At 72.4% G+C, this 54,960-nt stretch carries 56 protein-coding genes (1 of these 56 only partly in view); 28 read left to right on the forward strand and 28 right to left on the reverse strand.

The window, feature by feature from the left end:
• Positions 1 to 45: 45 nt before the first annotated feature.
• Together M5362_RS02965 and M5362_RS02970 are read right to left on the reverse strand one after the other, a co-directional pair.
• Positions 46 to 1,068: a zinc-binding dehydrogenase gene (locus M5362_RS02965; RefSeq protein ID WP_260225697.1), complete on the reverse strand. Its 1,023-nt coding sequence runs from the start codon at positions 1,066 to 1,068 to the stop codon at positions 46 to 48.
• The gene (locus tag M5362_RS02970) at positions 1,065 to 1,706 is read right to left on the reverse strand and encodes an MBL fold metallo-hydrolase (RefSeq protein WP_260225698.1); all 642 of its coding nucleotides are present in this window, start codon (positions 1,704 to 1,706) and stop codon (positions 1,065 to 1,067) included. Before M5362_RS02970 ends, M5362_RS02965 begins: the two co-directional genes overlap by 4 nt.
• A 164-nt stretch (positions 1,707 to 1,870) precedes the next feature.
• On the opposite strand from M5362_RS02970, the gene M5362_RS02975 reads away from it, so the two are divergent.
• The 10 genes from M5362_RS02975 to M5362_RS03020 all read left to right on the forward strand — a co-directional run bounded on the left by M5362_RS02975 (position 1,871) and on the right by M5362_RS03020 (position 11,732).
• Positions 1,871 to 2,800, forward strand: a complete 930-nt coding sequence (locus tag M5362_RS02975; RefSeq protein WP_260225699.1) for an NADP-dependent oxidoreductase — start codon at positions 1,871 to 1,873, stop codon at positions 2,798 to 2,800.
• 285 nt (positions 2,801 to 3,085) lie between these two features.
• On the forward strand, positions 3,086 to 4,117 hold the full coding sequence (locus tag M5362_RS02980) for a ScbA/BarX family gamma-butyrolactone biosynthesis protein (RefSeq protein ID WP_260225700.1): 1,032 nt from the start codon (positions 3,086 to 3,088) through the stop codon (positions 4,115 to 4,117).
• 6 nt (positions 4,118 to 4,123) lie between these two features.
• Positions 4,124 to 5,179 carry a ketoacyl-ACP synthase III family protein gene (locus M5362_RS02985; protein WP_260225701.1) on the forward strand — a complete coding sequence of 352 codons (1,056 nt, stop codon included), beginning with the start codon at positions 4,124 to 4,126 and terminating at the stop codon, positions 5,177 to 5,179.
• 77 nt (positions 5,180 to 5,256) lie between these two features.
• Positions 5,257 to 5,496, forward strand: a complete 240-nt coding sequence (locus M5362_RS02990) for an acyl carrier protein (protein WP_260225702.1) — start codon at positions 5,257 to 5,259, stop codon at positions 5,494 to 5,496.
• A complete protein-coding gene (locus tag M5362_RS02995; protein ID WP_260225703.1) occupies positions 5,496 to 6,755 on the forward strand; it encodes a beta-ketoacyl synthase in 1,260 nt (419 codons plus the stop codon). The genes M5362_RS02990 and M5362_RS02995 overlap by 1 nt, the downstream gene beginning before the upstream one ends.
• The gene (locus M5362_RS03000; RefSeq protein ID WP_260225704.1) at positions 6,752 to 7,504 is read left to right on the forward strand and encodes a 3-oxoacyl-ACP reductase family protein; all 753 of its coding nucleotides are present in this window, start codon (positions 6,752 to 6,754) and stop codon (positions 7,502 to 7,504) included. The genes M5362_RS02995 and M5362_RS03000 overlap by 4 nt, the downstream gene beginning before the upstream one ends.
• Positions 7,505 to 7,558: 54 nt before the next feature.
• Complete coding sequence (locus M5362_RS03005; protein ID WP_260225705.1) at positions 7,559 to 8,545, forward strand: 3-oxoacyl-ACP synthase III family protein; 987 nt, start codon at positions 7,559 to 7,561, stop codon at positions 8,543 to 8,545.
• A gap of 81 nt (positions 8,546 to 8,626) precedes the next feature.
• Positions 8,627 to 9,385 carry an SDR family NAD(P)-dependent oxidoreductase gene (locus tag M5362_RS03010; RefSeq protein WP_260225706.1) on the forward strand — a complete coding sequence of 253 codons (759 nt, stop codon included), beginning with the start codon at positions 8,627 to 8,629 and terminating at the stop codon, positions 9,383 to 9,385.
• A complete protein-coding gene (locus M5362_RS03015) occupies positions 9,373 to 10,998 on the forward strand; it encodes an FAD-dependent monooxygenase (protein ID WP_260225707.1) in 1,626 nt (541 codons plus the stop codon). Before M5362_RS03010 ends, M5362_RS03015 begins: the two co-directional genes overlap by 13 nt.
• Complete coding sequence (locus M5362_RS03020) at positions 10,995 to 11,732, forward strand: HAD family phosphatase (protein WP_260225708.1); 738 nt, start codon at positions 10,995 to 10,997, stop codon at positions 11,730 to 11,732. Before M5362_RS03015 ends, M5362_RS03020 begins: the two co-directional genes overlap by 4 nt.
• 111 nt (positions 11,733 to 11,843) lie before the next feature.
• On the opposite strand, the gene M5362_RS03025 is transcribed toward M5362_RS03020, so the two are convergent.
• Positions 11,844 to 12,812 carry an aldo/keto reductase gene (locus M5362_RS03025; protein ID WP_260225709.1) on the reverse strand — a complete coding sequence of 323 codons (969 nt, stop codon included), beginning with the start codon at positions 12,810 to 12,812 and terminating at the stop codon, positions 11,844 to 11,846.
• Between the two features lie 175 nt (positions 12,813 to 12,987).
• On the opposite strand from M5362_RS03025, the gene M5362_RS03030 reads away from it, so the two are divergent.
• The 4 genes from M5362_RS03030 (at position 12,988) to M5362_RS03045 (ending at position 16,708) form a co-directional block, all read left to right on the forward strand.
• Entirely contained in the window at positions 12,988 to 14,565 is a 1,578-nt protein-coding gene (locus M5362_RS03030) for an MFS transporter (RefSeq protein ID WP_260225710.1), read from the forward strand.
• 11 nt (positions 14,566 to 14,576) lie between these two features.
• Positions 14,577 to 15,008, forward strand: a complete 432-nt coding sequence (locus M5362_RS03035) for a hotdog fold thioesterase (RefSeq protein ID WP_260225711.1) — start codon at positions 14,577 to 14,579, stop codon at positions 15,006 to 15,008.
• Positions 15,009 to 15,100: 92 nt separating this feature from the next.
• Positions 15,101 to 15,550 carry a MarR family winged helix-turn-helix transcriptional regulator gene (locus M5362_RS03040; RefSeq protein ID WP_260225712.1) on the forward strand — a complete coding sequence of 150 codons (450 nt, stop codon included), beginning with the start codon at positions 15,101 to 15,103 and terminating at the stop codon, positions 15,548 to 15,550.
• A gap of 300 nt (positions 15,551 to 15,850) precedes the next feature.
• A complete protein-coding gene (locus M5362_RS03045) occupies positions 15,851 to 16,708 on the forward strand; it encodes an AfsR/SARP family transcriptional regulator (protein ID WP_260225713.1) in 858 nt (285 codons plus the stop codon).
• A gap of 125 nt (positions 16,709 to 16,833) precedes the next feature.
• Here the strand turns inward: M5362_RS03045 and M5362_RS03050 are convergent, their stop codons facing one another.
• From M5362_RS03050 to M5362_RS03060, 3 genes are all read right to left on the reverse strand, one after another.
• Positions 16,834 to 17,877, reverse strand: coding sequence for a 3-oxoacyl-[acyl-carrier-protein] synthase III C-terminal domain-containing protein (locus M5362_RS03050; RefSeq protein WP_260225714.1), 1,044 nt, complete (start codon positions 17,875 to 17,877; stop codon positions 16,834 to 16,836).
• On the reverse strand, positions 17,877 to 18,395 hold the full coding sequence (locus M5362_RS03055; protein WP_260225715.1) for a cupin domain-containing protein: 519 nt from the start codon (positions 18,393 to 18,395) through the stop codon (positions 17,877 to 17,879). Before M5362_RS03055 ends, M5362_RS03050 begins: the two co-directional genes overlap by 1 nt.
• A gap of 185 nt (positions 18,396 to 18,580) precedes the next feature.
• Positions 18,581 to 19,456 carry a helix-turn-helix transcriptional regulator gene (locus M5362_RS03060; protein WP_260225716.1) on the reverse strand — a complete coding sequence of 292 codons (876 nt, stop codon included), beginning with the start codon at positions 19,454 to 19,456 and terminating at the stop codon, positions 18,581 to 18,583.
• 57 nt (positions 19,457 to 19,513) lie between these two features.
• Here M5362_RS03060 and M5362_RS03065 point away from each other — a divergent pair, with 57 nt between their 5' ends.
• Positions 19,514 to 20,992, forward strand: a complete 1,479-nt coding sequence (locus M5362_RS03065) for an MFS transporter (RefSeq protein WP_260225717.1) — start codon at positions 19,514 to 19,516, stop codon at positions 20,990 to 20,992.
• 41 nt (positions 20,993 to 21,033) lie between these two features.
• Positions 21,034 to 22,068 carry an aldo/keto reductase gene (locus M5362_RS03070; protein WP_260225718.1) on the forward strand — a complete coding sequence of 345 codons (1,035 nt, stop codon included), beginning with the start codon at positions 21,034 to 21,036 and terminating at the stop codon, positions 22,066 to 22,068.
• A gap of 186 nt (positions 22,069 to 22,254) precedes the next feature.
• On the opposite strand, the gene M5362_RS03075 is transcribed toward M5362_RS03070, so the two are convergent.
• From M5362_RS03075 to M5362_RS03100, 6 genes are all read right to left on the reverse strand, one after another.
• Positions 22,255 to 22,830, reverse strand: coding sequence for a hypothetical protein (locus tag M5362_RS03075; RefSeq protein ID WP_260225719.1), 576 nt, complete (start codon positions 22,828 to 22,830; stop codon positions 22,255 to 22,257).
• Positions 22,827 to 24,005 carry an ROK family glucokinase gene (locus M5362_RS03080; RefSeq protein WP_260225720.1) on the reverse strand — a complete coding sequence of 393 codons (1,179 nt, stop codon included), beginning with the start codon at positions 24,003 to 24,005 and terminating at the stop codon, positions 22,827 to 22,829. Before M5362_RS03080 ends, M5362_RS03075 begins: the two co-directional genes overlap by 4 nt.
• Positions 24,006 to 24,041: 36 nt before the next feature.
• Positions 24,042 to 24,842, reverse strand: a complete 801-nt coding sequence (locus M5362_RS03085; protein ID WP_260225721.1) for an ATP-binding cassette domain-containing protein — start codon at positions 24,840 to 24,842, stop codon at positions 24,042 to 24,044.
• A complete protein-coding gene (locus tag M5362_RS03090) occupies positions 24,839 to 25,888 on the reverse strand; it encodes an ABC transporter permease (RefSeq protein WP_260225722.1) in 1,050 nt (349 codons plus the stop codon). Before M5362_RS03090 ends, M5362_RS03085 begins: the two co-directional genes overlap by 4 nt.
• Positions 25,885 to 26,904: a sugar ABC transporter substrate-binding protein gene (locus tag M5362_RS03095; protein WP_260225723.1), complete on the reverse strand. Its 1,020-nt coding sequence runs from the start codon at positions 26,902 to 26,904 to the stop codon at positions 25,885 to 25,887. The genes M5362_RS03090 and M5362_RS03095 overlap by 4 nt, the downstream gene beginning before the upstream one ends.
• 86 nt (positions 26,905 to 26,990) lie before the next feature.
• The gene (locus M5362_RS03100; protein WP_308354850.1) at positions 26,991 to 27,710 is read right to left on the reverse strand and encodes a GntR family transcriptional regulator; all 720 of its coding nucleotides are present in this window, start codon (positions 27,708 to 27,710) and stop codon (positions 26,991 to 26,993) included.
• Positions 27,711 to 27,853: 143 nt separating this feature from the next.
• On the opposite strand from M5362_RS03100, the gene M5362_RS03105 reads away from it, so the two are divergent.
• Positions 27,854 to 28,855, forward strand: coding sequence for a Gfo/Idh/MocA family oxidoreductase (locus M5362_RS03105; protein ID WP_260225725.1), 1,002 nt, complete (start codon positions 27,854 to 27,856; stop codon positions 28,853 to 28,855).
• A 66-nt stretch (positions 28,856 to 28,921) separates the two neighbouring features.
• On the opposite strand, the gene M5362_RS03110 is transcribed toward M5362_RS03105, so the two are convergent.
• The 4 genes from M5362_RS03110 to M5362_RS03125 form a co-directional block, all read right to left on the reverse strand.
• Complete coding sequence (locus M5362_RS03110; protein WP_260225726.1) at positions 28,922 to 29,362, reverse strand: PaaI family thioesterase; 441 nt, start codon at positions 29,360 to 29,362, stop codon at positions 28,922 to 28,924.
• Positions 29,363 to 29,366: 4 nt separating this feature from the next.
• The gene (locus M5362_RS03115) at positions 29,367 to 30,545 is read right to left on the reverse strand and encodes a cytochrome P450 (RefSeq protein WP_260225727.1); all 1,179 of its coding nucleotides are present in this window, start codon (positions 30,543 to 30,545) and stop codon (positions 29,367 to 29,369) included.
• A gap of 76 nt (positions 30,546 to 30,621) precedes the next feature.
• Positions 30,622 to 31,290, reverse strand: a complete 669-nt coding sequence (locus tag M5362_RS03120) for a response regulator transcription factor (RefSeq protein WP_260225728.1) — start codon at positions 31,288 to 31,290, stop codon at positions 30,622 to 30,624.
• Positions 31,287 to 32,504: a sensor histidine kinase gene (locus M5362_RS03125; protein WP_260225729.1), complete on the reverse strand. Its 1,218-nt coding sequence runs from the start codon at positions 32,502 to 32,504 to the stop codon at positions 31,287 to 31,289. The genes M5362_RS03120 and M5362_RS03125 overlap by 4 nt, the downstream gene beginning before the upstream one ends.
• Before the next feature lie 146 nt (positions 32,505 to 32,650).
• Here M5362_RS03125 and M5362_RS03130 point away from each other — a divergent pair, with 146 nt between their 5' ends.
• Entirely contained in the window at positions 32,651 to 32,869 is a 219-nt protein-coding gene (locus tag M5362_RS03130; RefSeq protein ID WP_260225730.1) for a hypothetical protein, read from the forward strand.
• 32 nt (positions 32,870 to 32,901) lie between these two features.
• Here M5362_RS03130 and M5362_RS03135 read toward each other — a convergent pair whose 3' ends face one another.
• Positions 32,902 to 33,309 (reverse strand): MerR family transcriptional regulator, encoded by a 408-nt coding sequence (locus M5362_RS03135; protein ID WP_260225731.1) that lies wholly within the window; start codon positions 33,307 to 33,309, stop codon positions 32,902 to 32,904.
• Positions 33,310 to 33,358: 49 nt separating this feature from the next.
• On the opposite strand from M5362_RS03135, the gene M5362_RS03140 reads away from it, so the two are divergent.
• Positions 33,359 to 34,243: an NAD(P)-dependent oxidoreductase gene (locus M5362_RS03140; RefSeq protein WP_260225732.1), complete on the forward strand. Its 885-nt coding sequence runs from the start codon at positions 33,359 to 33,361 to the stop codon at positions 34,241 to 34,243.
• Positions 34,244 to 34,303: 60 nt separating this feature from the next.
• Here the strand turns inward: M5362_RS03140 and M5362_RS03145 are convergent, their stop codons facing one another.
• The 3 genes from M5362_RS03145 to M5362_RS03155 all read right to left on the reverse strand — a co-directional run bounded on the left by M5362_RS03145 (position 34,304) and on the right by M5362_RS03155 (position 36,371).
• The gene (locus M5362_RS03145) at positions 34,304 to 34,675 is read right to left on the reverse strand and encodes a hypothetical protein (protein ID WP_260225733.1); all 372 of its coding nucleotides are present in this window, start codon (positions 34,673 to 34,675) and stop codon (positions 34,304 to 34,306) included.
• A gap of 11 nt (positions 34,676 to 34,686) precedes the next feature.
• Complete coding sequence (locus M5362_RS03150) at positions 34,687 to 35,652, reverse strand: DMT family transporter (protein ID WP_260225734.1); 966 nt, start codon at positions 35,650 to 35,652, stop codon at positions 34,687 to 34,689.
• Positions 35,653 to 35,759: 107 nt separating this feature from the next.
• Complete coding sequence (locus M5362_RS03155; RefSeq protein WP_260225735.1) at positions 35,760 to 36,371, reverse strand: dihydrofolate reductase family protein; 612 nt, start codon at positions 36,369 to 36,371, stop codon at positions 35,760 to 35,762.
• A gap of 179 nt (positions 36,372 to 36,550) precedes the next feature.
• On the opposite strand from M5362_RS03155, the gene M5362_RS03160 reads away from it, so the two are divergent.
• Positions 36,551 to 37,291, forward strand: coding sequence for an SDR family NAD(P)-dependent oxidoreductase (locus M5362_RS03160; protein ID WP_260225736.1), 741 nt, complete (start codon positions 36,551 to 36,553; stop codon positions 37,289 to 37,291).
• Between the two features lie 378 nt (positions 37,292 to 37,669).
• Here M5362_RS03160 and alc read toward each other — a convergent pair whose 3' ends face one another.
• Both alc and allB read right to left on the reverse strand, forming a co-directional pair.
• A complete protein-coding gene (alc, locus tag M5362_RS03165; RefSeq protein ID WP_260225737.1) occupies positions 37,670 to 38,785 on the reverse strand; it encodes an allantoicase in 1,116 nt (371 codons plus the stop codon).
• Positions 38,786 to 38,788: 3 nt separating this feature from the next.
• A complete protein-coding gene (allB, locus tag M5362_RS03170) occupies positions 38,789 to 40,123 on the reverse strand; it encodes an allantoinase AllB (protein ID WP_260225738.1) in 1,335 nt (444 codons plus the stop codon).
• Positions 40,124 to 40,450: 327 nt separating this feature from the next.
• Here allB and M5362_RS03175 point away from each other — a divergent pair, with 327 nt between their 5' ends.
• Positions 40,451 to 41,260 (forward strand): IclR family transcriptional regulator, encoded by an 810-nt coding sequence (locus tag M5362_RS03175; protein WP_260225739.1) that lies wholly within the window; start codon positions 40,451 to 40,453, stop codon positions 41,258 to 41,260.
• Between the two features lie 95 nt (positions 41,261 to 41,355).
• Here the strand turns inward: M5362_RS03175 and M5362_RS03180 are convergent, their stop codons facing one another.
• Both M5362_RS03180 and M5362_RS03185 read right to left on the reverse strand, forming a co-directional pair.
• Positions 41,356 to 42,039: an ABC transporter ATP-binding protein gene (locus M5362_RS03180; protein ID WP_260225740.1), complete on the reverse strand. Its 684-nt coding sequence runs from the start codon at positions 42,037 to 42,039 to the stop codon at positions 41,356 to 41,358.
• Positions 42,036 to 43,121 (reverse strand): ABC transporter permease, encoded by a 1,086-nt coding sequence (locus M5362_RS03185; RefSeq protein WP_260225741.1) that lies wholly within the window; start codon positions 43,119 to 43,121, stop codon positions 42,036 to 42,038. Before M5362_RS03185 ends, M5362_RS03180 begins: the two co-directional genes overlap by 4 nt.
• Before the next feature lie 111 nt (positions 43,122 to 43,232).
• Between M5362_RS03185 and M5362_RS03190 the strand changes: the two genes are divergently transcribed.
• Positions 43,233 to 44,405, forward strand: a complete 1,173-nt coding sequence (locus M5362_RS03190) for a sensor histidine kinase (protein WP_260225742.1) — start codon at positions 43,233 to 43,235, stop codon at positions 44,403 to 44,405.
• Entirely contained in the window at positions 44,402 to 45,034 is a 633-nt protein-coding gene (locus tag M5362_RS03195; protein ID WP_260225743.1) for a response regulator transcription factor, read from the forward strand. Before M5362_RS03190 ends, M5362_RS03195 begins: the two co-directional genes overlap by 4 nt.
• A 41-nt stretch (positions 45,035 to 45,075) precedes the next feature.
• Here M5362_RS03195 and M5362_RS03200 read toward each other — a convergent pair whose 3' ends face one another.
• Positions 45,076 to 46,440, reverse strand: coding sequence for a pyridoxal-dependent decarboxylase (locus M5362_RS03200; RefSeq protein WP_260225744.1), 1,365 nt, complete (start codon positions 46,438 to 46,440; stop codon positions 45,076 to 45,078).
• An 80-nt stretch (positions 46,441 to 46,520) separates the two neighbouring features.
• Entirely contained in the window at positions 46,521 to 46,844 is a 324-nt protein-coding gene (locus M5362_RS03205; protein ID WP_260225745.1) for a DUF5955 family protein, read from the reverse strand.
• 188 nt (positions 46,845 to 47,032) lie between these two features.
• On the opposite strand from M5362_RS03205, the gene M5362_RS03210 reads away from it, so the two are divergent.
• From M5362_RS03210 to M5362_RS03220, 3 genes are all read left to right on the forward strand, one after another.
• Positions 47,033 to 47,647 carry an NTP transferase domain-containing protein gene (locus M5362_RS03210; RefSeq protein WP_260225746.1) on the forward strand — a complete coding sequence of 205 codons (615 nt, stop codon included), beginning with the start codon at positions 47,033 to 47,035 and terminating at the stop codon, positions 47,645 to 47,647.
• A 225-nt stretch (positions 47,648 to 47,872) separates the two neighbouring features.
• Complete coding sequence (gene aceB / locus M5362_RS03215; protein ID WP_260225747.1) at positions 47,873 to 49,504, forward strand: malate synthase A; 1,632 nt, start codon at positions 47,873 to 47,875, stop codon at positions 49,502 to 49,504.
• Positions 49,505 to 49,773: 269 nt separating this feature from the next.
• On the forward strand, positions 49,774 to 50,928 hold the full coding sequence (locus M5362_RS03220; protein WP_260225748.1) for a GDSL-type esterase/lipase family protein: 1,155 nt from the start codon (positions 49,774 to 49,776) through the stop codon (positions 50,926 to 50,928).
• Positions 50,929 to 50,955: 27 nt separating this feature from the next.
• Here the strand turns inward: M5362_RS03220 and M5362_RS03225 are convergent, their stop codons facing one another.
• On the reverse strand, positions 50,956 to 52,818 hold the full coding sequence (locus M5362_RS03225; RefSeq protein ID WP_260225749.1) for a hypothetical protein: 1,863 nt from the start codon (positions 52,816 to 52,818) through the stop codon (positions 50,956 to 50,958).
• Between the two features lie 54 nt (positions 52,819 to 52,872).
• The gene (locus M5362_RS03230) at positions 52,873 to 53,823 is read right to left on the reverse strand and encodes a fibronectin type III domain-containing protein (RefSeq protein WP_260225750.1); all 951 of its coding nucleotides are present in this window, start codon (positions 53,821 to 53,823) and stop codon (positions 52,873 to 52,875) included.
• Between the two features lie 132 nt (positions 53,824 to 53,955).
• Between M5362_RS03230 and M5362_RS03235 the strand changes: the two genes are divergently transcribed.
• Positions 53,956 to 54,534, forward strand: a complete 579-nt coding sequence (locus M5362_RS03235) for a hypothetical protein (protein ID WP_260225751.1) — start codon at positions 53,956 to 53,958, stop codon at positions 54,532 to 54,534.
• Between the two features lie 30 nt (positions 54,535 to 54,564).
• On the forward strand, positions 54,565 to 54,960 hold the 5' portion of the coding sequence (locus tag M5362_RS03240) for a TIGR03086 family metal-binding protein (RefSeq protein WP_260225752.1). 192 nt of this gene lie beyond the right edge of the window; only the first 396 of its 588 coding nucleotides appear in the window; it begins with the start codon at positions 54,565 to 54,567; the stop codon falls past the right edge of the window.

A 54,960-nucleotide genomic window follows, 5' to 3' on the forward strand; every position in this document is an offset into this window, starting at 1 on the left:
ACGTATCCCCCGTCTTCCATCGGCTGTGTGCTGGTCGTGCCTCGTTCAGGACCGGACATCGAGGACGTACTTGCCCGTGGACGCCCGGGTCTCCAGGAGTTCGTGCGCGCGTGCCGCGTCGGTCAGCGGGAGCACGGTCACGTCCACGCGGACGGTTCCCTTGGCGACCTCCGCCAGAGACTGCTCCAGATGGGCGCGGAGCAGCTTCGGTGCCCGCCCCGCGACGCCGCCCAGGTTGTAGCCGACGAGAGAACTGTTCGTGTACCAGGGGTGGTTGCCCTCGAAGGTGACGTCCTCGGCCGCGGCGTTGCCGAAGATGACGTGCCGGCCGAAGGCGGCCAGGAGGCCCGTCACGGACGACCGGAAGGCGCCGCCGACGGAGTCCAGGACCAGGTCTGCGCCCGCTCCACCGGTCCGCTCGGCCACCTCCTGCTCCAGCTCCTCGTACGACACGACGCTGTCGTAGCCGAAGCCGCGCGCGTACTCGGCCTTGGCAGGGGAGCTCGTCACGCCGATGACCGTGCCCGCGCCGAGCGAGCGGGCCAGCTGCGCCGCTGCCGTGCCGACACCGCCCGCCGCGGCCAGGACGACCACGGTCTCGCCCTTGACGAGGTGGCCGGCCGAGGTGAGGACGCCGAGGGCGGTGGTGACGTTGCAGAGGGCACCGGCCGCGAGGGCTCCGTCCAGCTCGGCGAGCTCGCCGTCGAGGCGGACGACGTGCTCGGCTCCGACGGCCACCACCTCGGCGTTGCCGCCGCCGCCCAGGGTGAGGGCGGCCACCCGGTCGCCGGGCTCGAAGCCGGTGACGCCCTCGCCCACGGCGCGGACCGTGCCGACCGCCTCAAGGCCGGGGAAGTGCGGCAGGCCGACCGGGAACTGGCCGCGGCGGAACATCACTTCGGCGAAGTTCACACCCGCGTACTGGACGTCGACGGTGAGTTGGCCCGGCTGGGGCTCGGGCGTGTCGACGTCTTCGACGGTGAGGACCGAGGGGGCGCCGAAGGCGTCGAAGCGGACGGTGCGCATACGGCTGCCGGAGGTCGCGGAGGTGGGGGTGGTGTTCGTCATCGGATTCCCGTCTGGCTGAGGAAGGAGGTGGGGCCGTGGCCGGTGAGCAGCCGGGTGTCGTCCGGGCAGAGGCCGGTGACCATGCGGAGGGAGTCCTCCATGCTCGTCGGGCTCGCGGTCGGTGCGTCCGCGCGTCCCCGGCCGCTCGCGAGCAGGGTGTCGCCGGTGGCGAGCAGGGGAGCGTCGCCGCTGTCGAAGCGGAACATCACCGAGCCGACGGTGTGGCCGGGCGTGTGCAGCACCGTGACGGTGCCGGCGGCGAAGGTCAGTTCGCCGCCCCGCTCGGGGAGTTCGCCGACCTCGTCGGGTTCCTGGTCGGGGTGGCCGACGAGCAGGTCGCGGGGGAAGGAGTCGGGCAGTCCCTTGGCGGGAGCGCCGAGTTGGTAGCGGTCGGCCGGGTGGATCCAGGCCGGGACGCCGTAGTGCCGGGCGAGCGGCACGGCGTCCCAGGTGTGGTCCATGTGGCCGTGCGTGATCAGGATGGCCTCGGGTTCGAGACGGTGTGCGCGGACGGCTTCCAGGACCGCCTCTCGGGAGGCGTGTCCGGGATCGACGACGAGGCAGGGGTTACCCGGACCGGCGGCGACGATGTGGACGTTCGTTCCGAACTTGCCGGTGGCGGCGGACAGTACGAGCATGACGCGACTCTGACGGAGCCTTCGGTCATATGTCAATTGCCGTAGGTGTAGCAGAACCCTGGCTCACGTCTGCCCTATAGTGGCGAGGGCAGCCGTCGTCCGGCCCCCGTCCGGGCCGGGCGACCGGCGCCCGTACATCCGTCGTCCCAGCAGGGGGTTCGTCCGTGAAGGCCATCGCCATCCAGCGCTACGGAGGCCCGGAGGTCCTGGAACTCGTGGACCTCCCCGAGCCGCGCCTCGGCCCGGACATGGTGCTCGTCCGGGTGCGGTACGCGGGTGTCAACCCCGCCGACTGGAAGATCCGCGAGGGCTACATCGACGACTGGTTCGACTCGCACTTCCCGATGGTGATGGGCTGCGACCTGTCCGGCGTCGTCGAGCGCACCGGCCTCGGCGTCACCGAGTTCGCGCCCGGTGACGAGGTCGTCGGCTACGTCCGCGCCGACCACATGCAGCGCGGCACGTACGGCGAGCTGGTGGCCGCGCCCGTCCGGACCCTGGCGCACAAGCCGCGCTCCCTCGACGTGCGGGAGGCGGCCGGACTGCCGGCCGCCGGCCTCACCGCGTACCAGGCGCTCCGCCGCCACCTGGAGGTCGCCGGCGGCGACGTGCTGCTCGTCCACGCGGCGGCCGGCGGGGTCGGCTCGCTCGCCGTCCAGATCGGCCGCGCCCTCGGCGCCCGCGTCATCGGTACGGCGAGCGAGCGCAACCACGACTTCCTCCGGTCGCTCGGAGCCGAGCCGGTGACCTACGGCCCCGGGCTCGCCGACCGGGTGCGCGCGCTGGCCCCGGAGGGCGTCGACGCCGTCTTCGACCTCATGGGCGGGGACACCCTGGCCGGCTCGCCGGCGTTGCTGCGGCCGGGCGGACGGCTCGCCTCCATCTCCGGTGACGTGACGGCACTCGGCGGACGCTACGTGTTCGTCCGCCCCGACCCGGCCGACCTCGCCGACCTCGTGGCGATGGCGGACCGCGGCGAGGTACGGGTCCATGTGAGCGCCGAGTTCCCGCTCGCCGACGCGGCCCGCGCCCATGAGCTCGTGCAAACCGGCCATGTACGCGGCAAGGTCGTCCTCGCGGTCGAAACGGCCTGATCAGATCGGTCGCGCAGGTCGAAACGGCCTGACCACACCCGTAAGAACCGCACCCGAACCCGTACGAGAACGAAGGCCGCCCCTGTCAGGGGCGGCCTTTTTCGCGTGTCCGGGGGCCTCTGCGGCCGATCTTCAGTGAACCTTCAGCGGCTCTCAACCCGGCCACCCGTGAGGCAACGGCGGAGTACCCCGTCGTTCGCAGATGAAACCCCAGAGCGGGATGTGAGGCTTGATTCATGCCCTCAGGGGCCGTCGAAGCAGACCCACGGACGAACGGAACCGGGCATGACCCTTGCTGAGCAGGAGCCGACGGAAGCGGCCCCGGCCGCGGCCGAACTCGCCTACCAGCGGCCTCTGGACCGCGTCCTGGTACACCGCCGGGCCGTCATGGAGGTCTTCGTCACCGACGCCGTCCGGCACGGCGACGACGCCTTCGCCGTGGCCGTCCAAGCCCCGCGCGCACACAGCTACTACAACGACCACACCCACCGGCCCGCGCTGCTCGACCCGCTGTTCCTCCTGGAGGCCGCCCGCCAGGCGGTCACCGTCGTGGCGCACCAGTGGCTGGACGTCACCTACGACACCTCCTTCCTGATCAGCGACTGGACCACCGAGTTCACCGACCTCGCCGCCCTGCGGGCCCGCGGCGACGGTCCGGACGAACTCGTCGTCGAGGTCACCACGCGCGACCTCAAGCGGCGCGGCACCAGGCTGCTCGCCGCCACCCTGGAGTGCGTGTTCGTGGTGGGCGGCCGGCGAGCCGGTACGAGCGTCGTCGTGGCCGGGTACCTCAGTCGCGACGGCTACACGGCCCACCGCGAGAAGAGCCGCGGCTCCGTCCCGCCGCTCTCCTCCGCCATGCCGCACACCCGCACCGGTACACCGGTCGCGCCCGCTCTGGTGGGCCGCGAGCGGACGGAGAACGTGGTCCTCACGGACGTGGCCCGGCACCCCGACGGCACGACCGCGCTGCGCGCCGTGCTGGACGTCCCGGTGCGGCACGCGGCCATGTACGACCATCCCCTCGACCACGTACCGGCGATGGCTCTGATGGAGGCGGCCCGCCAGGCCGCGGTCCTCGCCTCGGACGAGTCCGAGGAGTCCGGCGACCGGCGGTACGCACGCGCCTTCGCCGCCACGTTCCGCCGGTTCGTCGAGCTGGACAGCCCGGTCATGGTCTCCGTCACGCCCTCGGCCGGTGAGCGCGTCACCGTCGACTTCCTGCAGGACGGGGAGTCGGTCTGTACGGCCGAGATCGAGGTCGCGGTCCTTCCGGAGCCCGAAGCGTCCGAAGCGCTCGACGCGGATGGCAGGTGACGGGCCGTGCGACTCGGCTCGCCCCTGGGGCTTTCGGCGACGGCCTGGTATCCCGACGGGCTTCAGACGACCGAGGAGGCCGTGGCCGCGGGTGACATCGACGCCCGTACCGCCCGGGAACTCGGCTACACCTCCCTTCCGGTCAGCGAGGACATCGCGCCGCCGGACATGGCCGTCGAGGCCGCCAACCGGCTCTTCGCGCTCTCCGGCGCCCGCGCCGACGCGCTCTCCCTCGTCCTGCACGCCAGCGTCCACCACCAGGGCCACGACGCCTGGTCCGCTCCGCACTACATCGCCAACCGGATCGGCGCCGACCGTGCCGTACCGATCGGGCTGCTCCAGCAGTGCAACGGCGGTGCCATCGGCATCGAACTGGCCGCGAGCCGGCTCCAGGGCGACCCGGCCGCCGGGCCCGCGCTCGTCACGACCGCCGACCGCTTCCTGATGCCGAGCTGGCACCGCTGGCGCAGCGACTACGGGATGGCGGCCGGCGACGCGGCCACCGCCGTCCTGGTCCACCGGACCGGCTCCGCGGCGGAACCCGGCTCGGCGCACGCCCTCACCCCGGACCTGCTGCTGCACTCGCTCGCCACTCGGACGGCCGCCGAACTGGAGGTCATGCACCGCGGCGACGACGAGCTCAACGCGACGCCGATGGGGCACAGTCCGATGATCGACGTGCGGCGCACCAAGCGCGCCTTCATCAAGGCGTACGGCATCGACTTCTTCGTCAAGACGGCCGCCGACCGCATCCGCGCAGTCGTCGAGGAGTGCCTGGCCGGCGCCGGGCTCACCGGCGACGACCCGCGGCTGCACTACGCCGTGATCCCCCGCCTGGGGGCCAAGGCGATGAACGAGGCGTACCTCCCGCCGCTGACGGACGTCACCTCCGCGGAGGTGCTCGACCTGGGCCGGGCCACCGGGCACGTGGGGGCCGGCGACCTGAACGCCTCCCTGGCCGACCTGGCCCGCTCGGACCTGCTGAGGCCCGGGGCCCACGCCCTCGTGCTCAACGGCGGCGGCGGGTTCACCTTCACCGCGGCCGTGGTCAGCAAGCGCTGACCTCCCGCGACCGTACCGCTTCACCTGATCCACACCGCTTCATCCGATCCGTATCCCACTCCCAAGGAGAACCCTTCATGTCCGCTCACCAGGACCGTCTCTTCGCCCTCGTCTCCGAGAAGCTCGGCGTGGCCGCCGAGGAGCTCGACACCGCGGCCACCTTCGACGCCCTCGACCTGGACTCGCTCGCCCTGATCGAGCTCAGCGTCATCGTGCAGAAGGAGTTCGGCGTCCAGATCGACGAGACGGCGCTGACCCCGGAGAACACCTTCGCCGACATCCTCACCGAGATCGACTCCAAGGTCGCGGTGGCCTGATGACCGGCATACCGACGCAGCGCCCTGGCGGGCGCACCAAACGCTTCGACGTGGCGGTCACCGGCGTCGGCCTGGTCACCCCGGCCGGCCTCGGTGTCGAGGCCAACTTCGAGCGGGTCTGGTCGGGCAGGTCCACCGCGGCCACCGACCCGGAGCTCGCCGGCCTGCCCGTCGACTTCGCCTGCCGCGTACCGGACTTCGACGCGGGCGCCCTGCTCGGCCGGCGCAGCGCCGTCCGCATGGACCCGATCAGCCACTTCGGCGTGGTCGCCGCCCGCCAGGCCGTCGAGGACGCCGGGCTGGACCCGGCGGCCTGGGACGGCCCCCGCGTCGGCGTGGTGGTCGGCACCTCGCTCGGTGGCTGGTCCACCGTCGAGCGCGAGCACGGCAAGCACCTCGCCGACGGATCCGAGTTCGTCTCGCCGTTGCTCATGGTGATGGGCCCGGTCAACATGACCGCCGGCTACATCGCCATGGACCTCAAGGCGCTCGGCCCCAACCAGGTCGTGTCGACCGCCTGCGCGTCCGGCAACACGGCGATCGGGTACGCCCGCGCGCTCCTGGAGTCCGGGGTCTGCGACATCGTCCTGGCCGGCGGCGCCGAGGCCGCGATGTCCCCGACCGCCATGGCCAGCCTCGCCCGCGCCGGTGCGCTGTCGACCCGGCGCGACGACCCGGCGACGGCGTCCCGCCCCTTCGACGCCGACCGCAACGGGTTCGTGGCCGGCGAGGGCGCGGCCATGCTGGTCCTGGAGCGGGTCGAGGACGCTCAGGCACGCGGCGCCCGCATCCGTGCCCGGGTCTCCGGTTTCGGCGCCTCGGCCGACGGCCACCACGCGTCGGCACCCGACCCGACCGGCGGTGGCGCCGAGCGGGCCATCCGGGCGGCGCTCGCCGACGCACTGGTCGACACGTCCGAGGTCGACCACGTCAACGCGCACGGCACGTCGACCCCGCTCAACGACATCACCGAGGCCGGGATGCTCCGCCGGGTCTTCGGCGAGAAGCCCGCCGTCACCTCCACCAAGGGGGTCGTCGGCCATCTGCTGGGCGCGGCCGGCGCCGCCGAGGCGGTCTACACCGTGCTCGCCGTGGAGCGGCGGCTCGTCCCGCCGACGGCCAACCTGAGCAGTCTGGACCCGGGCATCGGGGTGGACGTGGTGGCCAAGGAGGCCCGGCCGATGGAGATCGGCGCGGCGGTCAACGACTCGTTCGGCTTCGGCGGCCAGAACGCGGTGATCGTGGTGACGCCGGCATGACGCGGACTCCCGGCCCCGCGGGCCGCTCGGGCGGCCCCGCCCGCTCCGGCCGCTCGGTCCTCGTCACCGGTGGCAATCGCGGTATCGGTCTGGCCGTCGCCCGGTCGCTCGCCGAGCGCGGCGATCGGGTGGCCGTCACGTACCGCACCGGCGAACCCCCGGAGGGGCTGCTGGGGGTGCGCTGCGACGTCACGGACGAGGCACAGGTGGAACGCGCCTTCAAGGAGGTCGCGGCCGCCCACGGCGACGTCGAGGTGCTGGTCGCCAACGCCGGCATCACCCGGGACGGGCTGCTGCTCGCCCTCGACGACGACGCCGTCGACACCGTCCTCGACACCAACCTGCGGTCGGTCATCCGGGTCGCCAAGCACGCGGCCCGGGGCATGCTCGGCGGGCGCTGGGGCCGGCTGGTGCTGATCTCCTCCGCCGTCGCGTTCACCGGCTCGCCCGGACAGACGAACTACACCGCAGCCAAGTCCGGCCTTGTCGGCCTGGCCCGCTCCCTCGCCTGGGAGCTCGGCAGCCGCGGCATCACCGTCAACGTCGTCGCCCCCGGGCTCGTCGAGACGGACATGCTGCGCGACGTACGGCCGGCCCGCATGGACCAGTACCTGGCGATGACGCCACTGGGCCGGGCCGGCAGCGCCGACGAGGTGGCCGCCGCCGTGCGGTTCCTCACCGGCGAGGAGGCCTCGTACATCACCGGCGCCGTGCTGCCGGTCAGCGGTGGGCTCGGCATGGGTCACTGAGGCCCCGTGCCGCACGCATCCACCACCACTCAGCAAGCACAGGGAAGGTAAACCATGCCCGTCGGTGTCCTGTCGATCGGCTCCTACACACCCGACCAGGTGGTCGACAACCAGCAGATCAGCGCGTGGACGGGGATGCCCGAGTCCTGGGTGACCGAACGGACCGGCGTCCTCACGCGGCGGTACGCCGAGCCGGGCACCGCCACGTCCGACCTGGCCCTGCCCGCGGCCCGGGAGGCCCTGGCCGGCGTCCCGGACGAGGTGCGCGAGCGACTCGGCGCGCTGGTTGTGGCGACCAGCACCCCGGACGTGCCGCAGCCGTCGACCGCGGCGATCCTCCAGCACAAGCTGGGGCTCTCCACCCTGCCCGCCTTCGACATCAACGCCGTCTGCAGCGGCTTCCTGTACGGCCTCTCGGTCGCCGAGGGGCTCCTGAAGGCAGGCAGGCACGGGAAGCACGTGCTGCTCGTCGGCGCCGACATGTTCTCCACGATCATGGACAGGTCCGACCGGCGCACGGTCAGCCTGTTCGGCGACGGCGCGGGCGCCGTCCTGCTCGGCGAGGTACCCGAGGGCTACGGCCTGCAGTCCGTGCACCTGGTCACGGACGGGGAGTTCCACCACTACGTGGGCGTGGAGGGCGGCGGCACCCGGACACCGCTCGACGCCGAGGCCCGCGAGGCCGGCAAGCACTACTTCCGGATGGACGGCCGCGCGGTGCGCGACTACGCCCTCTCGGTGCTCGCCAAGCTGACCGCCCAGACGCTCGACGACTGCGGGCTCGCCCTGGAGGACATCGACCGGTTCGTCTTCCACCAGGCCAACACCAGGCTGCTGGAGACCTTCGTGGCGGACGCCGGCATCGACCCGGACCGCGTCGCCTACACCGCGCCGCACCTGGGCAACACGGTCGCCGCCTCGGTGCCGCTCACCCTGCACGCCACCCATCGGGAACGCCCGCTGCGGCGCGGTGAGCGGGTCCTCATGGCGTCGGTCGGCGGGGGCATGACCGCGGGCGCGGCACTCCTGACCTGGTACTGACGCCCCGCCCGCCCGCACCCCCGGTACCGACCTCACACGCACACCACACGCACACCACACGCAGCATCGGATGGAGAAGCCATGAGGCTCGACGGACAGACGGCCGTCATCACTGGCGGCACGCGGGGCCTGGGGCGGGCGATAGCCGAGGCCTTCCTCGCGGAGGGTGCCTCGGTCGTGGTCGCCGCACGCAACCCGTACGACATCAAGGAACTCGCCGACGACCACGGCGACCGCCTGCTCTTCCACCACACCGACGTCACCGACGAGGCCTCGGTAGCCGAGCTGGTGGCCGCCGCGGGTGAGACGTTCGGCGGCGTCGACGTCCTCGTCAACAACGCGGGCGTCAGCCGGGACGGCAAGATCGCCCGGCTGTCGGTGGCCGACTGGAACACCACGCTCGCCACCAATCTGACCGGCGTCTTCCTCTGCACGCGGGCGGTGATCGGCCCCATGGCCGCCCGCCGCGAGGCGACCGGCATCGGCGGCCGCATCATCAACGTGTCGTCCTGCGTCGCCGGCCGGGCCGCGATCGGCGCCGCCGCGTACAGCGCGAGCAAGGCCGCCGTGGAGATGTTCACCAAGACCTCGGCCGCCGAACTCGCCCCCAAGGGCATCACGGTCAACTGCCTGTCGCCCGGCTACATCGACGAGGGCATGGGCAAGGAGCTGGCCTCCAACGAGCGCGCGTGGGAGAGCTACCGCGGCCGTCTGCTGTCCGGGCGCCTCGGCCGTCCTGCCGAGGTCGGCGCGACCGCCGTGTTCCTCGCCTCGCAGGACAGCTCGTACGTCAACGGCAGCGTGGTGGAGGTCAACGGGGGTCTGATGTGGGCAGCCTGACGGAGCGTCATGCCGTGCACGGGACGGACCGGCCCGTCCTCGTCGTGGGGGCCGGACCGGTCGGCCTGGTCGTCGCGTGCGAACTGCTCCAGCAGGGCGTTCCCGTACGCGTCGTGGATGCCGGCCGCGGACACACCGCGCACTCCCGCGCCAACGTCATCTGGCCGCGCAACCTCGAACTGCTCGACCGGATCGGCGTGACCGAGGAGCTCCTCGACACGGGTCACCGGCTCGCGGGCACCGCGTTCTACTCGCGCGGCCGCCGCCTCGCGACCGCCTGGATGAGCAAACTGCCCGACTCCCCCTACCCGTTCGCCCTCACCCTCTCGCAGAACGACACCGAGGGGGTGCTGCGCCGACGGCTCGCCGCGCTCGGCGGCACCGTCGAACAGGGCGTCCGGCTCACCGCCCTCGACAACGCGGCGTACGGTCCCGCGGTCAAGCTGGAGCACGAGGACGGCCGGACCGAGGAACTGGAACCGGGCTGGCTCGTCGGCGCGGACGGCGCGCACAGCACCGTCCGCAAGGAACTGGGCATCGGCTACGACGGCCCGCCGGTCGACGTGTCGTTCGCGATCACCGACGCCCGGCTGACCACCACCCTTTCCGAGGATCTCTCGCACTACTGCTACGCGCCGAGCGGCGCCATGGTGCTCGGCCCGATGGGCGACGGTGTGCACCGCATCGCGCTGAACGTGCCGCATGACACGTACAGCGAGGACGACCCTCCGCCCCGGGAGATGTTCCAGCAGGTCGTCGACGACCGGGCGGCCGGCCGCAGCCGCGTCGAGGAACTGCTGTGGAGCGGCTCCTTCCGGGTGCGGGTCAGGATCGCCTCCGCCTTCCGCAGCGGCCGCTGCTTCCTCGCGGGCGACGCCGCCCATGTGATCAGCCCGGCCGGTGGCCAGGGCATGAACACCGGCATGCAGGACGCGTTCAACCTGGCGTGGAAGCTGTCCGGCGTCCTCCGCGGGGAGTTCGGGGAACCGATCCTCGACTCGTACGACTCCGAGCGCCGTGCCGTGTCCCACGAGGTGGCCCGCTCGACGGCGCTGCTGACCAAGGCAGGTCTGGTCAACACGCCCGCGAAGGTCGCGCTGCGGGACGCCGCGTTCACGGCGGCCGACCGGACCGGTCTCTTCCAGCGCAGGCTCGCCCCGCAGCTGAGCCAGACGGCCGTCAGCTACGACGGCGACCGCCATCCCCGCATGCCGCTGAAGGTGTCGTCGGACTCGCTTGCCGGTGGTTCGCTCTTCGGCGGTTCGGGCGAGGCGGTCACGGGGAGCCGGTCCGCGGCCTCGCGGCTCGACAACAGCGGCTGGCCGACGATCGATCGGGACCGGCACACCGTGCTGTTGTGGCCCGGCACACGGACCCCGCCGGCGGACTGGCAGCGGACCAGCGACCAGCTCCGCAGGGAGCTTCCCGAGGGCACCCCGGTACTCGGTCTGACCCGTGCCGTTCCCCGGGGCCTGGCCCGGGCGCTCGGCCCGGGGCCCGCCGTGGCGGTCGTGCGCCCGGACGGCCATCTGCTCGCGCGAGCCGACCCCGGGCGCCCCCAGGACATCACGCGACTGCTCACCCGAGCGGCACACCTCAGGAGCCGGTCTTGACCACGTCCCCCGCCCTCCCTCCCCTCACCACCGACCACTCCCGCCCGGTCGTGGCCTTCTTCGACGCCGACGAGACGCTCGTCGCGATGAAGACGCCGTTCTCGCTGCTGCGGCACCGGACGGAGCGGGAGGGAGACATCACCGGCGCCGCGTACGAGCGGCTCGTCGAGCCGCTGCGGCGGCTGGCGTCGATGGGCGTGACGCCGGTCGAGGTGGTGTCGAAGTTCTACGAGCTGTACGCCGGTGTCCCCTGGGACGACGTGGTCGCCGAGGCGCGGGAGTGGTACGCCCATCTGCGGGAGCGCGGGGCCCCGTTCATCGAGCCGACGGTCGCCCGGCTCCGCCGTCACCAGGAGGCGGGGCACCACACGGTGGTCATCTCCGGCTCCTGGCCCGCGACGCTCCACCCGATCACCGACGACCTGGGCGTCGACCTGGTCCTGTGCACGGAGCCGGAGCTGGACGCGGACCGGCGCATGACGGGGGCGATCCGTCACGCGATGTTCGGCCCGGCGAAGGCGGACGCGGTCCGGGAGGCGCTGGCGAAGTTCGGCGCGGACCCCGCCGACTGCTACGCGTACGGCGACGACCCGGGGGACCTGACCATGCTGAGCATGGTGGGCCACCCGACGGTCGTCGGCGAGAACCCGCGGATGGTGGCCCACGCGGCCGAGCACGGCTGGCCGGTCATCCCGGCCACCCTGATGGCCGGCACCCGCCGCCAGCCGGTGTGACCGCCCACGCCGGAGGGGCGCCTCGGACGAGGCGCCCCTCCGGCGTTGCCATGGCTCAGCGCGCGCCGAGGCGTGACATGGCTCGGCGTGCCCCTTCGGCGTGGCTACGGCTCAGCGTGTGCCGACCGCCTCCGGCAGCGAGGCCAGTTCGACCAGCACCTCCGGCGGGAGGGTCACGGATTCGGCCTCCACGTTGTCCTCCAGGTAGCGGCGGGTCTTGGTGCCCGGGATGACGCCCACGTGCTCGCCCTGGGCCAGCACCCACGCGATCGCCACCTGCGCCACGGTCGCGCCGAGACCGTCGGCCAGGACGCGTACCCCGTCGACGATCGCCTGGTTGGCGCTGATGGCCTCGGGCTGGAACCGCGGAATCCGGTGCCGCCCGTCCACCTTCGGCAGGTCCTTCGGGCTGCCGATCAGGCCGGACAGGAAGCCCCGGCCGAGCGGGGCGAACGCGATGAACGCGATGCCCTCGCGCCCGCAGTACTCCACCACGCCGTCCTTCAGGGCCTCCCGGCTCCACAGCGACAGCTCGCTCTGCACGGACGCGACCGGGTGGACCGTGTGCGCCCGGCCGATCTCCTCCACCGACGCCTCGGAGAGCCCGATCGCACCGAGCTTGCCCTCCTTCACCAGCTCCGCGAGCGTGCCCCAGCTCTCCTCGACCGGTACCTCGGGGTCGATGCGGTGCAGTTGGTAGAGGTCGATGTGGTCCACTCCGAGCCGCTGCAGGCTCGCGTCGACGGCGGCGCGCAGATAGGCGGGCCGGCCGTCCCGGTGGCTCTTGTAGGTGGCGGGGTCGTCCACGACGAGCCCGCCCTTGGTGGCGAGCAGGGCCTTCTCGCGGTGGCCCTGGAGCGCCTTGCCGACCAGTAGTTCGTTGGTGAACGGGCCGTACTGGTCGGCAGTGTCGATCAGGTCGACGCCGAGGTCGAGGGCGTGCCGTATGACCGCGATGGACTCGCTCTCGTCCCGGCCCAGCTCGTCGTACCCCCACGACATGCCCATGCAGCCGATGCCGACAGCCGCGAAGGTCCGCTGCGAACCGCCCAGTTGGATCCTGCGCATCTCCGTGCGCACCGCCTCTCCTGTTGTGCCCGTGCAGCCCTGTCCACTCGATTCGTGTGACAGGCCCTAGCCTTCATGCAGAACTCTGCCATACGACATTGACATCTCCTATGGGCAGGCTCCTACTCTATGGCAGAGTTCTTACACATGCCTGCCAACGATTAGACAAGAACAGGGGTGATTCTCCGTGTCCACCGGCAACCCGCGTGCGACGCTCGCAGCAGCGTGCGTCGTCGGCCCGCTGATGACCTTGGTGGTGACCGGCCCGTCCGTGGCCGTGCCCGACATCGGCGCCGACCTGCACAGTTCCCTCGCCGCTGCCCAGTGGGTGGTTGACGGCTACATGCTGACCGCGTCCAGCAGCCTCGCGGCGATGGGCTCGCTCGCCGACCGTGTGGGCCACCGCAGGATGTTCACCTGGGGCATGGCCTTCTTCGCGTTCTGGATGGCCGTCTCCGGCCTCTCCAACAGCATCCTGCTGCTCGACGTCTCGCGCGCCATCTCCGGTTTCGGCAGCGGCGCCGCGCTCGCCTCCATCACCGCGATCGTGGCCCAGGCCTTCGACGGCCCCGCACGGGCCAAGGCATTCGGACTGTTCGGCACCTTCCTGGGCGCGGGTCTCGCGTTCGGCCCGATGTTCGGCGGCGTCCTGGTCAACCTGTGGGGCTGGCGCTCGGTGTTCCTGGTCCTCGCCGGGGTCGCCGCGCTCGTCCTGCTGAGCACGCCGCTGCTGCCCCGTACGGAACCGAACCGGGGCCCCCGCTTCGACTGGGCCGGCACCTTCGCCTTCGGCCTCGGCATCGCCCTGTTCGTCCTCGCCCTGGTAGAGGGGCCGGGTCGCGGCTGGACCGATCCGATCGTGCTCGCCTCGGCCGTCGGCTGCCTGGTCCTGCTCGTGACCTTCGTGGCGGTGGAACGCCGCTCCGAGCACCCGATGTTCGACCTGGGCCTCTTCGCCCGCCCGCAGTTCCTCGCCGTCTGCCTGGTGCCGCTGGTGCTGGCGTTCAGCTTCGTCGCGCTCGTCATCGTCCTGCCGCCGTACCTGACCTCCACGAGCGGCCTGTCGGCCGTCCGGATCGGCCTGGTCCTGCTGCTCCTGACCGGCCCCTCGCTGGTGATGCCCGCCATCACCGGCGTACTCGCGCAGAAGGTCTCGCAGCGCGCCCTGTTCGTCATCCTGCTCGCCTTCTCCGGCGTCGGCGCCGCCTGGCTGACTCTGGTGGAGCCGGGCGCCTCGACCGTCGCGCTGGCCGGCCCGCTGCTCTTCCTGGGCATCGGTTACGGCATCTCCCTCGGCATCCTGGACGGCGCGGCCGTCTCGGCCGTCGAGCCGGATCGCATGGGCATGGCCGCGGGCATGTTCAACACCGTGCGGCTCACCTCCGACGCGGTCTCCATGGCCGGTCTCGGCGCCCTCGTCACCGCGCTCACCAAGAGCGCCCTCGACAACGACGCCGTCTCCGCCTTCCAGGGCGGCGCCGACGCGCTGACCTCGCGCGCCCTCCAGGGCGGTCTGACCGAGGCCGCCGAAACGCTGCCCGCGGGCGAGGTCCGGGACCGGGCGGTGACCGCGATGGCCGACGCCTACGCCTCCGGCCTGCACACCACCATGTGGATCGTCGCGGCGGCCTGCGCGGTCACCGCCGTCGTCGTCGGCAGCCTCCTGAAGGGCGGCAAGCCGTCCGCCGACGCTGCCGGTGACGGCGGCGCCGAGGTCGCCGCCGAGTCGTCCGCGGCGGCGCCCGAGCCCGCCTCCGCGCGCTGAGGGGGCGGGTCATGACACAGACCGCCCTCGGACCCGTCGAGGTTCTGTCCCCCTACGTCGACGAGCAGCTGGTGGAGCGCCTCGGGATCGAGATCGAGGTGTGCGAGCCGGACCTCGTGATCGGCACCATGCCGGTGGCGGGCAACCGTCAGCCCATCGGCCTGCTGCACGGCGGAGCCAACGCCGTGCTCGCCGAGACGCTCGGTTCGCTCGCGGCCTGGACACACGCCGGCGCCGACCGGATCATCGTCGGCCAGGAACTGTCCTGCACCCACCACGGCGGGGCGCGGTCGGGCCGGGTCACCGGCGAGTGCCGACCGCTGCACGTGGGCACGCACACCGCCACGTACGAGATCGTCATCCGCGACGCGGGGGGCCGACGCACCTGCACCGCCCGGCTGACCTGTGCGATCCCGCCGGCCCGGCGCCGGGCGAACCGGTGACCGAACGCGGCTCGGGGAACGACGGCCGGCCGCCCCGTCGGCGGCAATGCGCGACTACTGCTTCGCCCTCTGTCGTATGCAAGACTATTGATATGGCGAAGACGACGACGGAGACGGTCGCCGCAGGTCGACTCGGGCACACGATCAAGAGGGCCGAGCAGGCCCTGATCGGACGCAAGACAGACGTGCTGCGGGAGTTCGGCCTGACGGTGCCCCAGTACTCGGTTCTGCTGTTGCTGTCGGTCTCGGACGGCATGTCCGCTGCGCAGCTGGCGCGCGAGTGCATGGTCACGCCGCAGACGATGGCGACGGTACTGACCAACCTGGAGAAGGCCGACCTGGTGTTCCGGGAACCCTCGGAGCTGCACCAGAAGGTCGTGGTCAACCGGGCAACCCGGGCCGGCCATGCCATCGCGAAGAAGGCCGACAAGGCGGCCCTGCGCGTCGAGGGGTCCCTGGGTGCCGAGTTCACGCCCGAGGAAAGGGCGAGGTTCGAGGAGTACCTGGAGCGGACGATCGCCGTTCTCGGGGCCCTCGAGTAAAATCCTCGGGGTATGCGGGACGCGTAGGGAAACCGCCTTGAATTCGTCTTCCGACGAATTCAAGGCGGTTTTCTTTTCGTGTCACCCGTGAGGCAGGTAACAGCCAGGGATCCGGCTCGCAAAAATTGCGCACGACGGTCGGCCGAAAACGATTTTCGGCCGGGATCCTGCTAGGGTGGCCTGGTGACTCGTGCTGGGTGCACGTACCTGCGCGGGGAACGAAGGGTTTGACCATTTCGCCGCAAGGCGGGATGGATGTACCAATAAGGGGGAATGGTGCAGATTCACGTCCTGGGACCGATGACCGTATTAAACGATGACCTGGAGCCGGTCGTTCTGGCACCCAAGCCGCGTCGTCTGCTTGCTCTGCTCGCTGTCAATGCCGACAGTGCGATATCAGTCAATGCGCTTGTGCAGGAGTTGTGGGGGAACAACCCTCCCCGAACTGCCACCGCAACAATCCAGACATATATCGGGCAGGTCCGCCGTACCATCGCGGAAGCCCTCAAGAAGAACGTCACCGAAATCGCAGAAGAAATCCTCATCACCGAGGGCAGTAGTTATGTGCTGTCCATGCGGAGGGTCGCGCTCGACATCGCGGAGTACGAGATGTTGACCGCCGCCGGTAACGCCGCCGTCCAGCGTGGCGCATTCGTCGAGGGTTCCGATCTGCTCCACCAGGCCGTGGCGCTGTGGCGCGGCCCCGCGCTCGTCAACGTGGAGGCCGGGGAACTGCTCGGCGCCCGGATCGTCCACCTCGACGAGTCCCTCCTCTGCACGCTGGAGCACCGGATCTACGCCGATCTCCAGCGCGGCGCCCACCACACCCTGGTTCCGGAGCTCACCGAGCTCACCGCCCGCCACCCGCTCCACGAGAACTTCCACCGGCACCTGATGCTCGCGCTGTACCGCTGCGGCCGGCGGGCCGAGTCGCTCGCCGTCATGCGGCGGCTGCGGGCCCGGCTGGTGGAGGAGCTGGGCCTGGAGCCCTCGCCGTTCCTGGTCCAGCTGGAGCAGGACATCCTGCGCGGCGAGCCGTCCCTGGACACGCCCCGGCTCAGGTCGGCCGACCGGGCCACCGTCGTACGGCAGCAGGAGCGCCGGACCATGGGCAGCGTGGTGCACAGCCTGACGCCGGCGCTGCGAGCGATCGGCTGAACGCCGGCCGATAGGGACCGGCCGGACCGGGCGGACGTTGGCCGGCCTGACCGGTCGGGCAGCATGAAGGGTCCGCGGGCATCGTGCCCGCGGACCTTTTCGTATGCGGACTCCTGGATACGTCCTCAGGCTCCGCTGACCAGCAGGCAGGACCAGGTGAACCCGGCGCCCGCGCTCACCACCAGCGCGTACTCGCCGGGGCCCAGCATCCGCCGGGTCCGCAGCTCCGCGAGGCTCGCCGCGGCGTCGCCGGCTCCCAGGTGCCCGGTGTCGGCGCCGGGCCACAGCAGTTCCGCCCCGGTGAGCTCGGTCAGCAGCGGCGCGTAGGCCAGGTCGATGGTCTTGCGGCCGAGCCGCGGCGCCACCACGTAACGCAGCGGCACGTCGCCCGTGGCGGACAGGCCCGCGCCCGCCAGGCACGCCTCCACCGCCGACCGCAGCGACGCGGCGCTCGCCTCGGTGAACGCCTCCATGCCCCCCGCCCGGAGGAACGCCTTCTTGGTGCGACGGATGTCGACCTTCGGTCCGAGGGAGCGGGCGGCCGGGCCGAACGGGTCGTCCCCGCGGTGCATGCGCTCCAGCCGGGACGCGGCGACCATGGCGACGGAGTGCAGGATCAGATCGGCCGGCCGGCCGCCCTCGCTTCCCGGCAGGTGGTGCAGGACGAGCGCGGTGGCCCCGTCGCCGTACCCGATGCCGTAGTCACCGCTCCAGCGGTCGAAGCCGGGTTCCACGAAGGCGTCGGCGGTGGTGATGAGGGCGTGGCCGAGGCCGGGCTCGACGAAGAGCCGGGCGGCGGCCAGTTCCACGGCCGCCGCGCCGCCGTTGCACACCTGCTGGACGCCGACGGGCACGGCGGTGTCGGCGCCGAGCCCGTCGGCGACGAAGTGCGCGGGGGACCACAGGTCGTGGCCCTGGTAGTGGATCCAGGCGTGCAGCAGGAGGCCCACGGCGTCGGCGTCCACACCGGCCGCGGAGAGTGCCTCGCGGCCGGCCGCGACCGCCATCTCGGGCGGGGCCTGCTCGGCCACCGGCAGTCCGGTGTATCCGAGTTCGGCGGCGGTCTCGGCGTCGACCAGCTCACGTTCGACCGCCTCGGCCGCGCTCTGCCGGCCCGAGGGCAGCCAGAGCGAGGGGCCCGAGATACCCAATGGGCGCGGCAGAAGCATTACTTGGCTCCGGCGTTCGTGTTCTTCGAGGTGATCGCGTCGATGTCGCAGCCCGGGTCGGGGGCGAGCGTGGTGGGCGAGGTCGCGGCGGTCGGGATGATGTCGACGACGTACAACTCGACCGGCACGGTGCCCTTGTTGATGCCCATGTGCACGGTCGTCGGGCCCACGGGCTCCACGAGCGATTCGCCCGCGCGGTACTCCTCGACCGAGCAGTCCGAGCCGTCGATCCGGGTGAACGTACCGGAGTTGATGACGGCGATCTCCTCGCCCACGTGGTAGTGCCAGCCCGTGGAGGCGCCCGGCTGCACGACCGCCTTGCGGTAGAGCACCTTGCGGTCGCCGTTCGCCTTGATCTTGAAGGGCGCCGAGGTGACGCCCTGGCTCAGGGTCACCGCGCTGACCGGGGGGACGTCGGCCGCGACATCGGCCTGGGCGACGGGCTGGGTGGCGAATCCGGCGCCTAGCGCCACCGCGGCGACGGTGCCGGCGACGGCGAGCTTGCTCTTCTTGACCACGGGATGTCCTCTGCTTACGGGAACCGATCGCAGTCATATGTATCAGAGCATTGTCACTGGAGTGAGGTCTGTCGTGACTTCCTGCGCTGGCCTTGAGTCGACCTTGAGCCGTTCTCTTGCGGGCCTTGCGGCCGGGCCCGTCGGAGGGCTTGGCGCCGTCTTCCGGTGGGCCTGGCGCGAGCCGCTCAGCCCGCCTCGACCAGCGAGATCCTGCCCTTCCGCTCGTCCCGCCCCAGCAGTTCCACGACCTTCTCGCGGGTCTCCGTACCGGGCCGCGCCGTGTGCAGCATCAGCCGGATCCCCGGGCGGTCCGGGATCTCCAGTACCGAATGGTCGAAGATCAGGAAGCCCGCCCGCGGATGGTCGATCGCCTTCACGCCCTGGTTCGTCGCCGTGATCTCGTACCGCGACCACAGCTCCGCGAACTCCTCGCTCTCCTCCGTCAGCCGGCCCGAGATCGACGTGAACCGCGACTCCTCCGGGTAGCGGGCAGCGTCCCTGCGGAACTCGGATACCAGACCGGGCGCGACCTCCGTCCAGTAGCGATGGCGCGCCCGGAACGCCGGATTGGTGAAGAAGGACATCAGGCAGTTGGTGTCCCGCTCGCCGAACCCGAAGACCAGTGCGGCCGCCCGGTTGAGCCCCACGATGTCCCAGCACCTGTCGATCACATACGCCGGACTCGGCATCCAGCCCTCCACGAGGGCCGTCAACTGCGCCGTGTCGGCGAGGTCGTCCGCCGTGCGCTGCGGCGGATTCATCCCCACCAGCCGGTACAGGTGGTCCCGCTCCACGTCGTCCAGCCGCAGCGTCCGGCTGATCGAGTCCACGACCTGCTCCGACACCTTGATGTCCCGGCCCTGTTCGAGCCACGTGTACCAGGAGGCGCCGATACCGGCCAGCATCGCGACCTCCTCCCGGCGCAGCCCCGGCGTGCGTCGGCGCGCACCGGGAGGAAGACCCACGTCCTCGGGCCTGAGCCGTTCCCGGCGGGCGCGCAGGAAGTGCTTGAGCTCCTCGCGTCGGCGGGGCTCCCGTACTGCGTCGAGGCTGGTGGTCATGAACCCAGGATACGTTCGGGCTCCCCACGCCATGGCGATATTTGCCAGCCTTCTGGCATGACTCCCGACTCCGTCACTCAGCCGCCCGGCAAGGTGCCCTTCACCACCCGCCAGTGGCTCATCATCGCCCTCCTGTGCGGTGCGCAGTTCATGCTCGCCCTCGACTTCTCCATCCTCAGTGTCGCGCTCCCCGTCCTCGGTGAGGACCTCGGCTTCGAGCTGAGCGACCTCCAGTGGGTGGTCACCGCGTTCGCCCTGCCGTCCGGCGGCCTGCTGCTGCTCTTCGGCCGGGCCGCCGACCTCTACGGCCGCCGCAACTGGTTCGTCGCCGGCATGGTCCTCTTCGCGATCGCCTCCCTCGCCGGTGGTCTCGCCACCACGCCCGGCTTCCTGCTCGCGGCCCGCGCCGCCCAGGGCGTCGCGGCCGCCATGCTCACCCCGGCGGCGATGTCGCTGCTCACCACCAGCTTCTCCGAGGGCTCGCAGCGCGACCGCGCACTCGGCATCAACGGCGCCCTGCTGTCGCTCGGCTTCCTCTCGGGCGTGGTCCTCGGCGGTGTCATCACCGACCTGACCAGCTGGCGCGTGACGCTCTTCATCAGCGTCCCCGTCGGCATCGTCGCCGCCATCGCCGCCCCGATTCTCATCAAGGAGAGCCGCAACGAGGAGACCCCGAGGCTCGACCTCCTCGGCGCGGTCACCGTCACCGGCGGCCTCCTTTCGGTGATCTTCGGCATCACCTCGGCCGAGCGCAACGGCTGGAGCTCCACCACCACCCTGGCCTCCCTCGCCGCCGGACTCCTCCTCCTCGCCGCCTTCTTCGCCATCGAGTCGCGGGTCACCGCACCCCTCGTCGACCTGAAGGTGCTGCGCCGCCGCACCGTCAGCTGGGGCAACACCACCGGCCTGATCACCTTCGCGATGATGACCGGCATGGTGTTCCTGCTGACCCTGTACATGCAGCAGGTGCGCGGGATGAGCCCGCTCGACGCCGGCTTCACCTTCGCCTCCCTCGGCGTCGCGGCCGTCCTCGGCGGCGCCTTCGCCGCCCGGATCATCGGCGCGATCGGCGTCCACCGCGCCCTCGTCTACGGTCTGCTCCTGCAGGCGGCGAGCACGGCCGCGCTCTACTTCCTCGACACCACCAGCGGCATGCCGCTGCTCCTCATCGCCACCGCCACCGGCGGCTTCGGCCACCTCCTCGCCGTCGTCGGCTACATGATCACCGCGACCTCGGGCCTGCCGGACAACGAGCAGGGCCTCGCCACCGGCCTCGCCTACACGGGCCAGCAGCTCGGCGTCACCGTCGGCACCCCGGTCCTCGCCACCGTCGCGGCGGCCGGTATGGACTCCGCGGGCGGCACCGGCGCCTCCGCCGTTCTGGAAGGCGTACAGGGCGGTCTGCTGATCGCCGCGGGCGCACTGCTCCTCGCGGGCCTCATCGCCATCGCCTTCCTGAGGCCCGGCCGCACTGCGGCGGCCGAGGCGACCGACGCTCCGGCGACCGACCGTCAGGTCCCCGTCGAGGCGCACTGAGAGTCCGTCGAACGCGCTGAGAGACTGAGGAAACGAATCAGATGCGCATGCGCTACCTGGGCCGCACCGGCCTCCAGGTCTCCGAGATCTGCCTCGGTACCATGACGTTCGGCGGCCGCCACGGCTTCCAGCACATGGGCCAGCTCAACACCATCGAGGCCCGGCGGCTCGTCCACATGAGCATGGACGCGGGCGTCAACTTCTTCGACACCGCCGACATGTACTCCGCCGGACAGTCCGAGGAGGTCCTCGGCGGCGCCCTCGGCACCCGCCGCGACGACGTGATCATCGCGACGAAGGTGCGCTGGCAGATGCCCGACGGCAGCAGCGGTCCGAACGACCGCGGTCTGTCCCGGCACCACATCGTGCGCTCGGTGGAGGCCAGTCTGCGCCGTCTCGGCACCGACTACATCGACCTCTACCAGACGCACGGCTGGGACGGCCGCACCCCGTGGGAGGAGACCCTGCGGGCCCTGGACGACCTCGTACGGGCGGGCAAGGTCCGCTACACCGGTGCGTCCAACCTGACGTCCTGGCAGCTCACCCGCGCCCTCGCCACCAGCGAGCGGACCGGGCTCGAGCGCTTCGCCTCGCACCAGATCCAGTACAGCCTGGCCGCGCGCGAGGTCGAGTGGGAACTGCTGCCCATGGCGGAGGCCGAGGGCGTGGGCATCATGGTGTGGAGCCCGCTCGCCGGCGGGCTGCTCAGCGGCCACCAGGAGCGGGGCGCCACGCCGCCGCCGGGCACGCGGCGGGCGGTGGGCTGGTTCGAGCCCGTCGACCCCGAGCGCACCTTCGACACCGTCGACGTCCTGCGCAAGATCGCGCAGGAGCGCGAGGTGTCCCCGGCCCAGGTGGCGCTGCGCTGGGCATTGGACGGGAAGGGCGTCACCTCGGTAGTCATCGGCGCCCGCAACGAACGCCAGCTCACCGACAACCTGGCCGCGACGACCTGGTCGCTGACCCCCGAGGAGCACGACGCTCTCGACGAGGTCAGCGCCCCGCCGCTGCCGTACCCGTACTGGCACCAGGACTACTGCGACGCGGATCGTGTCCGGGAATCGGACGAGGACTGAGGCGGCAAGCCGAGGCCCCGCGGGTCTGGGTGATTCCAGGGGTCGCCGTCGTCGCAACACGTGATCACTGGTGGGAACTTCCGCAGGCCATGGCCGCCCCTTGAGGGTGGCCATGGCCTGTTCGCCAAGGCAGCGGATCCTGGCGCGCGGCGGTCAGGTCGTGAGTCGATCCTGGCAGAGCCGGCGTCAGGGCGTCGTGGTGGACACCACGTACACCTTGGGGGCCGCCGGATCACTGAGGTCGACGGTGATGTCCTCGCTGGGGCGCGGTTTGTCGCGGTGGACGGAGGTACCCGACCAGACCTGGTCCCCGGAGAAGTCCCAGCCGACGATGTCGGCGTCGCGTTCGCCGACGGTGACCTCGCCCGGGTCCAGCGCGGCGCGGCTGGAGCCGATCTCGTTCAGGAAGGCGTCGAGCCGTCCCGCGCTCGTCGTGAACTGGACGTACAGCCGGCTGGTCTTCCAGTTGCTCGTCTCGTAGTAGGCGACGTCCGTGCTGCCCGTGGGGATCGGGACCTCGAAGACGCGGCGCTTCATCAGCGACGGCCAGTTGTCGCTCAGCCCGGTGGCGGAGGACTCGCGCTCCTTGTCGCGGCCGCTGTCGCGGCTCTGACCGGCGGAGATCGCCAGATAGCCGGCGGGGATGCCGACGAGCAGCACGATGATGATCGCCGTCAGCCAGCGGCGGCGGATCATGTGGCGCCGGTCCTCCGGCATCTTCGTGCCCTGTTCGGGAGAGGTGGTCGGGGAGGGGACGGTCATGAAGGCGGGTCCTGGGTGGTGCGGGAGGAGGTGCGGGGGACGGTGCCGTTGCGCAGGGCCTGGGCGTAGCGCTCGTACCGTTCGTAGCGCTCCACGCGGCGGCGGTTGGCGCGGCGGAAGCGGCGGGCGACGAGCCGGGCCAGATCGGCGGCGCCGACCATGCCGGCCTCGGGGCCGAGCTGGGCCTTGGCGATCCGGGCCTCGGGGCGGTAGCCGCGGCCGGTGAGATGGCGCCGGAAGGCGTCGCGCGCGGGGCCGATCAGCAGGTCGTCGGCGGCGCTGACGCCACCGCCGATGACGAAGCACGAGGGGTCGAGGGCGGCGGCGAGGTTGGCGATGCCGACGCCGAGCCACTGGCCGATGTCCTGGAGGAGTTCGACGCACATGGCGTCGCCCTCACGGGCGAGCTCGGTGATGAGCGGGCCGGTGATCTCGGGGATGTTCCCCTTGACCCGCTCGATGATGTTGTACGCGACCGGGGAGTCGGCGGCGGCCAGCTCGCGGGCCTCGCGGACCAGGGCGTTGCCGGAGCTGTACTGCTCCCAGCAGCCGCGGTTGCCGCAGGGGCAGCGGTGTCCGCCGGGGACGACCTGCATATGGCCGAACTCGCCGGCCACCCCGTACTTGCCGCGCTTGACCCGCCCGTCCTCCAGGATCGCGCCGCCGATGCCGGTGCCGAGCGTGATCATGACGAGGTGGTCCTCGCCGCGCCCGGCGCCGAAGCGCCACTCGGCCCAGGCGGCCGTGTTGGCGTCGTTGTCGACCATGACGGGGACGGCGAGCCGGGACTGGAGCGCGTCGCGCAGCGGCTCGTTGCGCCAGGCGAGATGCGGGGCGAAGAGGACGGTGGCGCGGTCGGCGTCGACCCAGCCGGCCGCGCCGATGCCGACGGCGTGCACGTCGTGCCGGTCCGAGAGGTCCAGGACCAGTTCGACGATGGTGTCCTCGACGACCTTGGGGCTCTTGGACTTGTCCGGCGTCTCGGTACGGAGCTTCTCCAGGATCGTGCCGTCCGCGTCGACGACCCCGGCCATGACCTTCGTACCGCCGATGTCGATGCCGACGGTGGGCACCCGGGGCGCGGTCAGGTGGGAGCGCCGCTCCCGGGTGCCGACGGTCCGCAGCACCGTGGCCCGTGCGGAGCCCCGGTGGGCGAGGTCGCGGTAGGTACTCATCGGCTCGATTCTGCCAGGTGCGGTGTCGGAGGGCCGTTACGAAGGGGTCGGGCGTTCCAGCTCGTGGCGCAGGTCCTCCAGCTCGCTGCCGCCCGCCATCTGCCGGGTCAACTCGTCCAGGGTGACGGAATCCTTGGTGTGGCTGCCCGCCATGACTCCGCGCTTGAGCAGGACGAAACGGTCGCCGACGAGATAGGCGTGGTGCGGGTTGTGGGTGATGAGGACCACTCCGAGGCCCTGGTCACGGGCTGCGGCCACATACTTCAGGACCACGCCGGACTGCTTGACGCCGAGGGCGGCGGTCGGTTCGTCCAGGACGAGGACCTTGGCGCCGAAGTAGACCGCGCGGGCGATGGCCACGCACTGGCGCTCACCGCCGGACAGGGTGCCGATGGGCTGGTCCACGTCGCGCAGGTCGATGCCCATGCGCAGCAGCTCGGTGCGGGTGGTCTCCCGCATCAGCTCCACGTCGAGGCGCTTGAAGGGACCGGCGCCCTTCGTGGGCTCGGAGCCGAGGAAGAAGTTCCGCCAGACCGGCATGAGGGGGACGACGGCGAGGTCCTGGTAGACGGTGGCGATGCCGAGGTCCAGGGCCTCGCGCGGGCTGGCGAGCGCGACGTCCTCGCCCTCGATCCGGAACGTGCCGGCGTCGTGCCGGTGCAGCCCCGCGATGATCTTGATGAGGGTGGACTTGCCGGCGCCGTTGTCGCCGAGGACGCAGGTGATCTCGCCCGCGTGGACCTCCAGGGAGACCCCTTCGAGGGCGCGGATGTTGCCGTAGTACTTGCTGACGTCGTCGAGCTCGACGAGGGCCGGGGCGGACTCGGGGGTGGTCATTTGGTTGCCTCCACACGCCTGCGGATCCAGGCGTTCAGCAGGGTCGCCAGCAGGAGCATCGCTCCCAGGAAGAACTTGAACCAGTCCGGGTTCCACTCCGCGTAGACGATGCCCTTGCTGGTCATGCCGAAGATGAACGCGCCGACCGCCGAGCCGATGGCGGAGCCGTAGCCACCGGTGATCAGACAGCCGCCGATGACGGCCGCGATGATGTAGATCAGCTCGTTCCCGACGCCTTCCCCGGACTGGACGACGTCGAAGGAGAAGAGCAGGTGCTGGCCGGAGATCCAGGCGCAGAAGGCCACGCCCATGTAGAGGCCGATCCTGGTCCTGGCGACCGGGACGCCGACCGCCCTGGCCGCGTCGGCCCCGCCGCCGACGGCGAAGATCCAGTTGCCGAAGCGGGTGCGGAGCAGGATCCAGGTGGCGACCGCGACCAGGCCGATCCACCACAGGATGGTGACCTTGAGGTCGACCCCGCCGATGGTCAGCTGGGAGGCGAAGAGCTTCCTGGCGGAGGGGAAACCCTCCATGTCGGCGATCGACTTGGTGGAGACCGTGCCGCTGATCAGCTTGGTGAAGCCGAGGTTCAGTCCGGTCAGCATGAGGAAGGTGCCGAGGGTGATGATGAAGCTCGGCAGCCTGGTCCGGGTCAGCATGACCCCGTTGAAGGCGCCGATGGCAAGGGTGACCAGGAGCGAGACGCCGACGCCGACCCAGACGTTCGCGGTCATCTGGTAGCTGAACATCGACGAGACCAGCGCCGAGGTGGTGACCATCACGCCGGCCGAGAGGTCGAACTCGCCGCCGATCATCAGCAGCGCGACGGGCACCGCCATGATGCCGATGGTGGAGGCCGCGTAGAAGACCGTGCCGAGGCTGGAGGCGCGCAGGAAGCTGTCGGCGACGATCGAGAAGAAGACGAAGACGGCGGCGGCTCCGACGACGGAACCGAGCTCGGGCCGGGCCAGGAGCTTGCTCAGCCGGGACGTGCGCAGCAGCCGCTCGTCGACGTGGTCGAGGTCGGACGGCGCGGTCGCGCTCATCGAGTGCCCCGCTCCGTGTAGCCCTTCAGCGCCTCGGCGTCGTCCTTGGTGATGATCTGGGGGCCGGTGAGGACCGGCCTGCCGCCGCCGAGGACGTCGGCGTTGTACTTGTACAGCCAGAGCAGGTCGACGGCCTCGTAGCCCTGGAGGTAGGGCTGCTGGTCCACGGCGAAGCCGAGGGTGCCGGCGGCGAGCCCGGCGGCGACCTTGGCGTTGAGGTCGAAGGTGTCGACCTCGGCGTCGGAGCCCGCGGTCTTCTTCGCCTGGACGGCGGCGTCCGCGAAGGGCGCGCCGAGCGTCACGACGGCGTCGATGGAGGGGTCGGACTGGAGCTTGGCCTCGATGGAGGCCTGGACGTCGGGCATGTTGGTGCCGTCGACGTACAGGTTCTGCAGCTCGCCGCCGAAGGTCTTCTTCGCCCCGGCGCAGCGCTGCTCGTGGCCGACGTTGCCCTGCTCGTGCAGGACGCACAGCGCCTTCTTCCTGCCGCGCTCGTCGAGCTCCTCGCCGACGGCCTCGCCCGCGACGGTCTCGTCCTGGCCGATGTGGGTGAGCGCGCCGTAGGCCTTGGACTGCTCGGAGCCGGAGTTGACGGTGATCACCGGGATGCCGGCCTTGACCGCCTTCTCGACGGCGGTCTTCATCGCGTCGGGCTTGGCGAGCGTGACGATGAGGCCGTCGACGCCCTTGGCGATGTACGAGTCGACGAGCTGGGCCTGCTGCTGCGCCTCGTCGCTGTGGGCGTAGAGGAAGTTGATGTTGTCCTTGACGGCGGCCTGTTCGGCGCCGTTCTGGACGATGTCCCAGAAGGTGTCGCCGTCGCCGGAGTGGGTCACCATGGCGAAGGTCCACCGGGGGGTGTTCACGGCCGCCTTCCCCTGGGCCGCGGCCGCCTTGCGGGCGTCCTCCGCGCGCTTCCCGCCGGTGCTGCTGCACCCCGCGAGTGCGGCGGTGAGCGCCACCGCGAGCACGGCGCCGACTGCGGCGCGTACCCCTCCTGTCCGAACCCTGGTCACGAGGCCGTGCCCTCCTTTGTGTCCTTCTGCGTGCATTGCAGTATCGGTCATGGGGGTCGCGCGATCGTCAGTGGGGCATCCGTGGGTCAGGGGCGGACCAGCAGCTGGAACTCGAAGGAGTACCGAGAGGCCCGGTAGAGGTGGGAGCCGAACTCGACGGCCCGCCCCGTGTCGTCGAAGGTGGTGCGTTCCATCGTGAGCAGCGGTGCTCCCTCCTCCTCGGCGAGCAGCGCCGCCTCGGCGGCCGTGGCGGCGCGGGCGCCGACGGTCTGCCGGGCGCTGTGCAGAGTGATACCGGCACCGCGCAGCGACCGGTAGAGGCCGGTCGTCTCCAGCCGCCCCGTGTCCAGACCCAGCAGCCCGGCCGGAAGGTGGTTGCGCAGGTACGCCATGGGCTCGTCGTGCGCCGTGCGCAGCCGCTCCACGTAGCGCACGTCGTCGCCCTCCGGTACGCCGAGGGCGGCGGCGACCCGGGCGGTGGCGGGTTCGACGCGGTCGACGAGGACCCGGGTGGCGGGGCGCTGGCCGGCCGCCTCCAGGTCGTCGTAGAGGCTGCTGAGCTCCAGCGGGCGGCGGACCTGGCTGTGCACGACCTGGGTGCCCACGCCGCGCCGGCGGACCAGGAGGCCCTTGTCGACCAGGGACTGGATGGCCTGGCGGACGGTGGGGCGGGAGAGGCCCAGACGGGTGGCGAGGTCGATCTCGTTGCCGAGCAGGCTGCCGGGGGCCAGCGCGCCGTTCTCGATGGCCGCCTCCAGCTGCCGGGCGAGCTGGTAGTAGAGCGGGACCGGGCTGGTGCGGTCCACGGAGAGGGGTGGCGGCTCGGCGGACGGCGGCTGCTTGGACACGGACGGGAGCGTAGCCCGAGGAGATGATGACAGGAAGTGGTGAAGTCCGATTGTCCTGACAAATCCTTGACAGCTTCACCGTCCGGCACCACCTTGGGGCCATGCGTATCGGACTGATCGGAACGGGTCGTATCGGGGCCTTCCACGCGGGCGTGCTCGCCCGCCACCCGGAGGTGGAGTCGCTGGTCGTGGCGGACGCCGACCCCGTCCGCGCGGCGCGGGTCGGCGGGGCGCTCGGCGCCACCGTGGCACCCACCGTCGACGCCCTCCTCGACCACGCGCTCGACGCCGTCGTCATCGCCTCCGCCACCGCCGCCCACGCCGAGCTGATCGCCCGCGCGGCCGGGGCCGGGCTCCCGGCCTTCTGCGAGAAGCCCGTCGCACTGAACGTACCCGGCACGCTCGGCGCGCTGCGGGCGGTCGAGACCGCGGGCACGGAGCTCCAGCTCGGCTTCATGCGCCGCTTCGACGCCGGGTACGCGGCGGCCCGTGAGGCGGTCCGGTCGGGGCGTCTCGGCCGGCTGCACACCGTACGGGCGGCGACCTCGGACCCGGCCCCGCCGCCCGCCGCGTATCTGCCGCTCTCCGGCGGCCTGTACCGGGACTGCCTGGTGCACGATGCCGACATACTGCGATGGGTGACCGGGCGCGAGGTCGTCGAGGTGTACGCCACCGGCTCGGACGCCGGCCCCGCGATGTTCCGCGAGGCGGGCGACGTGGACACGGCGGCCGCGGTGCTCACGCTGGACGACGGCACGCTGGCGACGGCGACGGCGACCCGGTGCAACGGCGCCGGCTACGACGTACGGATGGAGCTGGCGGGCGACCGGGACCAGATCGCCGTCGGCCTCGACGACCGGACCCCGCTCACCTCGGTGGAGACCGCCGGGCCGCCGGCCCCGGTCAAGCCGTGGCCCGGTTTCCTGGAGCGGTTCGCCCCGGCGTACGAGGCCGAGCTGGACGCGTTCGTCCGTCTCGTACGGGGTGAGGCGCCGAACCCGTGCGACGGCCGCGAGGCGCTGGAGGCGCTCCGGATCGCCGAGGCGTGCGAGCGCTCACGGCGCGAGCACCGCCCGGTCGCACTCGCCGAGATCCCGTCGTGACGGGCTGAGCGTCAGCCGCGCGCGGCGGGTAAGGAGGCCCCCAGCCGTGTGCGGCGAGGGGCCGCCTCAGCCGTGCGCGGCGAGCACCGTCCCCTGGGCCACCGCGCACAGGGTCTCGGCGCCCTTGTCGTCCACGGCCAGCAGATCGCACCGTACGACCGCCTGCCGTCGCCCCGCGTGGACCACGCTCGCGCGGGCGACAAGCGTGCGGCCGCGCGCGGGGCGGACGTACTGGATGGAGAAACCGGCGGTCAGGACGGCGGGGCCGAGCGCGGTGCCCGCCGCGAAGGTGAGCGCGTTGTCGGCCGCGTAGGAGAGCACCCCGCCGTGCGCGAAACCGTTCTGCTGCCGGAGCTCCTCGCGGAGCTCCACCTCCAGGGTGGCCCCGCCATCGCCGAAGGCGGTGATCCGGGCACCGAGGAGCCGGCTGAACGGCTGGGCGTCCAGGACCTTCCGGGCGAGGTCGAGATCGAGCTGGTTCGTGGGGGGAGGTGAGGAGGAGGTCATCGGGTCACCACCGCACCGGAAGCCGGCGTACGCCGCGGACGAGGAGGCCGGGCATCCACTCCCAGGGGGCGCCCTCGGGGTCGAGTTCCAGCCGCGGGAAGCGCTCCAGCAGGGTCCGGATGGCGATGGTGCCCTCCAGGCGGGCGAGGGGCGCGCCGAGGCAGTAGTGGATGCCGTGGCCGAAGGCCAGATGGCCGCGCGGTTCGCGGCGGATGTCGAAGCGGTCCGGCTCGGGGAAGCGCGTCGGGTCGCGGTCGGACCCCGCGAGGGAGACGAAGACGGGCGCGTGGGCCGGGATGGCGGTGTCCCCGACGGTGGTCGCCTCCCTGGCGATACGGAAGGTGCTGGTCTCCACCGGCCCGTCGTACCGCAGCCCTTCCTCGATCGCCCCGTCGAGCAGACCGAAGTCGGCACGGAGGTCGGCGAGTTGGTCGGGGTGGGCGAACAGGGCCCGGACGGTGTTGGTGATCAGACCGACGGTGGTCTCGTGCCCGGCGATGAGCAACAGGTAGGCCATGCCTCGCAGTTCGGGCAGGGAGAGCCGGTCGCCGTCCTCGTCGCGGGTGGCGATCAGGGCGGACAGCAGGTCGTCCGCGGGACCTGAGGCCCGCTTGTCCTCGATGAGGTCGTCGAGATAGGCGCCGAAGCCCTCGACGACCTCGCGCTCGGGCGTTCCGCCGGTCGGCGCGACCAGCTCGTTGGACCAGCGGCGGAAGGAGTCGCGGTCGGCCGCCGGGACGCCGAGGAGCTCGCAGATGACGGTGATGGGCAGCGGGAAGGCGAAGGCGTCCACGAGATCGGCGCGGCCGGCCGGTTCCATCGCGTCGACGAGTTCGTCGGCGAGCTCCTGGACGCGGGGCCGCAGGGCCTCCACCCGGCGCCCGGTGAACTCCTTCGCCACGAGCTTGCGCAGCCGGCTGTGGTCCGGCGGGTCCACGGCGAGGAGGTTGGGGCCGATGACCTCTTCGTCGACCGGGGTGACGCCGACGACGGACGGCGACTTCACCAGGCGGGGATCGGTGAGGGCCGCCCGCCCCTCCTCGTGGCCGACGACGAGCCAGAACTCCCAGCCGTCGGGCATACGGACGTGGTGGACGGGTCCGCTCTCGCGGAGCTTCGCGTAGTAGGGGTACGGATTCGCGGTGAAGTCCGCGCCCCACTCCCCCGGTTCGATGGTCGCCATCGCCTCAGCCTAGGCGTCGCCCCGGGTCGAGCCCCAGGCCGTGTCCGACAATCGCCCCGCAAGCCACAGACATCCCCTAGGTGTCACCGTCGTCGAGGAGGCCCGCGTCGTGGACCAGGAGGGCGATCTGGACACGGTTGTTGAGGTCGAGTTTGGCGAGAATGCGCGAGACGTGGGTCTTGACGGTCGGCACGCTCATGTAGAGGGCGGCGGCGATCTCGGCGTTGGAGTGGCCGCGGCCGACGGCGACGGCGACCTCGCGTTCGCGCTGGGCGAGTTCGGCGATCCGGCCCGCCGCGGTCGTGCTCCGCGACTGTTCCGGCGCGCCCGCCACATGGCTCATCAGCTGGCGGGTGACCGCCGGGGAGAGCACCGGGTCGCCGGAGGCGACGCGGCGCACCGCGGCGACGATCTCGGCGGGCGGGGTGTCCTTGAGGACGAAGCCGGCCGCGCCGGCGCGCAGGGCGCGCAGGACCTGTTCGTCGGCGTGGAAGGTGGTCAGCACGACGACCTCGGGGGCGTCGGGCCGGGCGCGCAGGTCTTCGGTGGCGGTGAGGCCGTCGACGTACGGCATCCGGATGTCCATGAGGACGACGTCGGGGGCGAGGCGGGCGACGAGTTCGGGGACGTCCCTGCCGTCGGTGCCCTCCCCGACGATGTCGATGTCGTCGGCGCCGCCGAGCATGAGGGTGAGGCCCGCGCGGACCAGGGGGTCGTCGTCGACGATGAGCAGCCGAATGGTCATGAGGGCCACGGTAGCCAGGCGTGCAGGGCGAATCCGCCGTCGGGGGCCGGGCCGTGGTCCAGACGCCCGCCCGCGAGGGTGGCCCGCTCGGTGAGGCCGATGAGTCCCTGGCCGGAGCCGGGGACGTGCGGGACGGGCCCGGTGGGGGCCGGGTTGCGGATGTCGACGGTCAGTCCGTCACCGGGAAGGCCGCGCACGGTCAGGGTGACCTCGGCTCCCGGGGCGTGCTTACGGGCGTTGGTGAGACCCTCCTGCGCGATGCGGTAGACGGTCCGGCCGGTGGCCGCGGGGACCGCCTCCGGGTCGTCGATCGTGGAGTCGAGGACGACCTTGGTCCCGGCCGCGCGGGACTCGGCCACCAGCGCGTCGAGGGTGGCGAGGGTGGGCTGCGGCCGGTCGCCGTCCGGCCCCTCGCCGGGGGCGCGCAGGACGCCGATGATCTGCCGGAGGTCCTGGAGCGCCTCGTGGGCGCTGTCCCGGATGACTCCGGCGGCGCGGGCGACCTGCGCGGGCGGGGCGTCGGGGCGGAACTCCAGCGCTCCGGCGTGCACGCTGAGCAGGGTCAGGCGGTGGGCGAGGACGTCGTGCATCTCGCGGGCGATGGCCTCGCGGGCGAGCCGCTGCGCCTGCTCGGCGCGCAGCTCGGCCTCCGCCTCGGCGCGCCGGGCGCGCTCGCGCAGGGCCTCGACGAGCTGGCGCCGGGAGCGCACGAGCATGCCCCAGGCGGTCATCAGCAGGATGAGGATGAAGCCGATGGCGATCCCGAGGACGGTACCGGTGGCGGGGTCGGGCCGTACGAAGACCTGGGCGACGGAACAGACGAAGGCCAGCGCGCCGATCCAGGCGATCTCGCGGAAGGGCCGCCGGACGGCGACGCTGAACAGACTCACGAGGAAGGCGCCGCCCGCGACGGGCGCGACCACGCTGACGAGGGAGAGCGCGACGGCGAGGCCGACGGGCCATCGGCGGCGCAGCCAGAGCGCGCAGCAGGCGACGGCGCCGACGACCTGGTCGAGGAAGGCGACGGTCTCGCTGTTGTACTGGTCGCTGGTCTCGGCGGCGAGGAGGCCGACGAAGACGGCGCAGAGGAAGAGAACGCTGTCGACGACCCAGTCCCGTACGGTCCGCCGCGGCCTGCGCCCGGACGCACCGGTGGCCGTGGGATCGGCCATGGCCGAGGGCAGCAGCCAGGCGTGGGGGTCCGTACGTGTCATACCCACCAAAGTACGCACGTCAGGGGCGTGCGGCCGGGCTGAAGGGACCGGACGCTACCAAAGTCGCACGGAAGGCGACTTCGGTAGCAGCGGCTCTGTCCCTCGGGCGGACGCGGGCCCGGACCGGCCGGAACCATGATCGGTCCATGAAGAAGTTTCTGGAGATCGTCGGTGTCATCGTGCTGCTCGGCGGGATCTCGGGGGTGGTGCGGGAGCTGACGGGCTGGTTCCCGTTCCTGGGGTACACCCGGTTCCTGACGGAGAACGTCTGGTTCCTCGACGGCCGCGAGCTGATGGCGAACGTGGCCATCGCGGTGGTGGGGTTCGCGATCGTCATGATCGCGGACGCCAGGCGTCGTACGTAGGCCGTACGGGTCGGGACGTCGGCGCCGGACGCTCAGGCGGGGACGGGTTCCCGGCCGGAGCCGTCGAAGGGCGGATAGCGCTCTCCGCCCACGCGCTCAGCCACGTCGATGTAGTCGACGAGGGCCGCGCGGGAGCGCGCGAGACGGTCCATCTGCTCGTCCAGCCGCCGCAGCCGTGACCTCATCGCGGCCAGCAGCTCGGGACAGCCGGCCAGCTCAGGGGCCTCTCCGACCGCGCAGGGCAGCAGGTACGCGATGTCCTCGGAGGAGAGTCCGGCGCCCAGCAGGTGCCGGATCTGCTTCACCCGTAACACCGCGGCCTCGCCGTACTCGCGATAGCCGTTGGCGCTCCGGTCCGCCTCCAGCAGGCCCTGGGCCTCGTAGTAGCGCAACTGATGGGCGTTGACGCCCGTCCGCCGGCTCAGTTCCCCGATCCGCATCGCGACCTCGCTTGACCTTCATACCGGTATCAACGTTGACGATGCTGCCATGAGCAACGCAACAGACACCCCTGTGACAGTCATCGGACTCGGCCTGATGGGCCAGGCGCTCGCCGGCGCGTTCCTCGAGGCCGGGCACCCCACGACCGTGTGGAACCGTACGGCCTCCAAGGCCGACCGCCTCGTGGCCCAGGGAGCCCGGCTCGCGCTCACGGTGGGCGACGCGGTCGCGGCGGGATCCCTGGTCGTCGTCTGCGTCACCGACTACGAGGCCGTACGCGAACTGCTCGGCGCGGCCGGCGTCCTGCCGGCCGGCACCACGGTGGTCAACCTGACCTCGGGCGACTCGACCCAGGCCCGGGAGACCGCCCGGTGGGCCGAGCAGCGCGGCGCCCGCTACCTGGACGGCGCCGTCATGGCCGTCCCGTCCGGGATCGGGACCGCCGACGCGGTGATCCTGCACAGCGGACCGCGGGCGTACTTCGAGGAGCACGAGTCCGCCCTCGGCGCGCTCGGCACCGTCACCCATCTCGGGGCGGACCCCGGCCTGGCGTCCCTGTACGACGTCGCCGGCCTGGCCATGATGTGGAGCGTCCTGAACGCCTGGCTCCAGGGCACGGCGCTGCTCAGGACGGCCGGCGTCGACGCCGCGACGTACGCGCCGTTCGCGCGGCAGATCGCCGCCGGGGTGGCCGAGTGGCTGCCCGGGTACGCCGAGCAGATCGACCGCGGCGCCTTCCCGGCGGAGGTGTCGGCGCTGGAGACCGACGCGCGGGCGATGGTCCACCTGATCGAGGAGAGCGAGGCGGTCGGCGTGAACGCCGAACTGCCGAAGCTGATGAAGGCGATGGCCGACCGGGCGATCGCCGCGGGACACGGCGGGGAGCAGTACCCCGTGTTGATCGAGGAGTTCAGCACACCGCGCGAGGCCTGAGCCGCCCCCGGGCGGTGGGCCTGGGGCACCGCGAGGAGGGCGGCCGGACCTCGGGGCAGCTCAGCGCGGGGTGCTCGCCTCGTTGAGGCGGGTGACCTCGGCGAGGTGCTCGGCCATCCGGTTCGAGACGGAGCCGCTGGTGTAGAGGACGGCCCCGACGACGGCGAGGGGCATGGATCCTCCGAGGACGGCGAGGAGCTCGGGCCAGTCGCGTTCGGCGACGCAGTCACTGCTGCCGTTGTGCAGGTTGTGGGTGGTCCAGCGGGACTTGCACTCGTCGGTGTCGCGGTAGTCACCGGCCTCGTACGGCGCGAAGATCAGCACCGCGAGCCAGATCCACATCAGTCCGGCGAGGGTCAGCAGCCCGAGTCCCCAGCCCTGGGTACGCCGGGCGCGGGTGCGGAATTCTATGTCGTAAGGCAGTGAACGCATGGGGCAAGAACCTACCGGGCGCTCTCGTCGGCGGCGCGGCGGCCCCAACTCGTCCCCGCCAGGACCAGGATGGCGCCCGCGATGCCGAGCACTCCGGGGCGGTCGCCGGCGATCGCGATCCCCGCGGCGGCGGCCCACAGCGGTTCCGTACCGAGCAGGAGGCTGACCCGGGACGGGGAGGTGCGGCGGACGGCCCACATCTGCACGAAGAAGGCGAAGAGCGTGCAGAAGACGGAGAGGAAGAGCAGCCCGGCCCATTCGCGCGGGCCGAAGTCGAGCGCCACGGACCAGGGGGACGCGCCGGTGCCGGGGAGCGTGGCGAGGAGAGCGAAGACGGCCACGGCGGAGCCGAGTTGGACGGTGGTGAGGGAGAGCGAGTCGGCGCTCCGGACCGCCCTGATCCGGGACATCGCCAGGACGTGCACGGTCCGCGCGACGGCGGCGAGGAGCATCAGCAGATCGCCGAGGGACGGCGCGGTGAAGCCGCCGCCCTGGGTCAGAAGTACCACGCCGGTGACCGAGAGCCCGGCGGCGGCCAGGAAGGCGCGGGGCATGGGGGTCCCCCCTGCTCGGGCGGGACCGAGAGCTTGGGGGCGGGTCCGGGTGACGGCGGCCTCGGCGAGCGGCGTGAGGATCATGGTGAGGCTGATGATCAGGCCGGCGTTGGTGGCGGAGGTGTGGACGACGCCGTAGGTCTCCAGGAGGAAGATCCCGCTGAGGATCAGTCCGAGGATGCCCGCGCCCCGCCACTGGGCCGCGTTCAGCGCCCGCAGCCCCCGCCACCCGGCGACGGCGAGGGCGGGCAGGACGACGGCGAACCGCAGGACCAGGACGGCCACGACGGTGTGCGTGGTGGTGATGCCCTTGGCCGCGAGATAGCTGGCTCCCCAGACGACGGCCACGAGGAGGACCGGCAGGTCGGTGAGCCAGGCTCGGCGCGGGGCGGGGAGGGGTACGGAAGCGGCGATCGAGGACATCGTGGGCCTGCTCCAACACGTCGGACGAGGTGGAGGCTTCGGCGGCTCGCACGCGGGACGATCACCGTACCCGGAGAGACCGGTGGCGGCTACATGTTTCCGTTTCCCTAGGCGTAGGAGCCGTACGTGGGGCTGCCCGCCAGTTCGTACGTGTTGATGGAGATGCCCGAGGACGTGGTCCTGCCCCCGACGTTGCGGAAGGCGCTGGGCCGGGCGCCGTCGCCGAAGAGCCGCAGGCCCGTGCCGAGGACGACGGGGAAGACGAGCAGGTGGATCGTGTCGATGAGGCCGGCCGCCAGCAGGGTCCGGGCGAGGCCGCCGCTGCCGTGCATCTGCAGCTCGCCGTCGACGCGCTCCTTGAGCGCCGAGACCTCCGTGACGGCGTCGCCGCCGAGGACGGTGGTGCCCGCCCAGTCGGCCGTGTCGAGGGTCGTGGAGACGACGTACTTGGGGAGGGAGTTGAGCTTCGACGCGATGAGGTGGGAGGCGTCGGTCTGCTTCGGCCAGTAGCCCGCGAAGATGTCGTAGGTGCGGCGCCCGAGCAGAAAGGCGGCGGGCCGTCGGAAGACCCCCTCGACGAAGGTGCCGAAGTCCCCGTCCCCGTACGGGACGGACCACCCGCCGTGCTCGAAGCCGCCGCTGCGGTCCTCGTCGGGCCCGCCGGGTGCCTGGTAGACGCCGTCGAGGGTCACGAACTGGGTGAGGGAGAGCTTGCCCATGATGTGCCTTTCGCTTCGACCGGGATCCCCCGGTCCATCGTGTCTCACAAGCTCCGACTCCACCGCTCGGCGAAAGTCATCGGGTGATCTCCGTGTCCGATTGCCGCCAGCACCGCGAGGAGCCGCCGACTTTGATTGAACCCGCAACCACTCAGCGTTTTTCCTTACGGAGGTTCGGGATGTCCACGATGAACGGCAAGGCGGTCCTGGTGACGGGCGGCAGCCGGGGGATCGGCGCCGCGACGGCGCTGCGGCTGGCCCAGGAGGGCGCGGACGTGGCCTTCACCTACGTGGCCGGCGAGGAGCGGGCGAAGGAGGTCGCGGCGCGGATCGAGGCGACCGGGCGCACGGCGCTGCCCCTGCGGGCCGACGCGGCGGACGCCGGGGACGCGGCGGGCGCGGTGGAGTGGGCGGCCGACGCCCTCGGCCGGCTCGACGTGCTGGTCAACAACGCCGGCGTCGGGGTGGTCGCCCCACTGGAGTCGCTGGCCCTGGCCGACGTCGACCGGGTCCTGGCGGTGAACGTACGGGGGGCCTTCCTCGCCGCGCAGGCGGCGGCCGCGCGGATGGACCGGGGCGGGCGGATCATCACGATCGGCTCGTGCATGACGGCGCGCGTCCCGGGGCCGGGCGGGACGCTCTACGCGATGAGCAAGGCGGCGCTGATCGGGCTGAACAAGGCGCTCGCGCGGGAGCTGGGCGGGCGTGGCATCACCGCGAACATCGTCCACCCGGGCCCCGTCGACACCGACATGAACCCGGCGGACGGCCCGTACGCGTCGGACCAGGCGTCCCTGACAGCCCTGGGCCGCTTCGGCACCCCGTCCGAGGTCGCCGCGACGGTGGCGTTCCTGTCGGGCCCGGGCGCGGCGTACGTGACGGGCGCGGAATTCTCGGTGGACGGCGGCCACGCGGCGTAGAGCCGATACGAGGGCGCCGGCGAGTGAGCCGAAGGGCGCGCCGGGGGAACGACCCCGAGCGCGCGGAGCCTCCCGAGGAACGAGGGAGGCGAGCACGGTCGGGGTCGTGAGCCCGGCACAGGCGCCCGGAGGCGAACCGAGCCCCGAAAGAGGAGGAGCCCGGCGAGTGAGCCGAAGGGCGCGCCGGGGGAACAGCCTCGAGCGCGCGCAGGCCCGCGAGGAACGAGCGGGGCGAGCACGGTCGGGGCTGTGAGCCCGGCACAGGCGCCCGGAGGCGAACCGAGCCCTGAAAAAGAGGCGAACCGAGCCCTGAAAAAGAGCGCGAGGGCGCACCGGTGCTGTCGGCCGGTGCGCCCTCGCGGGCCGGGCGGGGTGTCGTTACCCGCCCAGTTCCTGGTGGCGGGCCGTCAGGCGCGCCGCGCCCTCCTCGGTCAGCGAGCCGAAGAGGCGGAGGCGGGAGATGCCGCCGTCGGGGTAGATGTCGATCCGGACCCGGGAGCCGACCGCCGGCGTGTCCAGCACGAAGCGGTGGTTGGTATCGGGCTGGAGGCGGGTCCGGGGCAGGACCTCGGTCCAGTCCTCGGAGCCCTCCGCGGCCACGGACAGCGCCGCCCAGCCCGCGCTGTTGCCCTTGAGGTACGCGGTGTCGATCTCGACCGCGCGGATCTCGGACTCGGCGGCCAGGCTGTACCGGATCCAGTCGTTGCCCTTGTCGCGGCGGCGGCGGGTCTCCCAGCCGTCGTCCATCTTGTGGGAGCGGCCCGGCTGGATGGTGTTGGTCGCCGGGGAGTAGAAGCGGTCGGAGGCGTCCTCGACCTGGCCGCCGTTCTCCAGCGCGGCGAGGTCGAAGGTGCCGAGGACACCGAGCCAGCGCGGGTCGGGGGCGACCTCTCCGTGGACGCGCAGGCGGGCGATGCCGCCGTCGGGGTGCTGGTTGACGCGCAGGTGCGTGAAGCGCTGCTCGATGTCGACGGCGAAGCCGTTGGCCGCGTGGCCGCCGATCGCGGTGCGCGGGACGAGCGTCGTCCACTTCACGTCGTCCGCGAGGAGTTCCTCGGGCGAGGGGGAGCCGGCGACCGAGGTGGCCTCGACGGAGACGGCCTGCGGGTAGTTGCCGCGGAAGTGCGCCGTGTCGACGACGATGCCGCGGACGACGCCGGGGGCGCCGAGGCGTACGAGCGCCCAGTCGTGGTCGTCCTCGGTCGGGTGCGGCTGCCGGGCCGAGACGCCACGGCGGCGGCGGGTCTCCCAGCCGTCCATGATCTTGCCCTTGTGGCCGAAGTGCTCGGGGTCGAACTCGGCGGCGCCGGGCTTCAGCATGTTCTCGCGCTCGGCGAAGAACTCGTCGTTGGCGGCGATCACACCGGCGCCGAGGCGGCGGTCGGCGAGGTCCGCGTACTGCGTGAAGGGGAAGTCAGCGGTGCGGTAGTCGGCGTACGGGTCGCCGCCGCCGAAGGGGCTTGCGTCGCCGGTGAAGGAGGGTATGCCGGTCACGGGTCAGTTGGTCCTTTCGAGGAGGCGGCCGGAGGGCTCGGCCAGGGTGCCGCGGTCGGCGATGCGTTCTCCGCGCAGCCAGGTGGACGTCACGACGCCGTGCAGGGTCCGGCCCGCGTAGGCGGTGACCCGGTTGCGGTGCTCCAGGTCGGCCGGGTCGACGGTGAACGTGGCCTCGGGGTCCAGGACGGCGAAGTCGGCGTCGCGGCCGGCCTCGATCGCGCCCTTGCGCTCCAGGCCCGCGAGCCGGGCGGGGCCCTCGGACATCCAGCGGGCGACGTCGGTCAGGTCGTGGCCGCGGCGGCGGGCCTCGGTCCAGATGGCCGGCAGGCCGAGCTGGAGGGAGGAGATGCCGCCCCAGGCGGAGGCGAAGTCCGGGGTCTTGAGGTCGGCGGTGGAGGGCGAGTGGTCGGAGACGATGCAGTCGATCGTCCCGTCCGCGAGCCCTTCCCAGAGCGCGTCCTGGTTGGCGGCCTCGCGGATCGGCGGGCAGCACTTGAACTCGGTCGCGCCGTCGGGGACCTCCTCCGCGGTGAGCGTGAGGAAGTGCGGGCAGGACTCGACGGTGATCTTGACGCCCTCGTCCTTCGCGGCCCGGATCAGCGGCAGCGCGTCGGAGGAGGAGAGGTGCAGCACGTGCACGCGCGCGTTGAGCCGGCGGGCCTGGTCGATCAGGTTCTGGATCGCGGTGTTCTCGGCGTCGCGCGGCCGGGAGGCGAGGAAGTCGGCGTACTTGCCGCCCGCCTTCTGCGGCGCCGCGGCCAGGTGGTGCGGGTCCTCGGCGTGCACGATCATCAGGCCGTCGAAGCCGGCGATCTCCGCCAGGGAGTTGGCCAGCTGCTCCTGGTCCAGCTCGGGGAACTCGTCCACCCCGGACGGCGACAGGAAGCACTTGAAGCCGTAGACGCCGGCGTCGTACAGCGGGCGGAGGTCCTTGACGTTGTCGGGGAGCGCGCCGCCCCAGAAACCGACGTCGATGTGCGCCTTGGCGCGGGCGACGTCCTGCTTGATCCGCAGGTGGTCGACCGTGGTGGTCGACGGCAGCGAGTTGAGCGGCATGTCGAGGAGCGTGGTGATACCACCGGCGGCCGCGGCGCGGGTGGCGGTCCAGAAGCCCTCCCACTCGGTGCGGCCCGGGTCGTTCACATGGACGTGGGTGTCGACGAGCCCGGGGAGCACGACGTCGTCGCCGACGTCCTCCAGCCGGGCACCGGCCGGTACCTCGGCGTCGTACGGCAGCACCGCGGCGATGGTCCCGCCGGAGACGGCGATCGACGCGGGCCGCGTCCCCTCGGGGGTGATGACGCGAGTCGAGCGCAGTACCAGGTTGACGTCCACCCGTACCCCTTTCCAGCAGAATTTCAACGAACTGTTGAAGGAGTCTTCACTCGGGACGACATGCCGTCAAGGGCACACTTCCAGCATGACCCCGTCGCCCCGACTCGCGCCGCACCCCACTTGGATGTTTCCATGAAGTGGAATCGGAATTTCGTACAGTAGAACGTAGCTCCGTACATGCGGGGCGGAGGCGGACGCCGCCGGGCACCCGCCGACACCGGACAAACACCCCCCTGACCGGCCTGTACGCCAGGACCGGGGCCGTGTGTCCGACCGGACGGCCCGGTAGGCTGCTGCCTTGCCCGCCTGCCCCGAAAGGACCTTGACGTGCCGACGTCCAGCGCCAGCACCACCGACGCCGCCAAGCCCGCCGCCGCGAGCGGTGGCGTCCAGTCCCTCGAGCGTGCCTTCGACCTCCTGGAGCGGATGGCCGATGCCGGGGGCGAGGTCGGGCTGAGCGAGCTCTCCGCCAGCAGCGGGCTGCCGCTGCCCACCATCCACCGGCTGATGCGCACGCTCGTGGCCTGCGGCTACGTACGCCAGCAGCCCAACCGCCGGTACGCGCTCGGCCCCCGGCTCATCCGCCTCGGCGAGTCGGCCTCCCGGCTGCTCGGCACCTGGGCGCGGCCGTACCTCGCGCGGCTCGTCGAGGAGACGGGCGAGACCGCGAACATGGCGCTGCTCGACGGGGACGAGATCGTGTACGTCGCCCAGGTGCCGTCCAAGCACTCGATGCGCATGTTCACCGAGGTCGGCCGGCGCGTGCTGCCGCACTCCACGGGCGTGGGCAAGGCGCTGCTGGCCTACACCCCGGCGGACGAGGTGCGGGCGCTGCTCTCCCGTACGGGAATGCCGGCCGCGACCGAGAAGACGATCACCACGCCCGAGGGCTTCCTGGACGCGCTCGCCGTGGTGCGGGACGCGGGGTACGCGGTCGACGACAACGAGCAGGAGATAGGAGTCCGCTGCCTCGCGGTGTCGGTCCCCAACTCCCCCACCGCGGCGGCGATCTCGATCTCGGGCCCGGCGGGCCGCGTGACGGAGGCGGCGACGGAGAAGATCGTCCCGATCCTCCAGGAGGTCGCGCAGGAACTCTCGACGGCCCTCGCGAACACGGCGGGCAACGGCACCGCGTAGCCCTTACACGTGGGCCCCCGCCCCCGCCGGGGGCGGCGCCCACCCGTACCCACCGCCCCAGGCGGAGCAGGCCCCGCACGGGGGCGTCGAGCCTGTCAGGAAGACGGCGCCCGTTCCGTCACGCGGCCGTCGTGGACCTGGATCGTCGTGTCCACGCGGGCCACGTGCGCCCGGTCGTGGGTCACCAGGACCGTCGCCGTCCCCCGCTCCCGCGTCAGCGACGCCAGCAGCTCCACCACCGCCGCTCCCCGCTCGTGGTCCAGCGCGCTCGTGGGCTCGTCGACGAGCAGGACCGACGGCTCGTTCATCAGGGCCCTCGCGATGTTGACCCGCTGGCGCTGCCCGCCGGAGAGCTGGTGCGGGCGGCGGCCCGCCCGGTCCACGAGGCCCACCGCGTCCAGGAGGGCCAGGGCACGCTCCCGTACCGCCTTCGGCTTCTTCCCCGACAGATGCGCCATCACCTGCAGCTGCTCCACGACCGTCAGGGACGGCAGCAGGTTCGGCTGCTGGAAGACGATCCCGATCCGCTCGCGCCGCAGCGCCGCGCGGCCCGCGGGGTCCAGCGCCCCCGTCTCCGTACCGGCCACGACGACCCGCCCCCGGTCCGGGGTGACCAGCGTCGCCGCCACCGCCAGCAGGCTGGACTTGCCGGAGCCCGAGGGCCCGACGACGGCCGTGAGGTGGCCGGCCGGGACGTGGAGGGAGACCGCGTCGAGCGCGGTGAGCCGCCCCTCGCCGTCCGGGTAGGTCAGCGTCACGTCTTCGAGCAGCAGGGTCATCGGGCGCTCCCGAGCGCGGTCAGGGGGTCGACGGCGGTGATCCGCCGGATGGACAGGGCCGCGCCGAGGACACCGAGCGCGATCATCACGGCGGCCGGCCCGAGCACGGTCAGCGGTTCGAGTACGAAGGGCACGTCGCCGCCGCTGATCAGCGCCCCGGCGCCGACCGCGACACCGGTGCCGAGCAGCGTGCCCGCCGTCAGCATCAGCACCGCCTGTCCGAGCGCGTCCTTCAGCAGGTACGGCGTCGAGGCGCCGAGTGCCTTCAGCACGGCCACGTCCCCGCTGCGCTGGATGGTCCAGACGGTGAAGAAGGCCCCTATGACGAGGGCCGAGATCACGAAGAGGAAGCCGCGCATCATCTGCAGCGAGCCGTTCTCGGCCTGGTAGGACCCTATGGCGGTGAGCGCCTCGTCGATCGTCCGCGACTCGGTGCCCAGCGCCGCGTCGCCCGCCCCGAGGCCGGTCTCGTCCGCGACCTCCAGCGCGACGACCGTCGCCTGCTCCTCGGGCGTCGTGCCGTTGTGGCCGAGCTTCTGCCAGTCGTCGAGCGAGGTCCAGACGACGGGCGTGTGGCTGTACGAGGCGTCGCCCGCGACGGCCGCGACGCGCGCCTCCAGCGGACCGAGGCGTACGGCCCCGCCCACGCCGACGCCCAGCTCCTCGGCCGCGGACGTGGAGAGGACGACCCGTCCCGGCCCGAGCTTGCCGCTGTCGGGCGCGAGGGCCGCCGACGGCTCCGTACCGAACGCGGAGACGGCGGCCGTACGGTCCCCCGCGGCGCCGTTGAGCGTACGGATGCCCAGCGGCTGCGCCTGCGTGACGCCGGGCCGCTCCGCCCACCGCCTCCACTGGCTCTCCGTCACCGTCGAGTTGGTGAAGGAGACCGACTGGCCGGACGGCGGGGCGGCGAAGGCCAGCCGGTCCGCCGGCAGTCCGGTGATCGCCGAGACGTTCTCGCGGGCGAGTCCGGCGGTCAGCCCGGACAGCAGCCCGACGAGCAGGGTGATGAGCACGATCACCGTGCCCATCAGGGTGAATCGCCCCTTGGCGAATCTCAGGTCTCTCCATGCCACGAACATGGCGCCAGCCTTCCGGGCTCCGCCGCCCCGAGGCATCGCGCCACGGATGGCTCCGCAATCAAACTTTCGGTTGAGTCCGGATTGTCTGCCCCCGCCTACGCTGGACGGACCATGGATCCGCGTTCCCTCACCCCCGCCCTGCGTGCCCTGCGCGTCTGTCTGCACCTGCTGATGGCGGGGCTGCTGGCCCTCGCCGCGGTCCGGGCGGGCTCCGGCGCCGGAGTCGGGCTCGCGGTGCTGACGGGCGCGGTCTACCTCTCCGGGGCGGTCCTGCCCTCCGTACGGGACTCTCAGCGGGCCGCCGCGCTGTGGCTGGCCGCGCTGTGCGCGTCCTGGCTGGCGCTGCTCGCGGCCACCCCCGACGGACTGTGGGTGGCGTTCCCGCTCTACTTCCTCCAGCTCCATCTGCTGCCGGTGCGCTGGGCGCTGCCTGCCGTCGCCCTGACCGCGGCCGCGGCGGTCCTCTCGTACGTACGCCATGGCGCGCCGCTCAACCCCGGGGTCTTCATCGGGCCCCTGCTCGGCGCGGCGGTCGCCGTGGCGACGGTCCTCGGCTATCAGGCGCTGTACCGGGAGAGCGAGCGGCGCCGCCGGATGGTGGAGGAGCTGATCGCGACCCGGGCCGAGCTGGCGGCGGCCGAGCGGCACGCGGGGACGCTGGCGGAGCGCGAGCGCCTGGCGCGGGAGATCCACGACACGCTGGCGCAGGGTCTGTCGTCGATCCAGCTGCTGCTGCGGGCCGCCGAGCGGGCGCTGCCGGAGGGTTCGCCGGCCGCCGGACACATCGAGGGGGCGCGGCGGGCGGCGCAGGACAACCTGGCGGAGGCACGGCGGTTCGTCCGGGCGCTGTCGCCGCCGGACCTGGAGCACGGCTCGCTCGCGGCGGCCCTGGAGCGGCTGTGCGAGCCGAGCCCCGACCCCGAGGTGCCCCTGCGCGCCCGGTTCACGGTGAGCGGGACGCCGGTGGAACTGCCGACGCCGTACGAGGTGGCTCTGCTCCGGATCGCGCAGTCGGCGTTCGCGAACACGGTGCGGCACGCGTCGGCGGCGCGCGCCGAGATCACGCTGTCCTTCATGGACGCCTCGGTGACCCTGGACGTGGTCGACGACGGCAAGGGCTTCGACCCCGCGCTGCTCTCGTCCTCCGCGGAGGGCGGCTTCGGGCTGCCGGCGATGCGCTCGCGGGCGGAGTCGCTGGGCGGCACGTTCACGGTGGAGTCCGCGCCCGGTCAGGGCACGGCCGTCGCCGTGTCCCTCCCTCTTCCCGCCGGAGTGTCGACATGACGATTCGTCTTCTGCTGGCCGACGACCATCCGGTGGTACGGGCCGGGCTGCGCGCGGTCCTGGACACGGAGTCCGACTTCGCCGTGGTCGGCGAGGCGGCGACGGCCGAGCGGGCCGTGGAGCTGGCCGCGGCGGGCGGGGTGGACGTGGTCCTGATGGACCTGCAGTTCGGGTCCGGGATGCACGGCTCGGAGGCGACGGCGGCGATCACCGCGCGGGCCGGCGGGCCGCGGGTCCTGGTCCTGGTCCTGACCACCTACGACACCGACGCGGACATCCTGGCGGCGGTCGAGGCGGGGGCCTCGGGCTATCTGCTGAAGGACGCCCCGCCGGAGGAGCTGGCGGCGGCGGTCCGTACGGCGGCGGCCGGCCAGTCGGCGCTTGCCCCGGCGGTGGCGCACCGGCTGATGGACCGGATGCGGACACCGGCGGAGGCGCTGACCAAGCGCGAGCTGGAGGTGCTCCAGTTGGTGGGAGAGGGGCTGTCCAACCAGCAGATCAGCAAGGCGCTGTTCCTGAGCCAGGCGACCGTGAAGTCCCACCTGGTGCACATCTTCGCGAAGCTGGGCGTCGACTCCCGTACGGCGGCGGTGGCGGCGGCGACCGCGCGCCGCCTCATCAGGCGGTGACGGGGCCGCCCGTTCGCGGACCGCACTCGGCCCCCGGCGCGTCAGGCGGCCGCGGCCGCGCGTCGTATCGCGTCGAGCGCGCGGGTCACGTCGTCCTCGGTCGTGGACCAGTTGCTGACCGAGATGCGCATGACCCGTCGGCCGTGCCAGGTGGAGCCGCTGATCCACGTCGTGCCGTCGTCGAGCAGCCGGGCCAGCACCCGTTCCGTGCGCGCTTCGTCGCCGAAGTCGGCGCAGACCTGGGTGAACACCACGTCGTTGAGGACGGTGGCGCCGTCGATCCGGGCGATTCCGGCGGCGAACGCGGTGGCGTGCCGGCAGAGCCGCTCGACGAGGTCGGCCACGCCCGACCGGCCCAGGGATCTGAGGGCCGCCCACACGGGGAAGGCCCTGCCGCGCCGGGAGAGCTCGGGGACCTTGTCGACGGGGTCGCCGAGCGCGTCATGGATGAGGTAGTCGCCGCGCAGGCCCATCGCGGCCCGTAGCGCGGCCGGATCGCGCACGATCGCCAGGCCGCAGTCGTAGGGGACGTTCAGGGTCTTGTGCGCGTCGGTGGCCCAGGAGTCGGCCTGCTCGCACCCCGCCGTCAGGGCGGCGTACCGCGGGGAGGCGGCGGCCCAGAGTCCGAACGCGCCGTCGACGTGCACCCATGCCTCGGCCTCGCGGGCGACGCGTACCGACTCGGGGAAGGGGTCGAAGGCGCCGGAGTGGATGTCCCCGGCCTGCAGGACCACGAGTGCGGGGCCCTGCCCGGCCGCCAGGGTGTGCCGCAGGGCCTCCGGCCGGATGCGCCCCTGGTCGTCCGCCTCCACGAGGTCGGGGCGCCCGAGGCCCAGGTAGCGCAGGGCCAGGTCGACGGCCATGTGGCGGTCCGCGCCGGCGACGACGCGTACGGCCGGCCCGCCCGCGAGGCCGTCGCGGGCGACATCGCGGCCGACGCGCCGCAGCACCGCGTCCCGCCCGGCGGCCAGGCAGGTGAAGTTCGCCATCGTGGCGCCCGTGGTGAAGCCGACGGAGCTGCCGTCCGGCAGGCCGAGCAGATCGAGCAGCCATGCACCGGCGATCTCCTCGACCGCCGCGTACGCGGGCGAGGCGGCGCGCATCACGCTGTTCTGGTCCCAGGCGCTGACCAGCCAGTCCGTGGCCAGGGCGGCCGGTTCACCGCCGCCGATCACGAAGCCGAAGAAGCGGCCGCTGGGAAAGGCGGTGAGCCCCGGTTCGCCGGCCGTGGCCAGGAGATCGACGACGTCGGCGGGCGGGCTCGGCCCGTCGGGCAGCGCGGTGCCGAGCGCGCGCACGATCTCGTCGACCGATGCGCGGGCGGGGACCGGGCGGTCGGACAGGCTGGCCAGCCAGCGGACGGCATGGTCGTACGCCTGGCGGAGCGCCGCCTCGCGCGCGTCCATACCTCGGACTATGGGACAGTCGGCTCCCGCCCGCAAGCCGCGGCCGGCCCGGCCCCCGGCGGCCCGTCACGGGGACGGCGTCACCGGAGCTCGTGCGGCGGTTCCCCGAAGAGTTCGACCGCCCGACGGACGCTCGTCAAGCCGTTCGACAGGGCGCTGACGGAGCCGATCGAGCCGGCGATCAGGAGCAGGGAGCGGCGAAGGCGCCGTACCTCGGGAACTCCGCTGACGGCCATCGCGTCCAGCGCGGCGAGTTCGTCCTCGGCGATCCCCCGGTCGGCGAACTCGACGGGGTGGCCCGCCAGTTCGCGACGGAGCCGGGAGACGGCAGCACGCAGCTCCCTCACCCTCGGGTCCTCGCCGCTGCCGGTTGTCACACGCCTCTGCCCAACGCTTCGCAACAAAGTTCTCCCCCTCGCACGACACTGTGCGGCGAACTCCCCCCACCGGCCTGACCCGTCGAACGATGGTCAGGTGCCCGGAGCCGCGAGCCAGTTAACGCCATCGCGCGCCGGGTGCGCCACTCCGTGGACGTAATTCAGGCGTCCGTGTGCGCGCCGGTGCGCGGGGCGGCATGGGGTATGCAGTCCCCATGACACAGACACCGCATTCCTCCCCGCAGATCGCCGGTCTGCTCCTCGCCGCGGGCGGCGGCCAGCGCCTCGGCGGCCGCCCCAAGGCGCTCCTGACGCACCGCGGCCGGCCGCTGGTCGAGCACGCGGTGCGGGTGCTGCGCGAGGGGGGCTGCGAGGTGGTCCACGTCGTCCTCGGCGCCTCTGCCGATCTCGTACGGGAGCGGGCCGAGCTGCCCGGCTGCGTCCTGGTCGACAACCCGGAGTGGGCCGAGGGCATGGGCTCGTCGCTGCGGGCCGGTCTCGCCTCGCTGACCGCGCAGGCGCTCCCGGTGGACGCGGCGCTGGTGTCGCTGGTCGACCAGCCGGGGATCGGTGCCGAGGCGGTGGCGCGGATCCGGTCGGCGTACCGCTCGCGCGACGCGCTGGCGGCGGCTTCGTACGACGGGAAGCGCGGCCACCCGGTGCTGTTCGGCGCGGACCGCTGGGCGGGGATCGCGGCGGGGGCGGTCGGCGACCAGGGGGCGCGTGACTATCTGAAGGTCCACCGGGATGCGATCACCCTCGTGGACTGTTCGGATGTGGCCGAGCCCTACGACATCGACACGGAGGCGGATCTGGCCCACCTTGAGTGAAGGGTGTGGCACTGAGCGCCATGTTCTGTCGATCCGGAGAATCTCGACATCAACAAACCATTGAACTTCCACCATGAGGAAACTAGTATCCACTGTTCAGAAGCGCCTGATCCCTGACGGCGCTCCGCGGCCGTATCTCGGCGCCTGCGGCACTCCGTGCCGACCCCTGACGCCCGGCGGCCGCAAGGCACCGCCCGTGAAGCCCGCTGAAGGAAGTGACAGTTCATGTCCGCACCAGCGCCGTCCCCCCTGGCCGTCGTCGAAGCCGAGCCCCTGCCGAGGCAGGAGGAGGTGCTGACCGACGCGGCCCTCGCCTTCGTGGCGGAGCTGCACCGGCGGTTCACGCCGCGCCGGGACGAGCTCCTTGCCCGCCGGGCGGAGCGCCGCGCCGAGATCGCCCGTACCTCGACCCTCGACTTCCTGCCGGAGACCGCCGCCGTCCGGGCGGACGACTCCTGGCGCGTCGCGCCGGCCCCGGCGGCCCTGAACGACCGCCGCGTCGAGATCACCGGCCCGACCGACCGCAAGATGACGATCAACGCCCTGAACTCGGGCGCCAGGGTCTGGCTCGCGGACTTCGAGGACGCCTCGGCCCCGACGTGGGAGAACGTGGTCCTCGGCCAGGTCAACCTGATCGACGCGTACGCCCGGAAGATCGACTTCACGGACCCGAGGTCGGGCAAGTCGTACGCGCTGAAGCCGGCCGACGAGCTGGCCACGGTCGTGATGCGGCCGCGCGGCTGGCACCTGGAGGAGCGCCACCTCACCTTCGAGGGCCGCCCGGTCCCCGGCGCGCTCGTCGACTTCGGCCTGTACTTCTTCCACAACGCCAAGCGCCTCATCGAGCTCGGCAAGGGCCCGTACTTCTACCTCCCGAAGACGGAGTCGCACCTGGAGGCCCGCCTCTGGAACGACATCTTCGTCTACGCCCAGGAGTACGTCGGCATCCCGCAGGGCACCGTCCGCGCCACCGTCCTGATCGAGACGATCACGGCCGCGTACGAGATGGAGGAGATCCTCTACGAGCTCCGCGACCACGCGGCGGGCCTCAACGCGGGCCGCTGGGACTACCTCTTCTCCATCGTCAAGAACTTCCGTGACGGCGGGCAGAAGTTCGTCCTCCCGGACCGCAACGCGGTCACGATGACGGCCCCGTTCATGCGGGCGTACACCGAACTCCTCGTCCGCACCTGCCACAAGCGCGGCGCGCACGCCATCGGCGGCATGGCGGCCTTCATCCCGTCCCGCAAGGACGCCGAGGTCAACAAGGTCGCCTTCGAGAAGGTCAAGGCGGACAAGGACCGCGAGGCCGGCGACGGTTTCGACGGCTCCTGGGTCGCCCACCCGGACCTGGTCCCGATCGCGATGGCCTCCTTCGACGCCGTCCTCGGCGACCGGCCCAACCAGAAGGACCGGCTGCGCGAGGACGTCTCGGTGGCGCCCGGCGACCTGATCGCGATCGACTCGCTCGACGCGAGGCCGACCTACGACGGCCTGCGCAACGCCGTCCAGGTCGGCACCCGCTACATCGAGGCCTGGCTCCGCGGTCTCGGCGCGGTCGCCATCTTCAACCTGATGGAGGACGCGGCCACGGCGGAGATCTCGCGCTCGCAGATCTGGCAGTGGATCAACGCGGGTGTCGAGTTCGAGCACGACGGAACGACCGTGAAGGCCACCCCCGAGCTGGCCCGCAAGGTCGCGGCGGAGGAGCTGGCCGCGATCCGCGAGGAGATCGGCGAGGAGGCCTTCGCGGCCGGCAAGTGGCAGCAGGCGCACGACCTCCTGCTCCACGTCTCCCTCGACGCCGACTACGCGGACTTCCTGACGCTCCCGGCGTACGACCAGCTGGTCGGCTGACCCGCACAGCGGCCGAACAGCACGCGGTAACCCCGCGAAACCGGCTCCGCCCCTGGTGTACGCACAGCACCGGGGGCGGAGCCGTTCCGCGCTCCACTCAAGAGCGTTTCGCTCCACGGTGTTTCGCTCCGGTGCGTTTCACAGGGCACGTGACGTAACCGAGACCGACCCCTACCTAGCGGTAACAAGCCACGGCATGCGAGATTCCGCCATGCCACCGGCCGGCGGCTGTCCCCCACTCCTCTGCACCGACGCAGGAGAACACAGCCATGCCCAGAGCCCCCCGCCGCACCGTCCGAAGATCCCTCGCCGCCGCCCTGTCGCTGATCGGCCTGCTGGCCGCGGGAGTGACCCCCGCCGGCGCGGCCGCCGGCGCGGGACCGACCGCCGTCGTGTCGATGGGCGACAGCTACATCTCCGGCGAGGCCGGGCGCTGGCAGGGCAACAGCCTGACCACCGCCGGCAACCGGAACGGCACCGACCGGGCCTGGACGGGAAGCGCGTACGACCCCTCCCGGGTGTACGGCGCGACGGCGGCGAACGGCTGCCACCGCTCCGACTCGGCCGAGGTACGGAGCGCGGGCGGGATCGCCTCGGCCCTGATCAACCTGGCCTGCTCGGGCGCGACGACCAAGAACGTCTTCCGTGCCTCGCAGGGCGGTGTGGCGTACAAGGGCGAGGCGCCGCAGGCCGACCAGCTGGCGGCGGTCGCGGCCTCGCACGACGTCGAGGTGATCGTGCTGTCGATCGGCGGCAACGACCTGGGCTTCGCCGACATCATCAGGAGCTGCGCGACCGACTACATCGTCTGGTACTCGTACTGCCACGACGACCAGCAGGACGAGGTCGACGCGAAGATCGACACCGCGATGGCGAACGTCGGCAGGTCCGTCGACGAGATCCGGGCGGTGATGTCGGGCGCCGGATACGCCGCCTCCGACTACCGGATCGTCCTCCAGTCGTACCCCTCCCCCATCCCGCGCGCGTCCGAGAACCGGTACGCGGAGAGCGGCTGGACCCGGACGAACACGGGCGGCTGCCCCTTCTGGAACCTGGACTCCGACTGGGCGCGGGACACACTGGTCCCCCAGGTCTCGAACCGGCTCAAGGGGGTCGCGGCGAGCAAGGGCGTCCAGTTCATGGATCTGCGCGACATGCTCCAGGGCCGTGAGGTGTGTGCGAAGACCAGCAAACTGGTCAGCGCGACGGTGCCGGCCTCGGCCGCGACGAGCGAGTGGGCGCGCTGGATCGACCCGAACGAGACCCAGGGGCCGGTCCAGGAGAACGTCCACCCCAACCACTACGGCCAAGCGGCGCTCGGCCGCTGTCTCGCGCTGATCCACGCGCGGCCGAGCGGCAACTTCTCCTGCCGCAACACCGCCGGGACCGGAGCCTCCGGGATGTATCTGACGGCCGTCTCCTGACCGGTCGCACCAGACCCCCCACGGGGATCAGCGGGCGCGGCGTCCGCGCCGACCGCGACGCCGCGCCCGCGTGCTCGTCCCCTTCAGGGCCGGAAGCGCGATGCCGAACGCGCCGAGCGTCCGCTCCGCGCGGTACGGGTCGGCGGCCGCCATCTCCTTGACCAGGGCGTCCACTCCGCCCGGCCAGCCCTCGCCGGCGGCGTCGAGGACGGCCCGCCCGTCGGCCGCGCGGCGGTAGAGCCGGTCCATGATCAGCACGGCGCGGGCGGACAGCGGCACACGGGTCTCGTCCGCCGGCTCGCCCCGGGCGTGCAGGACACCGCAGGCGTACGCGCCCATCACCGGGTCGTCGAGCGCGCCGCGCAGCGCCTCGGCGGGGACGGCTTCGGGGTCGAGGAAACCGAACAGGGCGCGGGTGTAGGCGGCCTCGAAGGTGCCGGCGTTGACGGTGCCGAGGGCGTCGAGCAGCGCGGACCAGGCCTCCACTGTGTCGCCGTGGGCGTGCACCCACTCGGCGAGGACCCGGGTGGCGGCGGAGGCGGACCAGCCCTCGGCGGCGGCGATCACGGTCGGGGCGTCCCAGGCCGCGGCCTCCTTGGCGTCCGGCGCCGCGACCCAGCGCACCCGCAGCAGGTAGTGGAGGACCTCGACGCCCCACGGGGTGAGGCCGAAGGCGTCGCCGGTGCGGAAGACCATGCCGGTGCCGGTCAGCCGGTCGACGGTGGCGGCCATGGCCCGGGCGGAGGATTCCAGGCCGGCCCGGTCGTCGTCCGTGACCGGCGATCCCGTGAGCCGGGCCAGCTCCTCGGCGGGCGGCACCTGGTACTCCTCGGGGGCGCTCGCCGGCACGAGGACGGGTGCGTCCTCCAGCCGGGGGTCGACCGGCCAGTCCTCGAACTCGGCGGCGCGGCGTGCGACCGACTCGGCGCAGGCGCCCCGCTGGTAGAGCGCGTACAGCAGATGCGCGGCCTCGCCGTCGTACAGACCGCCGTCCTCGCCCTTCATCTCCTCGACGGCCGCGGCGAGCAGGTCCGCACCGGCCTCGACGGACCGCTTGGGCTCGTGGGCCTCGACGGGCGGGGGCGGCAGCGGGACGGAGGAGTCGCCGTAGTAGTTCAGGTGCTCGTCGAGGAGGGTGTCGGCGAGGGCGAGATGCGGGAAGGCGTCCGAGCCCGGCGCGAGATGGGCGTACGGCCCCGTGAGCGCGCCCGAGAGGCCCTCGGCGGTCCACCGGTCGACCAGCAGGCCCCCGAGCGCGGCCACTCCGTGCGCGACGTCCCCGTCGGTCAGCAGCGGGCCCGCGGGCGAGGGCGCCTCCGCCTCCCGTACGTACGCGCCGGTGAGCGCCTCGGCGAGCATCATGTCGGCGAGGTCGGTGCGGTTCATCAGGTCCGCCCGGTGGAGCCCGTCGGGCGGCCGCAGCCCGTCGTGTCCGGCGAGCCAGGCCCGTACGGCGGCGGGATCGCCGGGGTCGGTCCCGTCGGCGCGCAGCAGCGAGGCGTACCAGCGCTGCCAGGTGTAGTTGGCGGGGTCGTTCATCGCCCGTTCGAAGTCGGGCACGACGTCCTCGACCGCGGCCACGATCCGCGCCTGCCGCTTCCCGGTCAGCCGCCCCGCCTCCCGTACCCGCGCGGTGAGCGCGACGAGCACGGCGGGATAGGCCGCCAGCTCCTCGGGCGTCGCGTACACGAAGGCCGGCGCGTCCTCGACGAGCAGCCGTCGCACCAGCTCCACGCTCGGCTCGGGCAGCCCGCTGCGCCGGTCGGCCCCGCGCAGGGCCAGCAGTGCGAGCACCGCGTCGGCGGCGCGTACGGACGAAGGGTCGCGGAGCTCCGGTGTTCCGTCGAGGAACGCGTCGAGCCCGGTGTTGGTGAGCACGGTCCCTGCCACCTTTCCCAGGGTAGTTCCGGCACGGGCCGGACGACGAGGCCTGGGGCGGCGCCGTCATGGGACGACAACGGTGCGTTGTGCCGAGAAGTCACCCCAGGTGCCGTCGGGGAGGCGGGCGCGGAGTTTGACGCTGTAGCGGGTGCCCGCGGTGGTGGGGACCGTGAAGGTGTAGCGGGCCTCGGCGGGCGGCGGGTCGGTGCCCCAGATGATCGTGGTGGCGAAGGCCTCGTTGAGGTAGAGCTGGTGTTCCGTCACGGGGGCGCCGGTGCGCGGTGGGGTCCAGGTCAGTGTGATCTCGCCCTTCGTGGCCTTGGCTTCGAGGTCCGTGGGGGCCGTGTTGGGGGCGGCACCGGGGGCCGTTGCGGTGGTCAGGTCGGCGGGGGCGCTGTCCGGGGAGGAGTTCTCGGCGGCGTCGCGGGCGCGGACCGTGAACGAGTAGACCGTGCCGGGGCGCAGGCCGGTGAGGCGGGCGGTGGTGGTCGTGCCGGGGACGGTGTGGATCCGGGCGTCGGCCTGGTAGACGTCGTACGCGGTGACCTTGGTGTCGTCGCGGGCCGCGCTCCAGGTCAGGGTGGCCGCGTGGCTGCCGTCGGGGGTGGCGCGCAGGGCCCGGGGGGCGGAGGGCGCGGAGCGGTCCTGGGCGGTGGCGGCGAGGGTGGTGGCGGGGACGGTCGTGCTGTGCGGGGAGCGGTTGCCGGCGGCGTCGCGGGCGCGGACGGTGAAGGCGTACGGGGTCGAGGGCGTGAGGTTCACGATGTCGGTCATGAGGGTCGTCGCGGGCAGGTCCTTGACCTTGCGGCCCTGCTGGTAGACCTCGTAGCCGGTGACCGCGCGGTCGTCGGCGGCCGCGCTCCACATGACGTGGACGGTGCTCGCGCTGCCGGCGGACGCGGTGACTCCGGTGGGGGCGGTGGGGTCGCGGGTGTCCTTCTCCGGTCCGCCGGAACAGGCGGCGAGGGTGAGGGCGGCGACGGTCAACACGCTTGCGGCGAGCGGGCGTTGCACAGGAATGCCTCCGTCCGTCGGAATGGTCCAGACCTGTATCCCACGGGGTGGTGGCGCCCGGCAAGAGGTCGTTGTCAGTGGCGTGCGCTTCACTGGATTCGTCACTCTCCGTGACTGAACGAGGGGGGAATCATGACGGACCGTATGACGTACGTGACGCCGGCGGGGCTGCGGGCGCGTGGCTGGACCGACGCGATGGTGCGCGACCTGCTGGGAGCGCCGGATGTGCAGGGGCGGGACCCGCGACGGTGGTCGATCGCGCCCGTGCGGCTGTACCGGGTGGCGCGGGTGGAGGCGGTGGAGCGGACACCGGAGTTCACACGGTGCGCGGCCGCCTCGGGGCGGCGCTCCTCCGCCGCGGAGGCGGGGGCCGAGGGGCGCCGGCAGGCGGTGCTCGCCGCGATCCGGGCGGAGCCGATCGAGGTGCCCCGGCTCTCGGCGGCCGAGCTGGAGCGGCGCGCGGTCCGGCACCGCCACCTGCTCGGGGCGCGCAGCCCCGGCGGGGGCACGGCCGGGGCGCTGGTGCGGTGGGAGGTGAGCTATCTGCGGCACGCGCTGTCGCGGTACGAGTACCTGCTCGACGGCCTGTACGGGTCGACGGGCCGGGCCGAGGCCGAACGGCTGCTGCGCCGCAGGGTCTACGAGGCGATCGCGGCCGCGTATCCCGCGCTGGCGCAGGAGTGCCGGCGTCGCATCGGCGCCGAGCGATGAGTTCCGGCGTCCCCGGCGGTCTGCCTCTGCATGGAGAAGACGGAGCACATCGATCTGGGAACGGCCGCGGCGCGGGTGGCACGGCTCGCCGAGGGCGTCGGGGACGAGCGGCTCGGGGACCCGACGCCGTGTCCGGAGTACGCGGTACGGGAGGTGCTCGCCCATCTCGTCGGGCTGAGCGTGGCCTTCCGCGACGCGGCCCGGAAGGAGTTCGGGGCGACGACGGGCACACCGCCCGGCTCGGTCCGCCCGGTCCTGGCGGACGACTGGCGTACGGCCCTGCCGAAGGCCCTGGACGAGCTGGCGGCGGCCTGGCGCGAGCCGGGCGCCTGGGACGGCGACACCCGGGCGGGCGGCGTCGAGATGCCGGCGGCCGTCATGGGCCGGGTCGCGTTGAACGAGCTGGTGATCCACGGCTGGGACCTG

The sequence above is a fragment of the Streptomyces sp. Je 1-79 genome, from assembly GCF_025195125.1.
Lineage (GTDB): Bacteria > Actinomycetota > Actinomycetes > Streptomycetales > Streptomycetaceae > Streptomyces.

Bases quoted from the DNA above. Each gene is read 5' to 3' on its own strand.
- M5362_RS03065 (WP_260225717.1), top strand. From the start codon at position 19,514: ATGACTCCCGACTCCGTCACTCAGCCGCCCGGCAAGGTGCCCTTCACC.
- M5362_RS03145 (WP_260225733.1), bottom strand. From the start codon at position 34,675: ATGCGTTCACTGCCTTACGACATAGAATTCCGCACCCGCGCCCGGCGT.
- M5362_RS02995 (WP_260225703.1), top strand. From the start codon at position 5,496: ATGACCGGCATACCGACGCAGCGCCCTGGCGGGCGCACCAAACGCTTC.
- M5362_RS03180 (WP_260225740.1), bottom strand. From the start codon at position 42,039: ATGACCCTGCTGCTCGAAGACGTGACGCTGACCTACCCGGACGGCGAG.
- M5362_RS03115 (WP_260225727.1), bottom strand. From the start codon at position 30,545: ATGGCGACCATCGAACCGGGGGAGTGGGGCGCGGACTTCACCGCGAAT.
- M5362_RS03185 (WP_260225741.1), bottom strand. From the start codon at position 43,121: ATGTTCGTGGCATGGAGAGACCTGAGATTCGCCAAGGGGCGATTCACC.
- M5362_RS02965 (WP_260225697.1), bottom strand. From the start codon at position 1,068: ATGACGAACACCACCCCCACCTCCGCGACCTCCGGCAGCCGTATGCGC.
- M5362_RS03160 (WP_260225736.1), top strand. From the start codon at position 36,551: ATGTCCACGATGAACGGCAAGGCGGTCCTGGTGACGGGCGGCAGCCGG.
- M5362_RS03200 (WP_260225744.1), bottom strand. From the start codon at position 46,440: ATGGACGCGCGCGAGGCGGCGCTCCGCCAGGCGTACGACCATGCCGTC.
- M5362_RS03005 (WP_260225705.1), top strand. From the start codon at position 7,559: ATGCCCGTCGGTGTCCTGTCGATCGGCTCCTACACACCCGACCAGGTG.
- aceB (WP_260225747.1), top strand. From the start codon at position 47,873: ATGTCCGCACCAGCGCCGTCCCCCCTGGCCGTCGTCGAAGCCGAGCCC.
- M5362_RS03045 (WP_260225713.1), top strand. From the start codon at position 15,851: ATGACCGTATTAAACGATGACCTGGAGCCGGTCGTTCTGGCACCCAAG.
- M5362_RS03040 (WP_260225712.1), top strand. From the start codon at position 15,101: ATGGCGAAGACGACGACGGAGACGGTCGCCGCAGGTCGACTCGGGCAC.
- M5362_RS03190 (WP_260225742.1), top strand. From the start codon at position 43,233: ATGGATCCGCGTTCCCTCACCCCCGCCCTGCGTGCCCTGCGCGTCTGT.
- M5362_RS03155 (WP_260225735.1), bottom strand. From the start codon at position 36,371: ATGGGCAAGCTCTCCCTCACCCAGTTCGTGACCCTCGACGGCGTCTAC.
- M5362_RS03210 (WP_260225746.1), top strand. From the start codon at position 47,033: ATGACACAGACACCGCATTCCTCCCCGCAGATCGCCGGTCTGCTCCTC.
- M5362_RS02980 (WP_260225700.1), top strand. From the start codon at position 3,086: ATGACCCTTGCTGAGCAGGAGCCGACGGAAGCGGCCCCGGCCGCGGCC.
- M5362_RS03235 (WP_260225751.1), top strand. From the start codon at position 53,956: ATGACGGACCGTATGACGTACGTGACGCCGGCGGGGCTGCGGGCGCGT.
- M5362_RS03105 (WP_260225725.1), top strand. From the start codon at position 27,854: ATGCGTATCGGACTGATCGGAACGGGTCGTATCGGGGCCTTCCACGCG.
- M5362_RS03035 (WP_260225711.1), top strand. From the start codon at position 14,577: ATGACACAGACCGCCCTCGGACCCGTCGAGGTTCTGTCCCCCTACGTC.
- M5362_RS03010 (WP_260225706.1), top strand. From the start codon at position 8,627: ATGAGGCTCGACGGACAGACGGCCGTCATCACTGGCGGCACGCGGGGC.
- M5362_RS03085 (WP_260225721.1), bottom strand. From the start codon at position 24,842: ATGACCACCCCCGAGTCCGCCCCGGCCCTCGTCGAGCTCGACGACGTC.
- M5362_RS03135 (WP_260225731.1), bottom strand. From the start codon at position 33,309: ATGCGGATCGGGGAACTGAGCCGGCGGACGGGCGTCAACGCCCATCAG.
- M5362_RS03000 (WP_260225704.1), top strand. From the start codon at position 6,752: ATGACGCGGACTCCCGGCCCCGCGGGCCGCTCGGGCGGCCCCGCCCGC.
- M5362_RS03070 (WP_260225718.1), top strand. From the start codon at position 21,034: ATGCGCATGCGCTACCTGGGCCGCACCGGCCTCCAGGTCTCCGAGATC.
- M5362_RS03075 (WP_260225719.1), bottom strand. From the start codon at position 22,830: ATGACCGTCCCCTCCCCGACCACCTCTCCCGAACAGGGCACGAAGATG.
- M5362_RS03220 (WP_260225748.1), top strand. From the start codon at position 49,774: ATGCCCAGAGCCCCCCGCCGCACCGTCCGAAGATCCCTCGCCGCCGCC.
- M5362_RS03060 (WP_260225716.1), bottom strand. From the start codon at position 19,456: ATGACCACCAGCCTCGACGCAGTACGGGAGCCCCGCCGACGCGAGGAG.
- M5362_RS03080 (WP_260225720.1), bottom strand. From the start codon at position 24,005: ATGAGTACCTACCGCGACCTCGCCCACCGGGGCTCCGCACGGGCCACG.
- M5362_RS03130 (WP_260225730.1), top strand. From the start codon at position 32,651: ATGAAGAAGTTTCTGGAGATCGTCGGTGTCATCGTGCTGCTCGGCGGG.
- M5362_RS02970 (WP_260225698.1), bottom strand. From the start codon at position 1,706: ATGCTCGTACTGTCCGCCGCCACCGGCAAGTTCGGAACGAACGTCCAC.
- M5362_RS03125 (WP_260225729.1), bottom strand. From the start codon at position 32,504: ATGACACGTACGGACCCCCACGCCTGGCTGCTGCCCTCGGCCATGGCC.
- M5362_RS03110 (WP_260225726.1), bottom strand. From the start codon at position 29,362: ATGACCTCCTCCTCACCTCCCCCCACGAACCAGCTCGATCTCGACCTC.
- M5362_RS03050 (WP_260225714.1), bottom strand. From the start codon at position 17,877: ATGCTTCTGCCGCGCCCATTGGGTATCTCGGGCCCCTCGCTCTGGCTG.
- M5362_RS02990 (WP_260225702.1), top strand. From the start codon at position 5,257: ATGTCCGCTCACCAGGACCGTCTCTTCGCCCTCGTCTCCGAGAAGCTC.
- M5362_RS03140 (WP_260225732.1), top strand. From the start codon at position 33,359: ATGAGCAACGCAACAGACACCCCTGTGACAGTCATCGGACTCGGCCTG.
- M5362_RS03120 (WP_260225728.1), bottom strand. From the start codon at position 31,290: ATGACCATTCGGCTGCTCATCGTCGACGACGACCCCCTGGTCCGCGCG.
- M5362_RS03195 (WP_260225743.1), top strand. From the start codon at position 44,402: ATGACGATTCGTCTTCTGCTGGCCGACGACCATCCGGTGGTACGGGCC.
- M5362_RS03150 (WP_260225734.1), bottom strand. From the start codon at position 35,652: ATGTCCTCGATCGCCGCTTCCGTACCCCTCCCCGCCCCGCGCCGAGCC.
- M5362_RS03090 (WP_260225722.1), bottom strand. From the start codon at position 25,888: ATGAGCGCGACCGCGCCGTCCGACCTCGACCACGTCGACGAGCGGCTG.